This window comes from Neolewinella lacunae, assembly GCF_014349155.1.
GTDB classification, from domain to species: domain Bacteria; phylum Bacteroidota; class Bacteroidia; order Chitinophagales; family Saprospiraceae; genus Neolewinella; species Neolewinella lacunae.
In genome coordinates, this window is record NZ_JACSIT010000118.1 from 57,672 (window position 1) to 115,342 (window position 57,671).

At 55.0% G+C, this 57,671-nt stretch carries 39 protein-coding genes and 1 CRISPR repeat array (2 of these 40 cut by a window edge); of the genes, 17 read left to right on the top strand and 22 right to left on the bottom strand.

Translation table 11 applies throughout. The annotated features are described in order from the left end of the window. The 3 genes in view from H9S92_RS13215 to H9S92_RS13225 are tightly spaced (at most 13 nt apart) and all read left to right on the top strand, a layout consistent with a single transcriptional unit that may run on beyond the window. A protein-coding gene (locus H9S92_RS13215; RefSeq protein WP_187467182.1) for a DUF3526 domain-containing protein crosses the window boundary here: on the top strand, positions 1-806 show its 3' portion. The gene continues 607 nt to the left of window position 1, outside the view; 806 of the gene's 1,413 nt are visible here — the last part of the coding sequence; its start codon lies off the left edge, out of view; its stop codon occupies positions 804-806. A gap of 13 nt (positions 807-819) precedes the next feature. Next, a complete protein-coding gene (locus tag H9S92_RS13220) occupies positions 820-2,244 on the top strand; it encodes an ABC transporter permease subunit (protein ID WP_187467183.1) in 1,425 nt (474 codons plus the stop codon). After that, positions 2,241-4,463: a carbohydrate binding family 9 domain-containing protein gene (locus H9S92_RS13225; RefSeq protein WP_222936098.1), complete on the top strand. Its 2,223-nt coding sequence runs from the start codon at positions 2,241-2,243 to the stop codon at positions 4,461-4,463. Before H9S92_RS13220 ends, H9S92_RS13225 begins: the two co-directional genes overlap by 4 nt. Positions 4,464-4,520: 57 nt before the next feature. Here the strand turns inward: H9S92_RS13225 and H9S92_RS13230 are convergent, their stop codons facing one another. Then, positions 4,521-5,801, bottom strand: coding sequence for a Gfo/Idh/MocA family protein (locus H9S92_RS13230; protein ID WP_187467185.1), 1,281 nt, complete (start codon positions 5,799-5,801; stop codon positions 4,521-4,523). A gap of 150 nt (positions 5,802-5,951) precedes the next feature. Then, positions 5,952-6,818 carry a helix-turn-helix domain-containing protein gene (locus tag H9S92_RS13235; RefSeq protein WP_222936099.1) on the bottom strand — a complete coding sequence of 289 codons (867 nt, stop codon included), beginning with the start codon at positions 6,816-6,818 and terminating at the stop codon, positions 5,952-5,954. Positions 6,819-7,097: 279 nt separating this feature from the next. Between H9S92_RS13235 and H9S92_RS13240 the strand changes: the two genes are divergently transcribed. The 9 genes from H9S92_RS13240 to H9S92_RS13280 all read left to right on the top strand — a co-directional run bounded on the left by H9S92_RS13240 (position 7,098) and on the right by H9S92_RS13280 (position 21,362). Then, complete coding sequence (locus tag H9S92_RS13240) at positions 7,098-10,103, top strand: SusC/RagA family TonB-linked outer membrane protein (RefSeq protein WP_187467187.1); 3,006 nt, start codon at positions 7,098-7,100, stop codon at positions 10,101-10,103. 24 nt (positions 10,104-10,127) lie between these two features. Then, positions 10,128-11,825, top strand: a complete 1,698-nt coding sequence (locus tag H9S92_RS13245) for a RagB/SusD family nutrient uptake outer membrane protein (RefSeq protein WP_187467188.1) — start codon at positions 10,128-10,130, stop codon at positions 11,823-11,825. A 278-nt stretch (positions 11,826-12,103) separates the two neighbouring features. After that, positions 12,104-13,552 carry a hypothetical protein gene (locus H9S92_RS13250; protein ID WP_187467189.1) on the top strand — a complete coding sequence of 483 codons (1,449 nt, stop codon included), beginning with the start codon at positions 12,104-12,106 and terminating at the stop codon, positions 13,550-13,552. A gap of 7 nt (positions 13,553-13,559) precedes the next feature. Beyond that, a complete protein-coding gene (gene uxaC, locus H9S92_RS13255; RefSeq protein WP_187467190.1) occupies positions 13,560-14,996 on the top strand; it encodes a glucuronate isomerase in 1,437 nt (478 codons plus the stop codon). A 60-nt stretch (positions 14,997-15,056) separates the two neighbouring features. After that, positions 15,057-15,800 carry an RraA family protein gene (locus tag H9S92_RS13260; protein WP_187467191.1) on the top strand — a complete coding sequence of 248 codons (744 nt, stop codon included), beginning with the start codon at positions 15,057-15,059 and terminating at the stop codon, positions 15,798-15,800. After that, positions 15,800-17,464: a sodium:solute symporter family transporter gene (locus H9S92_RS13265; protein ID WP_187467192.1), complete on the top strand. Its 1,665-nt coding sequence runs from the start codon at positions 15,800-15,802 to the stop codon at positions 17,462-17,464. The genes H9S92_RS13260 and H9S92_RS13265 overlap by 1 nt, the downstream gene beginning before the upstream one ends. Before the next feature lie 3 nt (positions 17,465-17,467). Continuing rightward, a complete protein-coding gene (locus H9S92_RS13270) occupies positions 17,468-18,301 on the top strand; it encodes an SDR family NAD(P)-dependent oxidoreductase (protein ID WP_187467193.1) in 834 nt (277 codons plus the stop codon). Then, on the top strand, positions 18,298-19,272 hold the full coding sequence (locus tag H9S92_RS13275; protein WP_187467194.1) for a mannonate dehydratase: 975 nt from the start codon (positions 18,298-18,300) through the stop codon (positions 19,270-19,272). The genes H9S92_RS13270 and H9S92_RS13275 overlap by 4 nt, the downstream gene beginning before the upstream one ends. A gap of 35 nt (positions 19,273-19,307) precedes the next feature. After that, entirely contained in the window at positions 19,308-21,362 is a 2,055-nt protein-coding gene (locus H9S92_RS13280; RefSeq protein WP_187467195.1) for a glycosyl hydrolase 115 family protein, read from the top strand. Between the two features lie 4 nt (positions 21,363-21,366). On the opposite strand, the gene H9S92_RS13285 is transcribed toward H9S92_RS13280, so the two are convergent. The 11 genes from H9S92_RS13285 to H9S92_RS13335 form a co-directional block, all read right to left on the bottom strand. After that, positions 21,367-22,641, bottom strand: a complete 1,275-nt coding sequence (locus tag H9S92_RS13285; protein ID WP_187467196.1) for a PQQ-dependent sugar dehydrogenase — start codon at positions 22,639-22,641, stop codon at positions 21,367-21,369. 214 nt (positions 22,642-22,855) lie between these two features. Then, positions 22,856-31,482: direct repeats of the CRISPR family, unit length 29 nt; unit sequence GTTTCAATTCCCGAAGGATCAATTCAAAG. Positions 31,483-31,680: 198 nt separating this feature from the next. Further along, the gene (gene cas2 / locus H9S92_RS13290) at positions 31,681-31,944 is read right to left on the bottom strand and encodes a CRISPR-associated endonuclease Cas2 (RefSeq protein WP_187467197.1); all 264 of its coding nucleotides are present in this window, start codon (positions 31,942-31,944) and stop codon (positions 31,681-31,683) included. A gap of 80 nt (positions 31,945-32,024) precedes the next feature. Beyond that, positions 32,025-33,032: a type I-B CRISPR-associated endonuclease Cas1b gene (cas1b, locus tag H9S92_RS13295; RefSeq protein ID WP_246463853.1), complete on the bottom strand. Its 1,008-nt coding sequence runs from the start codon at positions 33,030-33,032 to the stop codon at positions 32,025-32,027. A gap of 126 nt (positions 33,033-33,158) precedes the next feature. Then, on the bottom strand, positions 33,159-33,662 hold the full coding sequence (locus tag H9S92_RS13300) for a CRISPR-associated protein Cas4 (RefSeq protein ID WP_187467199.1): 504 nt from the start codon (positions 33,660-33,662) through the stop codon (positions 33,159-33,161). Next, entirely contained in the window at positions 33,659-36,133 is a 2,475-nt protein-coding gene (gene cas3 / locus H9S92_RS13305) for a CRISPR-associated helicase Cas3' (protein WP_187467200.1), read from the bottom strand. The genes H9S92_RS13300 and cas3 overlap by 4 nt, the downstream gene beginning before the upstream one ends. Position 36,134: 1 nt before the next feature. Then, on the bottom strand, positions 36,135-37,022 hold the full coding sequence (gene cas7p / locus H9S92_RS13310; protein ID WP_222936100.1) for a type I-PGING CRISPR-associated protein Cas7/Csp1: 888 nt from the start codon (positions 37,020-37,022) through the stop codon (positions 36,135-36,137). Positions 37,023-37,118: 96 nt separating this feature from the next. Then, a complete protein-coding gene (locus tag H9S92_RS13315; protein ID WP_187467201.1) occupies positions 37,119-38,678 on the bottom strand; it encodes a hypothetical protein in 1,560 nt (519 codons plus the stop codon). Continuing rightward, positions 38,668-39,474 (bottom strand): hypothetical protein, encoded by an 807-nt coding sequence (locus H9S92_RS13320; protein ID WP_187467202.1) that lies wholly within the window; start codon positions 39,472-39,474, stop codon positions 38,668-38,670. The genes H9S92_RS13315 and H9S92_RS13320 overlap by 11 nt, the downstream gene beginning before the upstream one ends. Positions 39,475-39,482: 8 nt before the next feature. After that, positions 39,483-40,142: a CRISPR-associated endoribonuclease Cas6 gene (cas6, locus tag H9S92_RS13325; RefSeq protein WP_187467203.1), complete on the bottom strand. Its 660-nt coding sequence runs from the start codon at positions 40,140-40,142 to the stop codon at positions 39,483-39,485. Positions 40,143-40,259: 117 nt separating this feature from the next. Continuing rightward, the gene (locus H9S92_RS13330; RefSeq protein ID WP_187467204.1) at positions 40,260-41,144 is read right to left on the bottom strand and encodes a helix-turn-helix transcriptional regulator; all 885 of its coding nucleotides are present in this window, start codon (positions 41,142-41,144) and stop codon (positions 40,260-40,262) included. A 282-nt stretch (positions 41,145-41,426) separates the two neighbouring features. Continuing rightward, positions 41,427-42,002: a 3'-5' exonuclease gene (locus H9S92_RS13335; RefSeq protein WP_187467205.1), complete on the bottom strand. Its 576-nt coding sequence runs from the start codon at positions 42,000-42,002 to the stop codon at positions 41,427-41,429. Positions 42,003-42,480: 478 nt separating this feature from the next. On the opposite strand from H9S92_RS13335, the gene H9S92_RS13340 reads away from it, so the two are divergent. The 3 genes from H9S92_RS13340 to H9S92_RS13350 all read left to right on the top strand — a co-directional run bounded on the left by H9S92_RS13340 (position 42,481) and on the right by H9S92_RS13350 (position 47,549). Next, positions 42,481-44,334 (top strand): di-heme-cytochrome C peroxidase, encoded by a 1,854-nt coding sequence (locus H9S92_RS13340; protein WP_187467206.1) that lies wholly within the window; start codon positions 42,481-42,483, stop codon positions 44,332-44,334. Positions 44,335-44,353: 19 nt separating this feature from the next. Next, entirely contained in the window at positions 44,354-45,442 is a 1,089-nt protein-coding gene (locus H9S92_RS13345) for a catalase family protein (protein WP_187467207.1), read from the top strand. Between the two features lie 154 nt (positions 45,443-45,596). Then, complete coding sequence (locus H9S92_RS13350) at positions 45,597-47,549, top strand: S41 family peptidase (RefSeq protein ID WP_187467208.1); 1,953 nt, start codon at positions 45,597-45,599, stop codon at positions 47,547-47,549. A 100-nt stretch (positions 47,550-47,649) separates the two neighbouring features. Here H9S92_RS13350 and H9S92_RS13355 read toward each other — a convergent pair whose 3' ends face one another. Genes H9S92_RS13355 through H9S92_RS13365 form a run of 3 tightly spaced genes read right to left on the bottom strand, consistent with a single transcriptional unit; the run spans position 47,650 to position 50,709 of the window. Beyond that, positions 47,650-48,720 (bottom strand): hypothetical protein, encoded by a 1,071-nt coding sequence (locus tag H9S92_RS13355; protein WP_187467209.1) that lies wholly within the window; start codon positions 48,718-48,720, stop codon positions 47,650-47,652. Between the two features lie 7 nt (positions 48,721-48,727). After that, a complete protein-coding gene (locus tag H9S92_RS13360; RefSeq protein ID WP_187467210.1) occupies positions 48,728-49,633 on the bottom strand; it encodes a CsgG/HfaB family protein in 906 nt (301 codons plus the stop codon). Between the two features lie 20 nt (positions 49,634-49,653). Next, positions 49,654-50,709, bottom strand: coding sequence for a hypothetical protein (locus H9S92_RS13365; protein ID WP_187467211.1), 1,056 nt, complete (start codon positions 50,707-50,709; stop codon positions 49,654-49,656). 225 nt (positions 50,710-50,934) lie between these two features. On the opposite strand from H9S92_RS13365, the gene H9S92_RS13370 reads away from it, so the two are divergent. Then, positions 50,935-51,933 (top strand): pirin family protein, encoded by a 999-nt coding sequence (locus tag H9S92_RS13370; RefSeq protein ID WP_187467212.1) that lies wholly within the window; start codon positions 50,935-50,937, stop codon positions 51,931-51,933. 233 nt (positions 51,934-52,166) lie between these two features. Here H9S92_RS13370 and H9S92_RS13375 read toward each other — a convergent pair whose 3' ends face one another. From H9S92_RS13375 to H9S92_RS13390, 4 genes are read right to left on the bottom strand one after another with little or no spacing between them, the layout of a single operon-like run. Next, a complete protein-coding gene (locus H9S92_RS13375) occupies positions 52,167-52,538 on the bottom strand; it encodes a hypothetical protein (RefSeq protein ID WP_187467213.1) in 372 nt (123 codons plus the stop codon). Beyond that, on the bottom strand, positions 52,535-53,959 hold the full coding sequence (locus tag H9S92_RS13380) for a radical SAM protein (RefSeq protein WP_187467214.1): 1,425 nt from the start codon (positions 53,957-53,959) through the stop codon (positions 52,535-52,537). Before H9S92_RS13380 ends, H9S92_RS13375 begins: the two co-directional genes overlap by 4 nt. A 56-nt stretch (positions 53,960-54,015) precedes the next feature. After that, positions 54,016-54,741, bottom strand: coding sequence for a prolipoprotein diacylglyceryl transferase (locus H9S92_RS13385; protein WP_187467215.1), 726 nt, complete (start codon positions 54,739-54,741; stop codon positions 54,016-54,018). 18 nt (positions 54,742-54,759) lie between these two features. Then, positions 54,760-55,527 (bottom strand): SDR family NAD(P)-dependent oxidoreductase, encoded by a 768-nt coding sequence (locus tag H9S92_RS13390; protein ID WP_187467216.1) that lies wholly within the window; start codon positions 55,525-55,527, stop codon positions 54,760-54,762. Between the two features lie 191 nt (positions 55,528-55,718). Here H9S92_RS13390 and H9S92_RS13395 point away from each other — a divergent pair, with 191 nt between their 5' ends. Next, positions 55,719-56,672: a hypothetical protein gene (locus H9S92_RS13395; protein WP_187467217.1), complete on the top strand. Its 954-nt coding sequence runs from the start codon at positions 55,719-55,721 to the stop codon at positions 56,670-56,672. 15 nt (positions 56,673-56,687) lie between these two features. On the opposite strand, the gene H9S92_RS13400 is transcribed toward H9S92_RS13395, so the two are convergent. Continuing rightward, entirely contained in the window at positions 56,688-57,323 is a 636-nt protein-coding gene (locus H9S92_RS13400) for a DUF2911 domain-containing protein (protein ID WP_187467218.1), read from the bottom strand. Between the two features lie 258 nt (positions 57,324-57,581). Beyond that, positions 57,582-57,671: the final stretch of a DUF2911 domain-containing protein gene (locus H9S92_RS13405; protein ID WP_246463854.1), read on the bottom strand. The gene runs 549 nt beyond the window's last position; the window shows 90 of its 639 coding nt (coding positions 550-639); its start codon lies beyond the right edge, outside the window; the stop codon is at positions 57,582-57,584.

Consider the following 57,671-nt stretch of genomic DNA (forward strand, 5'->3'; position numbering starts at 1 on the left):
CGGGCGACTACTGGTGGCGCTATTTATTCATCTGCCTGTTTTACGTGCTCTACTTTGGGTGTTTCATCCATTTGGCTCTGTTGATTTCAGCCTGGGCCGGGCGAGTGAATACCGCCCTGGTGGGGGTGTTGAGTCTCTGGGTGCTGGTGTGCCTGGTAATGCCGCGTTTCACCGTCGACGCCGCCCGGCAGCTGGCCCCTACGCCCTCATGGCAGCAGTACCAGATGGCGCTGCAAAAAGACTTAAAAGAGGGCGTTGACGGGCACGATCCAGCCAGCGTTTATACCCAACGCCTGAAGGAACAAACGCTGGCGGAGCATGGCGTGGACAGTGTCCATCAGTTGCCATTTAACTGGGACGGTTTCATCATGCAAAAAGGGGAAGAACACGAAACCCTGGTATACGAAAAGCAACGGCAAAAACTGGCAGAAATCTACAAGCGCCAATTGAGTATCCACCAAATTATGGGATTCACCTCACCGTACCTGCTACTCAAGGGCGTGTCTGAGCGTCTGGCGGCTACGGATGTAGCCACTTACTTTTCCTTCCTTTCCGCCGCAGAAAAGTACCGCATTCAACTCGTAGGCGAATTAAACGGGGACCTGCGCGACAATTTCAAATACGGCGATTGGGACGGGACGCGGGGCCAGGAGTTTTATTCCAACAACAGCACCTTCAGCTTTTCGCCGCGTCCGCTTACTGAAATACTGCCCGAGTTGCTTTCCCCTTTCCTCGTTCTCCTCGGCTGGCTCGTGGTGACTGGCCTGGGGGGACTGTTCTTTTATCAGCGGCTTCGCCCATTCTAAGCTTCACTTGCCCATGTATTTCCTCCAACTCAAATTTGAGCTCCGGCGGCTGGCCCGCAGTCCACTCACCTGGCTCTTGTTGCTTTGCTTGCTGGTATTTTTTGGCTTCAGCTTTTACAGCAGCAGCCAGCACCTTCACCGCAAGGCGGAATCGGTAAACGCCATGCTGGAGGCACAACAAAAAGAACTGACTGCTCAAAGCCTGCTGGCCGATAGCCTCCGACGGGGAACGGCTGAAGTAGCGGGCTGGTGGCAAGACCCCACCAACCCGATCGTGGTGGGCGGCATCTGGCGAGGCGGCCGGGTAGTGGTGGTTCCTCCGCAGCCAAACAACTACCTGGCATTGGGCATGCAGGATTTGCGGCCAGACGCCTGGTTGCTCCGCATGACGGGTAAACAAGCCCGGGGCGACGTTGAATTCGAAAACCCCGTCAACCTCAGCTTTGGGGCCTTCGACCTGGCCTTCGTCATCGCCTTTTTACTCCCCCTGCTCGTGATTGCGCTTTCCTTCGACCTGATTTCGGCGGAGCGGGAGCTGGGTACCCTACCGATGCTGCGGGCACAACCCGTAATGGGCCGGAAACTCTTTTTTGCCAAGGCCCTGGCCAGGTTCAGCCTCTTGGCGGCAGCTGCCCTACTGGCTTTGCTGCCGTTTTTCCTTCTGGCGGGCGTGTCTCCCTTCAGTGCGGCGGGCCTCGGAACGGTAGTACTAGTTTTGCTCAGTCTCTTGCTGTGGTTTTTGGTGGCATTGGGGATCAACCTGTTGGGCGGAAATTCGGCGGTAAATGCCCTGCAGTGCGTAGGAGCCTGGTTGATTATCGCGCTTTTATTACCCGTATTGGCCAATATGCTTTCCGAAAAGCTCAGCCCCATCCCGTCGAGGGCCGCCTTCCTTAACTCGGAGCGGGCCACCGATAAATACCTGGAGGAAAGCCGCGAAGACCGGCTAAGCGCTTTTTACCAGCAACACCCCAACTACGAGCGAAAAAGCGAGGAAGAGCAGGACTGGCGCGATTACTACCGCGAACTTTTGGGTCTGATGCCGCAGGAAGATGCCATTCGCGACAGCATCAACCGGCCCTTCGACGAGCAAATTGCCGCGCAGGAAGCGCTGAGCGAAAAACTACTCTGGCTCTCTCCCTCTTTGAGCATCTATGCCCAACTCGGTGTACTGGCTGGAACGGACCGCGAGGCCGGGCAATCCCTCGAAGCGGAAGCCGAGCAGCTGCGGCAGCGCTGGTCGGGCTGGTTCACCGATTTATTTATGGAGGAAAAGGCCGTAGACGCCAGTGCATATGCCGCCATCGCCGCCTTCCCCAGCACGGTGGAGACTGAGCCCCCCAGCCCCAGCTACCGCGGAGTACTTGGTCTCCTTTTGCAATGTCTTCTCGCAGGAGCCTGGTGCTTCTGGGTGGCCCAACGGCGTATGGTACAATGAGTCCAGGTACCTTCAGGATTTTGCTTTGCTGCCTCGTTTGCTGGGCGGCGCACCCAACTGCACTCCGCGCCCAGGCGGAATATGCAGGCAACTTCGCCTCCCCAGACCAGCGGCAGATCATCTACGCCAATCGGGTGCAGACCGGCCTTACCGTAGACGGAGCACTCAACGAAGCCGACTGGAAGGCAAGCCCACCCATCGACGATTTTTTCCGGATGGAACCCATCCAGGGCGGGCGCGTAAGTTTCCCCACCGAAGTACGCATCCTCTTCGATGAGAAAAACCTCTACGTCGGCGTATTTTGCCTGGATAGCCTCGGGCCGGACGGGGTGCGGGTACAGGACTTTCGCCGCGACTTCATCTACGGGGAAAACGACATTTTTTATTTCCAGCTCGACCCCCAGAACCTTCAACGCTACTGCGTCTCTTTCCAAACCACCCCGCTGGGTACCCAACGTGATTTACAGGTGTTCAACGACGAACGGCGCGACAACGACTGGGACGCCCTCTGGGAAGTGAAGTCCAAAATCCTGCCCAACGGATGGTCTGCTGAATTCGTCATCCCCTTCAAAAGTCTCCGGTATGAACTGCCCCCCAACGGCGAGCCTACGTCATGGGGATTCACCGCCGCCCGCCTCGCCCGCCGCGAATACGAGCAAAGCGTCTTTCCGCCCATTCCCCAGTCTTTTTCCCCCTACCGCATGACCTACGCCGCCCAGTTGCGGGGCCTGGAATTGCCCAAACCGGGACTGAACATCCGCGTAAATCCTTACCTGCTCTACGGCGGATCACAAAACAGCCTCAACGGGCAGGCCACCACCGCCGAAAGCACTCCCAAGCTGGGAGGAGATGTAAAATGGGCACTCAATTCCCACGCGGTAGTGGACCTGACCCTGAACACCGATTTTGCACAGGCAGACGTAGACCGCGCGGTAAATAACCTATCGCGCTTCAATGTTTTTTTTCCGGAGCGCAGACAGTTTTTCCTGGAAAACAGCGGCATTTTCCCCGACGGCAGCGGCATCTCTCCTTATTTCAGCCGCACCATTGGCCTCTCATCGAGTTCTTTTAATGCTGTGGCTACTCCCATCGATGTGGGCTTGCGCTACAACGACCGCAACGAGGAACGTGCCATCTCGGCAATGTACGTTCACCAACGGGCGGCCGGGGAAGCCGGCGGTGCCAGTTTTTCACTGGCGCGCTACCAACGCAACATCGGCAAGGAGGGCAACATCGGTGCCCTGCTTACCCACCGCTACGATGAGGCCGGCGAAACCCTCGCCCCCAATCACAACGCTACCTTTACGGTCGATTACTTGTTCCGGCCCAGTGACGTCTGGACCCTCAGCGGCCTCCTGACGGGCAGCTACGACGAAAGCAGCAGCCGGACCGGCCACGCGGGCAACGTCTTCGCCGGACGCAACAGCAACTCCTCCTACCTGGGTTGGTTAACAAAATGGGTATCGGCGGACTATGACCCTAAAATGGGTTTCGTATTCGGCAAAGACATCATCCAGCACAACCCTGGCGGCTACTACATCTGGCGCAGTAAAAAAGAAGGCAGCCTCGTCCGCCGCGCCGATCCCGGCCTTTTCGTCAATTACTTTCAAAGTGCCACCGATGGCCGTTTTCAAATTCTCGAGCTCTACCTTTTCCCTGGCTATTTTTTCTTTCGCGACAACTCTTTTCTGGAATTATCCTTCACGCCCACCTGGCAGAACATCGATTTTGCGTTCGCCCCGCTCGGGATACCCATCGCCGAAGGAGACTACGCCTACACCCGTTACCTGATCAACTACAACAGCGACCGAAGCCGCAAAATTTCCGGGAATTTACGTGCTGAATTCGGGGAATTCTTCGATGGCCGCCTGCTTACTTTCAACGCCGGTTTGCGGGCCGCTCCTTCGCCGCGGCTGGTCTTCACGGCAGATTATGAACTGAACCGCGCCCGCTCCCTGGGGCCATCGGCTACCGCTTCCGATGTACATTTGTATTCCGTGGGGCTACGGCTGGCGGCCAACTCCCGCCTCCAGGGTACCGCCTTTTATCAGTACAATACCCTTACATCCAACGGCCGGATCAACGCCCGGATCAGTTGGGAATACCGCCCGCTTTCCTTCCTCTTCCTGGTTTTTAACGACAGCCGGGAAGACCTGGGGCTGGATCGCTTCACGCGGCAGGAGGTCATCGGGAAACTCAACTGGATGCGGCAGTTCTAGCCCTCCCTACCCTGCTCTTTTATCCTTTTCCTGGCACCTGCGACCGCGCAAAAAAAATTACGCCAAAGACGTCCGGTAAGCATCCCCCAGCAACCGGTTCGCCGCCGGGTCGTCCAGGAGGCGTTCCGTCGCGGGGTCCCAGTGCAGCGGCCGTTGCAGGCGATAGGCGATGTTGGCCAGCGTACAAATGCTCGCCGTGCGGTGGCCGGTTTCGGCCGGACAAATCACCGCGCTGCCCTCCTGGATGCCCCGGAAAAAATCGGCCAAATGGGCGATGTTGGGGTGTATCACATCCTTGTCCTTCCAATCGGCCCGGCGGATGAGGCCCTTGACGGTGCTGTCCACGAAGCCGCGGCTGACGTCCAAAGAACCCTCCGTGCCGATGAAGCGCACGGCGTTGCCCCGCCCGAAAGTGCGGTGTTCCACGCGGGTGCCGTCTTCGTAAAAGAAGGTGAGTCCCTGCTGGGGATTTATTCCGCTGGGCGGGAAAAAACGGGCGGGTCCGGTGCGGTCTTTATCGAGCGCCCACTGCACGATGTCGAACATGTGCGCGCCCCAGTCGGTGACCATTCCGCCGCCGAATTCCGCAAAATCCCGCCATTTCGGCCAGATGTTTTGTTCCAGCGTAGGCGCGAGCAGGCCATTGAAGGGCCGCTGCACGGAACTGCCTATCCACTGTGGCCAGTCCAGTCCGGCGGGCAATGGCTCGGCGGGCAGGTCGAACGATCGCGGCGGCGGGCCTACGCTGACGAGCACCTCTTTGACTTGCCCGATTTTGCCGGCGCGGATGAGCGCCACGGCGTGCTGAAAGGTGAACTGCGAGCGTTGCATGCTCCCCGTTTGCAGGACCTTGCCGCTGCGGCGCACGGCCTCGGCCACCGCCCTGCCCTCCTCGATGGTGTGGGCCAGGGGCTTTTCGCAGTACACGTGCAGGCCCCTGGCCAGGGCCGCCAGGCAGATGCTGGCGTGCTGGTGATCGGGCGTGGCGACGATGACCGCGTCCAGGCCGGGGTGCTCCAGCAGTTCCTGGTAGTTGCGGTAGCGTTTGATGTCGGCGGCCCCACCGGTGTCACTGCTGGCTTGCAATTTGTTTTGTTCGGCCACAAAATGCTCCAGCTTGGCGGCGTAGACGTCGCAGCCCGCCACCACCACGGCCGTATCCATTTGCGCAATCCGGCTGGCCAGTCCATTGGCCTGTTTGCCGGTGCCGATCACCCCGATCTGCAATTGCGCATTCGGGCTGTAGCCCCTAATGCCCGCCCGCGACCACGAAGGCACCAGGGTGAGGCCCAGACTGGTCAGGGCGGCGTTTTTCAGGAATGTTCTGCGCTTGGTCATTTCCGCTCGGTTTTGCTTGGGGGCTTAAGGTAGGCATTTGGGTCCATTACTGGCGGAATTTGCTTGCGGAGGGTTTGGGGACAGCGGGCGCGGCCGCAGGTGCTCCCCCCCGACCCCCCGAAGGGGGGAGTAGGTTGGAGGAGCAATGCATCAAGGCAAAGACCCCCGGTATTGCAAAGGTGAAGTGCCCACAATCCTTTTGAAAAAGCGGTTAAAATTGGAGACGTTGTTAAAGCCCGAAGCGAAGCAGATCTCACAAACGTTCATTTCCGTCTGCATCAGCAGATTGCAGGCATGACTGACGCGCAACTCGTTGATGAACTGTAGCACCGTCTTCTGGGTGTTGGTCTTGAAGTAGCGGCAGAAGGCCTGTTCCGACATATTCGCTTGCTCAGCCACCTCACTCAGGGTGATTTTCTGCACGTAGTTGTTGCGGATGAAGTTGATCGATTCACTCAGTCGCTCCGATTTCTTCACGTTCAGCGGCTGCTGCGTGGAGGGGACGAAAAGGTTTTGCACTTCGGAGGTTTGCGCCAGGTGGGTGAGCAGGTGCAGGAGCACGATGAGCTTGTGGCTGCCGGAGGTCTTGACCAAATCCCACAGTAAATTATGCGCCACCTCTTTGGCCTGGCCGTGGAAACTCAAGCCCGACTGGGCCCGCTGGATGAGCGTTTTGATGGGCTCCATTTCGGGCAAATCGAAACCTCCCTTGATCAAATCGGGGGCAAACTGCACCAGAATCAGTTCAGAAGAGACCTGCTCATCGCCCTGGAAGTAGCTGGGATCGCTTTGCCAGAAATGGGGAACATTGGACCCCACCAAAACCATGTCACCACTGTAAAAGGGCAGGATGCTTTGCCCTACGAAGCGCGTCCCTTCCCCCCGTATCACGTACATGAGTTCCAGCTCGAAGTGGTGGTGCCAACGGTTGTAAAGGTGGGGCACAATCGCGTGCCGTGCCACGAAGGATTGGTTCGTCGGTTTTTGCTCCCGTTGTAGTAAAATGGACTCCTTCAATGCTTTACAGCTTGCTTTGAGAGGCCAATTTAGCATTTTCAGCTAAAATAGTACCAACAATAGAGAAGAAACGCAAGATTGAGGCTGCTACCACGCCATAATTTTGTGCATCGATCAAATGTTTTGAAATCCTCATCGCTTATAAAATAAAATTCCGAAAGGAGGAGGATAACTGCGGAAGCATTTGCTATTCGAAAGTACGGTACAATTTTCATGCAAAAGAGTCGCCAATATTGCTGAATGTCTTGGGAGCAATGAAGGTGGCATAAAAAGACAACTATGGCGCTTGATTTTACGTCGCTTGGCAGGGGATTGGCTCTGCTGTTTATCTTGTTTTTCACTTCAGTAGCAGTAGCCCAAACGACGCTCAGCGGTAGTGTTTTGGACACTGACCAGGAACCTTTGATTGGGGCAACGGTAACCATCAAAGGCACGGGAACGGGCACGGTGACCGACTTGAATGGCGATTTTACGCTCCAGGCCGCGGCGGATGATGTGTTGGTCATTACCTACACCGGTTACCAGACTTTCGAACAAGTCGTGGGCAATCAAACCAACTTCGAGATTGTCCTGCAATCCAGCACTGCCGAGCTGACGGAAGTGGTTGTGGTCGGCTACGGCACCCAACGGCGGCGGGACCTCACCGGGGCAGTTGCCTCGGCCCCGCTGGAGGCCTTCCGGGAGGCACCGAATACCAATATTTTACAATCCCTCAACGGCACGGTCCCGGGCCTGGTGGTCGGCCAATCCACGGCCGCCGGCGAAGACGCCAGCATCCAGATCCGCGGACAAAACTCCATCAACGGCAATACCGCGCCGCTCATCGTACTGGACGGCATCATCTACGCGGGCCGGATTACCGACATCAACCCGAACGATATTGCGTCGGTTGACGTCCTCAAAGATCCCAGCAGCAAAGCCATTTATGGTGCCCAGGCTGCCAACGGGGTCATCCTGATCACCAGCAAGACTGGCCGTGGTGCCCGCAAGCCAAGCATCAGCTATTCTGGCAACTACACCACGCAGAATCCCACTCAGGATCGTCGCCTCTTAAGCCGCGAAGATTACCTGCTGGCCGCTAGAGACGTCGATTACCTCAACGGCTACGTCGGCCCCGACTTCACCCAGATCAACCCCGACTGGACCCCGGAAAACGACGCCGCCTTTTTCGCCCCCATCCTCGCGGGCCTGGCCAATGGTACGGATTTTGACTGGCTGGGGGCCACCCAGCAAAATGGGTTCATCACCGACCACAGTCTGAGCGTCAGCGGTGCCACCGACAAAACGACTTACTTCATCTCCGGCGGCTATACCGACCAGCAGGGCATTGTACTCAACGACAACTACAACCGCAAAACGGCGCGGGTAAACTTGAGCGTTGACGTGACCGACTGGCTGACCATCGGCACCAACTCTTTCGGGAGTTTTGCGGACTACAGCGGCACCAGCCCCAGCATCGGTAACGTCACCAGCTTTAGTCCGCTCGCGGCCCCGCGGGATGCGGATGGAAATTTCATCATCAATCCCCTGGGCGACAATGTTCTCAATCCCCTCCTGGCCAGCGATACCGACGACCGGGATATCCGCAATCGGCTGGTCGGGATTTTCTTCGGTGAAATTAAATTTCCCTTTATTCCTGGCCTAAGCTACCGCGTCAACTACAGCAACAATTACCGCTTCGAGACCCGGCAGAACGCTTCCGTTTACGAAGGCGGTTTGAGCGGCGCGGCGTTCAAAAACAACAACTCCACTTACGACTGGACGCTCAACAACATCCTCAACTATCAGGTGCCATTGGGGCCTAAGCATGGTCTTATCCTGACCGGCGTGCTGGAGCGACGGCGGATTTCGTTCGAAAGTACTTCGGCCCGTGGCGTAGGTTTTACGAACCTTGGCCTTTCCTTCAACGACCTGGCCCAGGCCCGGCTCCAGTTTGTTGAGAGCAGTGCCTTCGAAGAGAGTTTCTCCAGCCAGATGTTCCGTTTGGCCTACGATTTTCAAAACCGCTACTTGTTCACCGCAACGGCCCGACGGGACGGGTTCAGTGGCTTTGCGGCCAACAACCGGTCTGCCGTCTTCCCCTCGGCCAGCATCGGCTGGGTCATCTCGGAAGAGGGCTTTATGGCCGATAACCAGCTCTTCGACTTCCTCAAGCTGCGGGTCGGCTACGGCATCAATGGCAACCTGACCAATCGCTACAGCTCCCTGGCCCGCATCCTGGCCGGCGAGGACAACCGCTACATCTTCGGCGACGGCGGGCAGACACTCAACGGGCAGGGCATCCAGAGCCTGGCCAACCCCAACCTGAAGTGGGAACGGACGGCGGGATTCAACTTCGGACTCGACTTCGCGGCCGTGGACGGACGGATCTCGGGCAACCTCGATCTCTACAACAGCAACACTACCGACCTGCTCTTCAATCTGGTCCTCCCCGGCATCACCGGCTTCACTTCCATCACCTCCAACGTCGGGGAAATCAAGAACAACGGCATCGAGCTGAATCTGAACCTGGAGGCCATCCGGAAAGACAATTTCAATTGGACGGTGGGGCTCAACGTAGCCCGCAACCGCAACGAAATTGTGAGCCTGTTGGGCTTTGACAACGACGGCGACGGCCGCGAAGACGACCTCACCGCCAGCGGACTATTTATCGGCCAGCCGATCAATACCATCTTTGACTACCAGGTGGAAGGCATCTACCAACTCAACGACGAAATCCCGGCGGGCTACGCACCGGGCACTTACCGCCTGCGCGACGTCAATGGCGACGGGATGATCACTCCCGATGACCGCACCGTCCTGGGTAGTTCCGACCCCGGCTTCACCCTGGGCCTGCGCAACAGCATCAGCTACGGCGATTTCACCTTCCGCTTTTTCTTCAACGCCGTCCAGGGCGGAAACGACTTTTACCTGGGCAACAACGAAGCTTTGGGGGTTTTGACCCCAGGACTGGCCCAGAGCCAGAACTGGTACGCCGACATCGACTACTGGTCTCCCAACAACCCGGGAGCCACCTACCGCCTGCCGGGAACCAATACGCCCTTCAATGGCTCGCAGTACTTCAGTCGCAGCTTCGTCCGGCTACAGGACGTGAGTTTGGCCTACAACCTGAGCAAAAGCCTCACCGAACAACTGGGCCTGAGCAGTCTCAAAGTCTTCATCGCTGGAAAGAACCTCTGGACCATTACCGACTGGGAAGGTTGGGACCCCGAAACCGACCAGGGGCTGAACGACAGCCGTCCGCTATTGGGCGGCTATTCCTTTGGCATCAACGTCTCTTTCTAAATCACCGCTTAAAGTCAACCAACCATGCGTATCCAATCCTTTGCGCTACTGCTGCTTTGCCTGTTTGCGGGCCAGTTTTTTACCTCCTGCGACGAAGAAGCTTTTCTGGAAGAAAGACCCCTTGACTTCTTCAGTCCGGAAAACTCTTTTGAAAACTTCGCCCAGTTTGAAGGCTCTCTTTACGATCTCTACGCGCGGGTGCGGACCACCCACTACGGCGGGTCCGACATTTCTTATGCCCACCACTACGGTACCGACATGATGAAGGATGCGCGTCTTTCTACCGTCACGGGCCGTTTTGGCGACTATTCGAGTGCGCTCACCCCCCAGGCTGGCGTGGTGAGTTTCCACTGGGAACGCTGGTACAAAATCGTCTCCTCGGTCAATATCATCATCGGACAGCTGGATGGCTCCAGCCTGACCAGTGACGAGGCGCGGCGCATCGAAGCCGAAGCCCGCTTTTTCCGGGGCCTCGCCTACCGCTACCTCGTTTACCTTTACGGGGATGTGCCCCTGTACGTTGATGCCATTGAATCGCCGCGTACGGACTTCACCCGCGCGCCAAAGGCAGAAGTCCTGGCGCAAGTCGTGGCCGATTTCAGCTTCGCGGCCGATAACCTGCCCGGCATTACGGAAGTGCCCGACGGACGGGTACACGCCCTGGTGGCACGCCACTACCTGGCTGAGACCTATATCTCGACCGGACAGAACGACCTGGCCATCGCCGAAGCCACGCGGGTGATTGACGACCCCGCTACTGGCTTGATGACCGAACGCTTCGGCTCCCGCGTGAGCGCCTTTCCGGATGCCGACGTCTACTTCGACCTTTTCCGCCGGGGCAACCAGAACCGCAGCAGCGGAAATACGGAAGCCCTCTGGGTGGCACAGATGGAAGTGGACGTTCCCGGCGGTCAACTCGTCAGCAACGCCGATTTTGGTACCAGCGGCAACCTCTTCGAGCGCATCCACGCGCCGGCCGTTTTCACCCTCAACGATCCAAACGGTGCTTCAGGGATGCTCTCCTGGGTAGGCGACCTCAACGGCGGCGGCCGCGGCGTTTCTTTCCTCCAGCCGACCGACTACTTTGAGAACCAGATCTGGGCCGATGATTTTGATAACGACATCCGCAACTCCCGCTTCAATTACGTGCGCGACGTCATTTACAACAACCCCGCCTCCGACTTCTTCGGGCAGAGTGCCGTCGAATTCCCCGGCTCCGTCATTCTGGGCCAAGACTGGCGCTTCTACCCCTGGCTTTCTAAGGTCACGACCCCTGAGAACCACCCCGAGGGACTTTACCAAGAGGGGCGGGCCGGCGACTTCCTGCTCAACGCCAACGCCGGAGCGACGTACACGGACCAGTACTACGTCCGCCTCGCCGAAACCTACCTCCTGCGCGCCGAGGCCCACCTGGCCGCTGGCAATGCCCAGGCGGCAGCGGATGACATCAACGTAGTCCGCGCCCGCGCCCAGGCAAGTCCCGTCAGCCCCGGTGCCGTAACCATCGATTACATCCTTGACGAGCGCGCCCGCGAACTCAGCCTGGAAGAACAGCGCCGCATCACCCTGCACCGCCTGGGCAAACTCGTGGAGCGGGTACGGCTCTACAACGACCACAACCGCGACGAAATTCAGGATTTCCAGGGTTTATGGCCCATTCCCCTGCGGGAAATCGAGGCCAATACCACGGGAAACCTGCCCCAAAACCCTGGCTATAATTAATCCGTATTAAGCGCAAAAAAACATGGCTAAGCCCACGTCGCGACCCGCCCAGACCGACCCCGGAGGGGTCCAACCTCCATAACCCCGGATGAAGAATGCACAGTATCAGTAATCCGGGGATACAAACCATCCGTATTCCGGTGGACTCCCACAAGATCCCCGACCCCGGAGGGGTCCAACCTCAATAACCCCGGATGAAGGTTGCACAGCATCCGTAATCCGGGGATCCTCCCACAAGCCCAGCCACCACTTCAAATCAACCAATAATCAAATTCATAATGTCGAATCGCCATCCATACTGGTATCCCCTGCTCATCCTGACTTTACTTTGCACCTGCGTCAGCGCCCAACATAACGTAACTCCCTGGACGGAAGTGGCCATCGGGCTGCCCGTCGCCGGTAAACTAAAAACGCTGACGACCCACGAAGTCAAAGGCTACCCCTGGAGCGTTGGCGGCGAGACGATGGACCGCGACTATACGATTTACGACAACTGGAAAGCCTACGTCGAACCCCTGGGAATTACGCAGGTCCGATTGCAAAGTGGCTGGGCTAAAACCGAAAAAAAGCAAGGCCAATACGATTTTGCCTGGCTGGACCACCACGTGCGCGACCTCGTAAAAAAAGGCGTTAAGCCCTGGATCAGCCTTTCATACGGCAACGAAATATACTCGGGTGGCGGCGGCATCCGGCTCGGGGCAGGCCTACCCAACAGTGGTACGGCCAAAGAGGGATGGAAGCGTTACGTGCGGGCCACGGTGGCGCGTTATTCCGACGTAGTGGACGTCTGGGAGGTTTGGAACGAGCCCAATAACAACTGGCGGCCCGATAATCCTGGCCACGGCAATCCACCGGAAGATTACGCTGCCTTTCTGATGATGACCAGCAAGATCATCCGCGAACTGCAACCCAAGGCCACCATCATCGGAATGGCCTCCGCCGGAATCGCCACGCAGTGGAATGCCCGGGTGCTGCGCTACCTCAAGGCCAACGACGGCCTCGAATCCCTGGACCTCCTCTGCTATCACCCCTACAGCCTCAACCCCGATGCGGTAGACCGTGGCGTGGCCGAACTCCGCGACACCCTGCGCAAGTACAGCGACCGCATCGAGCTCTACCAGGGGGAAAACGGCGCGCCCAGCGAGTTCCGCAACACCAAAGCCCTGAGCAAGTACAACTGGACCGAACTGAGCCAGGCCAAATGGTTTTTGCGCCGCGCCATTAACGACCGCGGACAGGGCATTGGCACCAGCATTTTTTCCATCGTGGATTTGCAATACCCCGACGAAATAAACCGCAAAGGCCTGTTGCTGACCAACGACAATAAAGAAGTCGTCCGGCCAAAACATGCCTATTCCGCAGTACAAAACCTCGTCTCGCTCTTCGGGGCGGATGTGGTCCGCCGGCCCGACTTCGACTACAAGGCGGCCACTTACCACGGCGTAAAGGCTTACGCTTTTGACCGGTCCAACGCGGCGCTGGTGGCTTTTTGGTTCGGCGACAACATTCCGTCGGACTACAACACGACGACGGCGGTGGATCTGACTTTCCGGAAAACGACCTTTAAAGATCCGGTTTGCGTTGACCTCCGCACGGGGCAGGTATATGAAATCCCCGCCAGCCGGCACCGCGTGGAAAATCAGGATCACGTATTTTTCGGCATTCCGGTGTACGACAGTCCTACCGTGATTGCCGAACGTTCGGCTTTGCCTGGCATCCTTAAATAACGCGCATTTGCTCTCTTTCATCAACGACAATTTCCTGTTGCGGGGTGCGGTGGCCGAACGCTTGTTTCACGCCACGGCCCGGCACCTGCCCGTAGTGGATTACCACAACCACCTCGATCCGGCGGCCCTGGCGGGTGACCGTACTTTCGAGGACCTTACTGCGCTGTGGATTGCGGGGGACCCCTACAAGCACCGGGCGATGCGCATCAATGGCATCACCGAAGAACGCATTACGGGGCAGGCCAGTGCCTACGATAAGTTCCTGGCCTGGGCCGAGACTTTTCCGCGTACCTGGGGCAACCCGCTTTACCACTGGAACTGCCTGGAACTCCAACGCGTGTTTGGGGAGGAGGAACTTCTTTCGCCCGCGACGGCGGAGGACATCTGGCGGCGGGCCAACGCGCAGCTTGGGGAACCACGGCTCTCGGCGCAGGGCATTCTCCGGGGTTTTGGGGTGGAGACGCTCTGTACTTCCGATGACCTCTTGCAGGACCTGGGCTTTCACGGCCGGGCCACGGCGCGGGGCACCTTGACGGTGCTGCCCTCGCTGCGGGGCGACAGCATTACGGACGTGACGCGGAGTGGCTTTCCGGCCTGGCTGGCGCAGCTGGCGGCGCTCACCGGGCGGGAGATCCGTACTTTGGAGGATTACCTCGTGGCGGTTGACCTGCGCTTGGAAGAATTCGCCAGGGCGGGCGGGGTGTTGGCCGACCACGCCCTCAACTCCGGCTACCGTTTTCTGCCCTGTACCCACGAGCGGGCGGCGGAGCTTTTTGCGGGCGCGGCCGCAGGTGCAAAGCTGGGGGAAGAAGCGGGGTTAGCGATCAAGAACTACCTCATCCTGGAGCTCGCCAGCCGCTACGCCAGCCGCGACTGGGGCCTGCAACTGCACGTCGGAGCACAGCGCAAAACCAGTGCCCGCCTGCGGAGTCTGGCCGGTGACGCCGGGGGCTACGCCAGCATTGGCAGCGCCGCCGACGTGGCCAGCATCGCTACCCTGCTCGACACCATCGAACGCGGCCAGCACGGTTTGCCAGACATCATCCTCTACACCCTCAACCCTTCCGACAATGCCGGTTTTGCCAGCCTGACCGGCTCCTTTGCGGAATCGGGGCGGCCGGGGAAAATCCAGTTTGGCCCTTCGTGGTGGTACAACGACCACCTGGACGGCATCCGGGACCAACTGCAGGCCGTGGCGGCGCACGGCCTGCTGCACCACTTCATCGGCATGACGACAGATTCGCGCAGCTTGCTGTCCTTTTCCCGCCACGAATACTTCCGCCGCATCCTCTGTAACCTCCTGGGCGAATGGGTGGACGCAGGGCGAATCCCCAACGACGAAGCCCTGCTCACCGAGGCAGTCACCAACATCGGCTACCGCAACGCCGCCGACTGGCTCGGGCGGAAAGTTGCGGCGGCCTCCCCCACCCTCTCGTCCAACTAAATATTGCACCCCGAAATACTTCGGGACCATCGCCTGCGTGCGCGCAAAAAAATGCTAACCATGAGCGTAGAAAAATATAAAAAAGAAGTGGGCATGATGAACCTGGAACGGTTGATCGAAGCCCGCGAAGTCATTCCGGAAGTGACTTTCCCAATCTCCGACGAAGAATTGCTGACGCGCTACGAGCAGTTGTACGCCGGAGCGATCAACGACGTCCTGCGGGAATTTGTGCTGCTGGAACAGGCCCTGCCCAACCACATCAAACCCCTGCGCGAATACCAGACGGTGGCCGGATTTGCCTTTACGGTGAAGAGTGCGCCAAGTACGCTGGTGAGCGGCGAGATGGGCTTCCGCACCCAGATGCTGGACGCCATGCACGCCAACGCCTTCGTGCTGTACGACACGAGCGGCGACGAAGAAAGCACCGGCTGGGGCGGCGTGATGACGGCCACCGCCAAAGGCAAAGGCATCCGCGCCGCCTGTATCGACGGCGGCATCCGGGATACCCACCAGATTCTGGAAGCCAATTTTCCGGTATTCTACAAATATCGCTCCAGCAACGGCAGCCTGGGCCGCTGTTTGATTACCCACTACCAGATTCCGATTAAAATCGGCAAGGTATTTATTCGTCCCGGCGATATTATCGTGGGCGACGTGGACGGCGTACTCTGCGTACCCCGGCAGGTGGCCTACGACGTACTGCTGCGCGCCGAGGAAATCAAGCGGAACGAAAAAGAAATCTTTGGCTGGGTGAAAGCCGGTGAATCGGCCCAGGATATTATGGACAAGGGCGGTTACTTCTGATGGGAAAACTTGCTGCGCTGGACTATATTTCGATGGGTATTTACCTCGCCTTGATGGCCGGGGTGGGTTCTTTTTTCGGCTGGTTCATAAAAGACATCAAAGGTTATTTCAGTGGGGGCAATACCATCCCCTGGGGCATCTCGGCGGTGAGCAATTTCATGGGCTCGCTGAGCACCTTTGTTTTCATCGCCTACGCCGGCATTGCCTATACCGACGGACTGGTGGGTGTCACCGTTCTCTGGGGCGCAACCCTACCCTTCCTCTTTGCCGCGCTGGTGATTGGGAAGAAATGGGTCCGCTCCCGCATCCTCACGCCGGTGGAATACCTGGAAACCCGCTTCAACAACAATATCCGGCAACTCTTCAGCTGGACGGGACTGGGCATGCGCTTTCTCGACAACATGGTGCGGCAGTACGCGATGGGGATTTTCCTGACGGCGGCAACGGACCTGGACTTTGTAACGGCCATTGTCCTTTCGGGAGCCGTTACAACGCTGTTTACCATCGTCGGGGGCGTCTGGGCGGTGGTAGTGATGGATACGCTGCAATTCATTATTCTGGTCTTCGTTTCCGTCCTGCTCGTGCCACTCTCGCTCAACGCAGCGGGCGGTTTGGGGACCTTGATGACCAAGCTGCCGGAACATTTCCACTGGTTTAACGGTCCGAAAGGGCAACCGACCTGGCTGCTGGTGTATTACCTCATGCTGCTGCTGAAATACAACGGCAACTGGGTATTTATCCAGCGCTTTTACAGTGTGAAAGACGAAGCGGCCACCCGCAAACTCGGCTTTTTATCCGCCGCCCTGCTTTTCGTTTTTCCCATCATTTTCCTGCTGCCGGCCATTGCGGCGGCCGACATCCTCCCCGGCCTGGAAGACCCCGAACAGGCCTACGTGGCGCTGGCGGTGCAGCTCTTGCCGGCGGGATTACTGGGACTGATGATTGCGGCGATGTTTTCGGCTACGATGTCTTCTTTGAATTCGGAGTTCAACGTGATGTCGGCCGTACTGACCAACGATATTTACAAACGCCTCATTAATCCCGACGCAACGGAAAAACAGCTCATCCTCGTGGCGCGCCTCAACATCGTCTTGGTCGGTATTATCGTCGTGGGCGGCTCCCTTTTTATTGGTCGGCTGGGCAGTGCCTTCGAGGCCAATAAATTGCTGACGGGGCTTTTTGCCATTCCGCTGGCCATCCCGCTCGTCCTCGGTTTATTGTTCCGCAAAACGAATGCCATTGGGGCCTTTTTCACCGTGCTGACCGGCTTCGTGGCCGGCCTGGTCTTCAACCTCAACGGAAGTTTGAGTTGGGAGATGGCGACGCTGCTGCAAATCATTGCCTGTACGGTGGTCTTCTTCCTGAGTGGTTACCTGCTGGCTTCCCCGGAGGCTTACCGCGAGCGGGTGGCGGCCTTTTTTGCCAAGATCGATCGGCCGCTCTCCGCCGCCGAAATTGGGGAGAGCGACCCCGCTTTCACCTTTGCCCTGAGCAACCTCTTCAGCATTGCCATTTTCGCTTCGGGCGTGCTGTTCAGTGCGATGAGTCTGCCCAGTGTGAATTTGTTGAGTGGGCGGATTGCGCTATTGATTGGCCTGGTCTGTATCCTGCTTTCCGCAGCCGTAAAATGGGGTTTCACCGGTACTTTTCGTTTCAAAAATTAATCGATGATGGATAAAATTGCCGTCGTCACCGGAGCCGGTGGCACCCTCTGTTCGGCCATGGCCAAAGCCCTGGCTGCCCAGGGCTGGAAAGTGGCCCTGCTGGGCCGCACGCTCAGCAAACTGGAAAAAACCCACGCCGAAATTGACGCGGCCGGTGGTACGGCCATCTGCGTTTTGGCCGACGTCAGCAGCGAAGCCGAAGTGACGGCCGCCAAGGAAGAAGTGGAAGCAAAACTCGGCGTGGCCACTTTGCTCATCAACGGCGCGGGCGGCAACCAAAGCGCGGCCCTGCCCGACACCACCGAATTCGACGCCCGCGAACTGGAGCCGGAAAACGACAGCGTCAAAGGCTTTTTCAACCTGAGCATGGAAACCTTCCGCAGCGTCATCGAAATCAATACGATGGGCACCGTCATTCCCTGTTTCGTCTTCGGTAAAGCGATGGCGGCCGAGGGGCGGGGCAACATCATCAATTTTGCGTCGATGACCAGCTTCCGGCCCATCACGCGGGTGGCGGCGTACGCGATGGCCAAGAACGGGATCGTCAGTTTCACGCAGTGGCTGGCGGCGTATCTGGCACCCGCCGGCATCCGCGTTAACGCCATCGCGCCTGGATTCTTTCTCAACGAGCGAAGCCGGCAGATCATGTTCCACCCCGACGGCAGCCAGACCGTGCGCGCCCAGAACATCCTGCGGCAAACGCCCCTGAAGCGCTTCGGCGAGGCGGAGGAACTGATCGGCACCATGAACTGGCTCATCAGCGACGAAAACGCGGGCTTCGTAACGGGCATCACTGTGCCGGTAGACGGCGGATTTTTAAGTAGTCCCGGCGTATGAAACTTTCTTTCCTTTTTTTCGGGAACCAACCCGACGAAAAATGGCCACTCTGCCAGCAAATGGGCATTAAAACCGCCATTGCCAAATTGGCTCCGGAGCTTACCGGCGACCCGGCCATCGATGACTTTGCCAGCTTCGCAAGGTCGAAGCAAATCTTCAACGACCACGGCTTTGAACTCTACGGCCTGGAGGGCGATCAATTCCCGATGCAACGCATTAAACTCGGTTTGCCGGGGCGGGAAGATGACGTGGAACGCTACTGCCGGATGCTCGAAAATATGGGCCGGCTTGGCGTGAAATTGCTGTGCTACAACTTCATGGCCACGGGCTGGTTTCGCACCCGGGTGGCCGAGCGGGAACGGGGCGACGCGCTGGTGAGCCGTTTTGTGTATACCGACGACATCGTTCAGCAACCAACGCCGTACGGCAACTTCAGCGAAGCACAAATCTGGGAGAATTACCAGTGGTTTCTGGAACGCGTTTTGCCCGCAGCGGAGGCCGCCGGGGTGACGATGGGCCTGCACCCCGATGATCCGCCGATCAGCCCGGTCCAGGGCATTGCGCGGGTTTTTACCAGCGATGCGGCTATGGAAAGAGCGCTATCGTTTTCGGATAGTCCGGCCCACCAAATCACCTTTTGCCAGGGGACTTTTACGACCATGCAGGAAGATGTGCTGGCCATGATCAAAAAATACGGCGCGCGGCAGAAAATTGCTTTTGTGCACATCCGCGATGTGGTGGGCACGCCAGCGGATTTTCGGGAAACCTTCCACGACAATGGCCCGACGGATATGTTTGCGGCGATGAAATTGTATAAGGAAATTGGATTTACCGGGCCGCTGCGTTCCGATCACGTTCCTACGATGGCTGGCGAAAGCAACGAACATTTTGGATACGGTATGCAGGGAAATTTATTCGGCATCGGCTACATCAAAGGGCTGATGCACGGGGCGGGCATTGCTCCTCAGTAATTACTCTGCACCTGCGGCCGCGCAAAAGGAATGATATGGACTTATTAAAATTGTTGCCGCTTTTATTATTTTTCTTTACGGCCTGTACGACCAATAAAGCAGATATCGATTGGGGCGCGGACGCAGGTGCAGAAATTGTCCTGGGAGCAGGGTTGACGGCCCCGACGCTCCTGGCGGTGGAAGACTTGCGCAGTGACCTGGAAAAAATCACGGGCGTGCGTCCGGCCCTGGCGGCCGACCCCAAAAACTGCCAGCCCTGCATCGTCATTGAGCGCGATTCCGCCCTGGCTTCCGGCTGGGAACGCTACCGCATTGAAATCGGGGCCGACCGCATTCGCATCAGCGGTGGCGACGAGCGGGGGCTGATGTTTGGCATTTATCATTTTCTCGAGCATCAATTAGAAGTGGATCCCCTCTATTTTTGGTCGGGCCGCGAACCACAACGCCGGGAACAGTTAACATTGGCGGCCATGGACTATACCAGCGAGTCGCCCGATTTTAAATACCGCGGTTGGTTCATCAACGACGAAGACCTGCTTACGGAATGGATGGACAGCGGCGGAAAACGCAATATCCGCTACCCGTTTTACGGCGACGTAGTCAACGAAAAAGCGATGGACCACGTGGTCGAAGCCGCCGTGCGCCTGCGCTTCAACCTCATCATTCCCGCCAGTTTTCTGGATATTAAAAATCCGCCGGAACGCGCCCTGCTCGACGCCGCCGCCCGCCGCGGATTATTCCTTTCCATGCACCACATCGAGCCGCTGGGCGTCAGTGCTTTTACCTACCAAAATTACTGGAAAGCGCGCGGCGAAGAGCCCCTGTTCAGCTTCTACAGCGCCCGCGAAAAAGTGGAAACCACCTGGCGGGAATACGCCCGGGAATGGGCGCAGTACGACAACGTCATCTGGCAGGTGGGCCTGCGGGGCATCGGCGACCGCCCCATGTGGATGGCCGACCCCGGCACGCCACAATCGGACGCCGAGCGCGCCAGCCTCATTTCCGAGGCCATGGCCCTGCAAAAGAAAATCATCACCGAAACGACGGGCGACGAAAATCCAATAATGACCACCACGCTCTGGGCCGAAGGCGCTTATTTTAACCAACACGGCCTGCTGCGCATCCCCCGGGGCGTCATCACGGTCTTTGCCGACAACAACCCCGGCTGGCACTGGCAACCCGATTTTTACGCAACGGAGCGGGAACCCGGGCGGCAATACGGCGTCTACTACCACCACCAGGTATGGGGCTGGGGTCCGCACCTCGCGCAGGCCATTCCTCCCCGGCAAACGGCGCAGGTGCTGGGCGAAGCCTACACGAGTGGCGCGCACGAGTACGCCATTCTCAACGTCAGTAACGTCCGGGAATTCCTGCCGGGCCTGGCCGCCTCATCCGATATGCTCTGGAAAATGCGCGGCTTCGACGGCGACGTTTTCCTCCGCAACTGGGCGGCGGAAAATTTCCCCTCCGCCCCCGACGCCGTGCACCGGGCATACCTGGCTTACTTCGATGGCTACGCCGGCTTCGGAGACCGCAACATGCCCGGGTTTCTGGACGGACAGACCAAACACGAAGGACAAGCGGCGCTGAAACGCATCCGCGAGATCCTCGCCAACGGCTACACCCCACCGCAAGAAAGTCCGCAGACGAACAAAAAGGCCGACCCTTTCCACGCCGCCCTGGCGGGTGCCGACCCCAAAAAAGGCCTTCCCCTGGCGGAAAAGACCGCGCGCCTGGCCACCCAGATTGCTCATTTTCAATCGGCCGATAGCCTCAGCTCCGTTATCCTCACCCAACTCGCTACCGATCAGGAACGGCAGCTGCTGAGCGACAACCTCCGGACCCACATCCAACTCCAGCTCGCGCTGGGCCACTGGCTGCACGCCCTGCTGCGCGCTGAGTTGGCCCTGCAACATGCGGACGAAAACAGCGGCAAAACCCTGCTGGCCGATGCCGTCGAAGCACTCCTGGCCGTGGAAAACATCAAAGCCGGAGCCAGCCACGGAAAGTGGCAGCACTGGTACCGGGGCGATAAGAAAATGAACCTGCCGGGCTTACTGGAGGAGACACAGAAGCTTGTGGGGGAATGAGCGCCTAGCGCTTGGCCACACTCACCCGCCAAATGATCCCCGCGTCGTCATCACAGACCAGTAAGGAGCCATCTTTTTGCTCCATTACCCCAACGGGACGGCCATAAACTTCACCCGCCTCCGCGTCGGCAATAAAGCCCGTGAGGAAATCTTCGGGGGCTTGGGGCTTACCCGCCGCGTCAAAGGGGATAAATACCACCTTGTAACCACTGAAATTGGCCCGGTTCCAGGAGCCGTGTTGACCGACGAAAGCACCGTTGCGGTACCTGGCGGGGAAGGCATCGCCGACGTAAAAGTCGAAGCCCAGCGAAGCGGTATGCGGCCCCAGCGGCACGTCGGGCACGATCGCCAGGGACACCAATTCGGTATGGGGATCTTCTTCCCAGCGCGGATCAGGCAATTGACCGAAATAGCTGTAGGGCCACCCGTAAAAACCGTTTTCCTGCACGCTCGTGGCGTAGTCGGGCACCAGATTATCGCCCAGTTTATCGCGTTCGTTCACGGCCGTCCAGAGCTCCCCGGTGATGGGGTTCCAGTCCATCCCCACGGGATTGCGCAGGCCCGTGGCGAAGTTGCGTTTGCCGCTGCCGTCGGGGTTGATTTCGATGATGGTGGCGCGGTCCTCCTCCTTATCCATCCCATTTTCGCCGACGTTGCTGCCGCTGCCCACGGACACGTAAATTTTGCGGTCGTCCTTGCTGGCCAGCAGGTTGCGCGTCCAGTGGTTGTTGTAACCCTGGGGCGGAGTGGCCAAAATTTGCTCCGCCTTGGCGGGGTCGAGCGACTCCTGCCCCACCGTGTAAGGATAGCGGTAAGTAGCGTCGGTATTGGCCACGTAAAAATAGCCGTCGAGGATGAGCATCCCGAAGGGCTGCTTGAGGTCGGCCAGAAACACTTTGCGCAAATCGGGCCTGCCGTCGCCGTCCGTATCGCGGAGTAAAGTGATTTGATTGGCGCTGTTGCGGGTGTCGCTTTCTACGGCAAAAACGTCGCCGTTTTCGGCCTGGTAGGTCGAGCGGGGGTGCTGCAAATCGTCGGCAAAACGCTCCACGCGGAAGCCGGCGGGGGCCTGGGGCGTGCGGTCGGCGGGCCAGTCGATCACCTTACTTTGCTTCACCGCCGAAGGCGTAGTGTAGGGCGAAGGGATCACCAGCGGCCCGATGGCGGTCTCTACCGTATCGGCCGATTGTACGGCGAGTTCATTTTTGCGTTCGGTGGGCACTTTGGGGGCGCAGGCGGCCAGGGTCACGGCCAGCAGGAGGTAACATAGCTTTTTCATATTGCTAAAATTCGTCCCGCTGGGCAAATGTTTGGTGGGGAGGGGGGATTTGGGGGGATTGGGGCGCGGGCGCAGGTGCTGGGGAGGACGGGAGAGCGATGTAGGGTGACTCGGCGGAGTTGACTCGTCCTGATATAGGTTGACAGTTTAAAATCCCTGACTTTTGAGGAGTTGACATAGGTTGGTTCGACCTGGTGAGCGTACCGCACTCTTAGTGTTAATTCCCGTAGGATCAATTAAAAGAATCGAAAAAGTGAAGTGGGCGCTGCATGGCCTATCGTTTCAATTCCCGAAGGATCAATTCAAAGCTCCATGAACCAACGCATCCAGCTGGTGCAGATCACGTTTCAATTCCCGAAAGATCAATTCAAAGCACAGCAAAGATTTGCGGAGCGATAACGGGAACAGAGTTTCAATTCCCGAAGGATCAATTCAAAGCAAAAAATACGCTAAGGGGCGAAACAAGTACCCTCGTTTCAATTCCCGAAGGATCAATTCAACGGGCTTTCGCCCGGTTATGCCGAAAGGAATTTTCCGGGTTTCAATTCCCGAAGGATCAATTCAAAGATCCTGCTGCATAAGGACATGACGTGTTTTGGGTTCGTTTCAATTCCCGAAGGATCAATTCAAAGAGTGCGGACGCATGGTTTTTGAGCCATATTCGCCAAGTTTCAATTCCCGAAGGATCAATTCAAAGCCTTGGCGGGGCCCTGGCGACTTCCGCGCAGTTCAGTTTCAATTCCCGAAGGATCAATTCAAAGCCCCAAGCAGATCATTGAAGCCACTTGGGATTTCGGGTTTCAATTCCCGAAGGATCAATTCAAAATGTAGGGATAGATGGCGCTTTTGGTGCTTTGCTGGTTTCAATTCCCGAAGGATCAATTCAAAGCAGGTGCGCCACACTGATCGATACCGCCCGAAACATGTTTCAATTCCCGAAGGATCAATTCAAAGTTTGTCCTTTTTCCGCTCCTCGCTCAACCCAGAGTTTCAATTCCCGAAGGATCAATTCAAAGCGTTATTGTCGCCGGGGTTGAGAGGTTGGAAAACCTGTTTCAATTCCCGAAGGATCAATTCAAAGTATCACCCCCAACACTCCATGGTGGGGGCAAATCATGTTTCAATTCCCGAAGGATCAATTCAAAGCTCTGTTTCTGCTGACTCTGCGCGTGAAAATCTCGTTTCAATTCCCGAAGGATCAATTCAAAGCGAGCCACCGTACACCAAATTTGGATTTAGACCTGGTTTCAATTCCCGAAGGATCAATTCAAAGGCGTTAACGACTTCATTGCCAACCTGTCCAAAATCCGTTTCAATTCCCGAAGGATCAATTCAAAGCCAGGCGGGCCGGGTTTGGTACAACACGCCTCCGGAGTTTCAATTCCCGAAGGATCAATTCAAAGGACCCAAATAGTACTGGATTCAATACAGTCTATTTTGTTTCAATTCCCGAAGGATCAATTCAAAGCGAAGGTGTAGGCGATATTCCGCAGGGAAACATGGCGTTTCAATTCCCGAAGGATCAATTCAAAGTTTGTCGGTAATAGCGAGGCATTGCTATTTTAAATTGTTTCAATTCCCGAAGGATCAATTCAAAGCCTGATCGAGCGCCTGATCGAGATGTATACTAACCCGTTTCAATTCCCGAAGGATCAATTCAAAGTCCGCCGGGTTGGTACGAGCCAGTTCTCTGCCGCCAGTTTCAATTCCCGAAGGATCAATTCAAAGCCTTTGCGCTGAGAAAAAGGGTAGTGGTTCGCTTAGTTTCAATTCCCGAAGGATCAATTCAAAGGCGACTTTATTTCAGGCGTGAAGGCTGCCGTTCACGTTTCAATTCCCGAAGGATCAATTCAAAGACACCACCTACGCCCCGGTCTTTTCCACCTACCAGAGTTTCAATTCCCGAAGGATCAATTCAAAGCAAAGGCATTTGCCACGGTCAGGACGGTACTGGCTAGTTTCAATTCCCGAAGGATCAATTCAAAGGATGGGGCCGGCGGGGCCTTGCGGTCCGGTTGCTCCGTTTCAATTCCCGAAGGATCAATTCAAAGATTGTTGGGCCATTTGCCAACATTCACCCCCCACTTGGTTTCAATTCCCGAAGGATCAATTCAAAGAAGAAAGGGGAGTTTACATCTTCTCCAGCTCACGCGTTTCAATTCCCGAAGGATCAATTCAAAGGAGCGCCTGGCCACTCAAAACACCATCAACAGCGTGTTTCAATTCCCGAAGGATCAATTCAAAGTAGAGCTTCAAAAAAGCGGCTAAATATCCCGTGGCGCAGTTTCAATTCCCGAAGGATCAATTCAAAGGCGTTTTTGCCTAGGTAGGCTCGGAGCTTGTCGCGTTGTTTCAATTCCCGAAGGATCAATTCAAAGAAACTCGGGGGTACCGGGTATAAGTCGGGATAAATAAGTTTCAATTCCCGAAGGATCAATTCAAAGCACTGGGTGGACTGGTTTTGCCACAAGTGACCTTAGTTTCAATTCCCGAAGGATCAATTCAAAGGGCGTTGCGGGGGTGGGGGTGGGGGTACCTTGGCCGTGTTTCAATTCCCGAAGGATCAATTCAAAGTACCAGCCGTTGCCCAGACGGGGTTCGACGATCAGGGTTTCAATTCCCGAAGGATCAATTCAAAGCGTCTACTTCGTCTGGCTCGACCTGGACCAAGACGCGTTTCAATTCCCGAAGGATCAATTCAAAGTCTCCGCCTTGCGCTCCTTTGCGGTCTGCTCCCGGAGTTTCAATTCCCGAAGGATCAATTCAAAGCCCGAGGGTAGCCCGATCAGCAGGCACCCGTTCGGTTTCAATTCCCGAAGGATCAATTCAAAGAAAGGCGCAGCGGCGGTATTCTCGCAAACCTTCGCGTTTCAATTCCCGAAGGATCAATTCAAAGCCCGAGGGTAGCCCGATCAGCAGGCACCCGTTCGGTTTCAATTCCCGAAGGATCAATTCAAAGTTGTTGGATCCATTGATGACGGACATCATCACGCGCGTTTCAATTCCCGAAGGATCAATTCAAAGAGCCAAAACCTCCCGCACTTACCAAATTTCACGTGGGTTTCAATTCCCGAAGGATCAATTCAAAGAGGGAGTTCCAGCTGACGGAAGCAGAGGTAAGGTTCGTTTCAATTCCCGAAGGATCAATTCAAAGCCCAACGTTTCGGACATTATCTTCCAGATGGACAGGTTTCAATTCCCGAAGGATCAATTCAAAGGCCTTCGAGGAGACGGACGCGAAGGCGCGTTTCTTGTTTCAATTCCCGAAGGATCAATTCAAAGACAGCGCAGGCGACTTGACTATGATCCCCACACGAAGTTTCAATTCCCGAAGGATCAATTCAAAGTCTGCCTGACTACATACCCCGCCGAAGCGATCATCAGTTTCAATTCCCGAAGGATCAATTCAAAGACCGCTTGGGCCGCATTATGAACACGCACCTGACCAGTTTCAATTCCCGAAGGATCAATTCAAAGGAGGGGTATTACCGCGTGGAGGTCGAAACGATCACGTTTCAATTCCCGAAGGATCAATTCAAAGTCGTAAGTTTTCTGAGCGAGGCAGAAAGGACCTTAGTTTCAATTCCCGAAGGATCAATTCAAAGGCGCGACGTCGGGCGGCTTGTTCCGGCGTTTCCGGGTTTCAATTCCCGAAGGATCAATTCAAAGCTAGATTGTATTTATGGCCTCCGTAGATATTCCCTAGTTTCAATTCCCGAAGGATCAATTCAAAGAAGATTGCACGCTATTATATTTGCGGCGTACTTAAGTTTCAATTCCCGAAGGATCAATTCAAAGTGGAAGAGTCGAGTTCCTCCGCTACTTTAACGAGGGTTTCAATTCCCGAAGGATCAATTCAAAGCCCTAACCAGTGTACGTACAAGGATGGGGACACCATGTTTCAATTCCCGAAGGATCAATTCAAAGCCTGAAGTTTCGCAACATGACCATCAACCACGAAAGTTTCAATTCCCGAAGGATCAATTCAAAGCGTAAACGGCTCCTCATTCTCAACGCACAACTCCAGGTTTCAATTCCCGAAGGATCAATTCAAAGACTAATTTACCGCTTGGGTGCAACAGGCAGCATTTCGTTTCAATTCCCGAAGGATCAATTCAAAGTATCACCCCCAACACTCCATGGTGGGGGCAAATCATGTTTCAATTCCCGAAGGATCAATTCAAAGGCCCGGAGGCCGGACTTAATGACAGCGCGAATGAAGTTTCAATTCCCGAAGGATCAATTCAAAGCGTAGAGGCGGAAGTTTGTACCGTTAATTACTCCAGGTTTCAATTCCCGAAGGATCAATTCAAAGTCACGCTACATCCTTATCAATCTTACCCGCACCGCGTTTCAATTCCCGAAGGATCAATTCAAAGTTTGGCTTTACTGATGAGAATGAACTACAGATGCATGTTTCAATTCCCGAAGGATCAATTCAAAGCTGCTGGCTGAAAAGGACTGGTCCGGACGAAAAAAGGTTTCAATTCCCGAAGGATCAATTCAAAGAAAAAATCCACCAAGAAAACCACCACGAAGAAAGCGTTTCAATTCCCGAAGGATCAATTCAAAGCTCCCGGCGAATGGAACATGTTGGGGCAGCCCGCATGTTTCAATTCCCGAAGGATCAATTCAAAGCAGAAAGGAGACGAAGTACTCATTCCTCTTGGCGAGTTTCAATTCCCGAAGGATCAATTCAAAGATACCCGCTTTTGGCTGGAAGAATTGGCCGACACCAGTTTCAATTCCCGAAGGATCAATTCAAAGCCGCACCCGCCGGCCAGTCGCGCCGCGCAAATCCCGTTTCAATTCCCGAAGGATCAATTCAAAGACGAAGCGCTGGCCAGCCCTTATCCCAACCCCGTGAGTTTCAATTCCCGAAGGATCAATTCAAAGATGCTTAAACATCACCGTGCGAACCCCAACGACTTGGTTTCAATTCCCGAAGGATCAATTCAAAGCAGCCATGTTACCTTAGGGAATATCTCCCACGCCTTGTTTCAATTCCCGAAGGATCAATTCAAAGAGCGAAGGCGAAGACGGGGGTCGACCCAGCGCCGAGTTTCAATTCCCGAAGGATCAATTCAAAGTTCCTCGATGAGTACTCCAACCAGATCAGCTTCAAGGTTTCAATTCCCGAAGGATCAATTCAAAGGGCAAGGCCTTTTCCCTGACCTGCATTTCCTACGACGTTTCAATTCCCGAAGGATCAATTCAAAGCACAGATCAATTTTGCGGGGCAGGTGGCACCACCACGTTTCAATTCCCGAAGGATCAATTCAAAGTGCGGCTCCTCGGCCAGCTCCCCGAAGACGAAACCCGTTTCAATTCCCGAAGGATCAATTCAAAGCAGTGATTAAATATGATCAACAAAATCACCCTCATGTTTCAATTCCCGAAGGATCAATTCAAAGGACCACAACGTACCCTGTCGTAGTGCTGGTCAATACGTTTCAATTCCCGAAGGATCAATTCAAAGCCTGTGCAGAGCTTCGATGGGGGCTTCCTGATTGCGGTTTCAATTCCCGAAGGATCAATTCAAAGGCGGGTCGCAATCTGAAACGGTGGTGCAGTATTCTTGTTTCAATTCCCGAAGGATCAATTCAAAGGGGAAAGCGGTGAGGTCCATGCTGCGGACGGTGTGTTTCAATTCCCGAAGGATCAATTCAAAGTTGCGCATCCCAAAAGAGAACGTGCAGCACTACCGTTTCAATTCCCGAAGGATCAATTCAAAGCTGGGATATTTACGTAATCAGTCACGAGATCGCCCAGTTTCAATTCCCGAAGGATCAATTCAAAGCAATATCCCTGCCCTTGCCAAGGGTGGTATCACGAGTTTCAATTCCCGAAGGATCAATTCAAAGCGCCGGGCAGCAGGCAAAGCCGGTCGGGAAACCCGAGTTTCAATTCCCGAAGGATCAATTCAAAGGGGCCTCTACCACCCCAGCCCCGCACCGTTTTTAGGGTTTCAATTCCCGAAGGATCAATTCAAAGGCGCCGCGCAAATCCCCGGTGTTAAACGTGCTGGCATGTTTCAATTCCCGAAGGATCAATTCAAAGGCCGCCCCTTGGCAGTTAAATCAATATCAATGTTAAGTTTCAATTCCCGAAGGATCAATTCAAAGAACCCTCCGCACGATGTACTCCGGTACGATCGTGAAGTTTCAATTCCCGAAGGATCAATTCAAAGGCCCAAAGGGGCCATCGTCACTGCTTCCGGATTCAGTTTCAATTCCCGAAGGATCAATTCAAAGCTGACCTGCATTTCCTTCGACCGGAAGAAAGACACGTTTCAATTCCCGAAGGATCAATTCAAAGCTACGCGCCAGCTCTCGAAGTACTTTTCGAGGTCGTGTTTCAATTCCCGAAGGATCAATTCAAAGGAACAAGCCCACGTCGGTGCCGTCATTCAAGTTGAAGTTTCAATTCCCGAAGGATCAATTCAAAGATGCCGTCGTGCTTCCAGCGAATCTGGGGCATGGTGTTTCAATTCCCGAAGGATCAATTCAAAGGTAGGGGAATCGCTTCCACCTCCTACAACCCCAGCAGTTTCAATTCCCGAAGGATCAATTCAAAGCGTCCTTAATTTCTTGGAGATTCGTGATCATTTATGGTTTCAATTCCCGAAGGATCAATTCAAAGACGAACCGCTGCAGTTTTCACTACTCCGCTGTAAGGTTTCAATTCCCGAAGGATCAATTCAAAGCCAAACGGCATGGTGTGGCACTGATCAAGTTCGGAAGTTTCAATTCCCGAAGGATCAATTCAAAGTGGGGCCCTCGCTGGGGAAGGCCAAAAAGAAAGGCCAGTTTCAATTCCCGAAGGATCAATTCAAAGCTCCGGGCAGTCCATTGTGTACGATGCAAAAGTTTAAGTTTCAATTCCCGAAGGATCAATTCAAAGGGTCGAGCCTCCAGATAGCGACTGGAGCAGCGTAGTGTTTCAATTCCCGAAGGATCAATTCAAAGGGTTTTCGTGGAAGGACACCACCTTGCCGTTCACGTGTTTCAATTCCCGAAGGATCAATTCAAAGCATGTCCATCACCGAAACCAAGCGATTCATATTCCTGTTTCAATTCCCGAAGGATCAATTCAAAGCATGTCCATCACCGAAACCAAGCGATTCATATTCCTGTTTCAATTCCCGAAGGATCAATTCAAAGCCGAAATCTTCCTGCACCTGTTCCTCCCAACTCATGTTTCAATTCCCGAAGGATCAATTCAAAGGGATCACCTTCCTCACGTCTACGCCAAGGATCACGTGTTTCAATTCCCGAAGGATCAATTCAAAGGTGCGCGTAGTATCGTACCATCACTACGCGGGCAAAGTTTCAATTCCCGAAGGATCAATTCAAAGTCGCGTGGTAGTCGGTGGCGGATACTCCGAACAGCAGTTTCAATTCCCGAAGGATCAATTCAAAGCCAGCTTCTTCGTATTCAGCAGGTCGTCGATGGTAGGTTTCAATTCCCGAAGGATCAATTCAAAGATTGTGGGCCTGTTGTCGCTCATCTCCCTGATCGTCGTTTCAATTCCCGAAGGATCAATTCAAAGGCTTTTCTACCAGAAGTCATTCATCGACCGTGCCATGTTTCAATTCCCGAAGGATCAATTCAAAGTTATGCAGAAGCGGGGGGAATTCTTCGACGACATCGTTTCAATTCCCGAAGGATCAATTCAAAGGATGTCTAGTTCGTCATCCTCTACCCAAGCGGGCAGTTTCAATTCCCGAAGGATCAATTCAAAGACCGTTTACTGTTTCCTCCCGGTAGCAATGCACGTCGTTTCAATTCCCGAAGGATCAATTCAAAGAGCAACGTCTGATAATCGCCCGTCCCCGATTCCAGGGTTTCAATTCCCGAAGGATCAATTCAAAGGGTGTCGCTGCCGATCCTTGCCATTGGTGGTGCGGGTTTCAATTCCCGAAGGATCAATTCAAAGTCGTGATGCTCGTTCTTCGTGTCAATCATCACGACAGTTTCAATTCCCGAAGGATCAATTCAAAGCTGAAATCTCTTCGATCCATCCAAAGATCTTTACAGTTTCAATTCCCGAAGGATCAATTCAAAGTTCCGGGCGGGCTGGACCAAGACGATGTCGTTATAGTTTCAATTCCCGAAGGATCAATTCAAAGATGACTGGAGGGCCTCAGTATTGACGCTCATGTGTTGTTTCAATTCCCGAAGGATCAATTCAAAGCTGCGGGAAGGTGGAGTAGATGTAGAACATCTCCAGTTTCAATTCCCGAAGGATCAATTCAAAGCGCCAAGCAGGCGGTTGCAGAACTTGCCGAAGTAGGTTTCAATTCCCGAAGGATCAATTCAAAGCGTTGACTCGGCCATTGAAGAAGTCCGTGGATTGGGTTTCAATTCCCGAAGGATCAATTCAAAGCGGCACGCCCACAGCCCCGTCCAGCTTTCGCCGGTAGTTTCAATTCCCGAAGGATCAATTCAAAGCGGCCTGGTCTCCTGCGTCCTCAAGTGCGGCAAATAGTTTCAATTCCCGAAGGATCAATTCAAAGCTTCGCCGCTCCAGTCTTCGCCCGGATCAGCATAGAGTTTCAATTCCCGAAGGATCAATTCAAAGCTGACCAAGTGCCGTAACTGCGATGGCATGGGCAGTTTCAATTCCCGAAGGATCAATTCAAAGAAAACTCAGCAGCGCAGTGTCCCTCTTTGCCCTTTAGTTTCAATTCCCGAAGGATCAATTCAAAGCGATGTGCGGCGCGCGCCGCCACTCGCGGGCCCGGAGTTTCAATTCCCGAAGGATCAATTCAAAGGGTGCCCGCCCAGCCGTAGGGGTCTTCCTTGCCGCGTTTCAATTCCCGAAGGATCAATTCAAAGAGCACCAAATTTACCACCTAAACCCGCATAAACAAAGGCCCCCTACCCCACATTTTGCCTGTATTTTGCGTCGGTCGGCAGTAAGGGGATTTGGCAGGTAGATCGACGACTGACACAAGCTGTTCATAATCAGCAAATTAGCAATTAGTCGCTCCCTGACTCAATCAATCAGGGGCAGCGCAGGAGCCTCACCGACGACTAGAGGAACTGGTCAATTTCCTGCTTTTCCCTGCCAATGATCCTTCGCTCCACCCGGTGAACGTGGGTGTTGGTGAAAATGATCAAGCTATCATAGCTCAAATCCATGATCTTCTCGGCTTCGATCTCTAATTCCCGTAGACCTACGGCCGTCAATTCCCCTTCAAACACAGAATTCTGGATCCAATGCAAATGTTGGCGACAGAGACGGAGCATTTTTCCAGTCCGCTCTGCGGCGACATCGTAAACAGCGATAACGTACATAATTTCCTTGCTTGGTTAGAATAAATATTGCACCTGCGGTCGCGCCGCAAAAATCAAAAAAATACGATCCCTTTTTAAGATTACCACCAGGCATGAAAAGGCTCGTAGCGTTCCTCCAGCTTCATGACGTATTTGGCGATTTTGTAGCATTCCAGGCGCAGGAGATGCCGGTAGGTGACCCGCCGATTAAGCTTGCGGTGCTGAATACCGTCTTTTAGTTTTTCTTCCCAAGCAGCCACGAAAGCTTTTCGTCCTCGCTCGGAAAGAAAACAGGCATTATCCACCAGATCAAAATCTTTCGGCCCGAGTTCACGCTTGTTGCACATTCGAAATAGTAAACGGTCTACCAGCAAAGGTTTAAAAATTTCGCTTACGTCCAAGGCAAGGCTGTAGCGCCGCACTCCTGGTTCATGTAAAAAACTGATCGTTGGGTTTAACTGGCTGTTATAAATGGCATCCAAACACACGGAATAACACAGAGAATTTCCAAAGCTTACCAGTGCGTTCAGTTCATTAGTCGGCGGTCTTTTACTACGGCCCTCCCAGGCGTATCCTGGGACAATGATGGGGAAAGCCTCGTAATATAATTGACGACAATTTCCCTCAATACCCATCAGCTCGGGAATATCGGCAGCGGTGCCGATCAGCAGGCGGAGCGCTCCCAATTTTTCAATCAAGTATTCCAGTTCTTTTCCCCGGCCTTGGTAGTACTTTAAATTTTTGAGCATATTAAAAGTAGCACCTTCTACGAACCCGGCGGCGAGGTGGAGCCGGCGTTTGCTCAAGCGGTAAGCATTCGTTTGGTTCACGAGCATCTGTCCAGCGAGCAGATGCTCACGGGGGCTAAACGTACCCGTATAGTGCTCATAATAATCAAAAAAATGTACCGGAATATGCTTGCGGCCCAGAAAATTATATAACGCACTGTTTGCGTCAACACTACCAAAAATATAGAGTGCACTGACGCCCTCCACTGGTAGAAAACGGGGCTTTTGATCTTCTTCAGTACCCGTAGGTTCAAATTTCAGGGTATTATCCTGACGGCTCATCCGGCCGGGATTAAACAGGTAATAGGCACGTTTCATCATTGCTGGTTTTGAGACCCGGAAGCAACCCCCAATCCTCCACTTTTCGTATAAGCGAGCAGGATGCGGGCGCTTTCGCAGGTGCAAAGCAAAGATGAGGAGCAAGGTGGGGGGAGATCCCCTACAGCATCAAACAAAGCAGAAATCGTGAAACGCGCATTCTCCGCAGTACGATTTTTTCACCAGCGGTGGACATTCATCCAACCCCACAATCCTAGCAATTTCTGCCTCCCAGCCCGGGATGGTAACGGACCGGTCAGCCTCAGTAAGTGCCACTTCTAGGGTCCTCCGCTGGGCGGGGTATTCCAGCAAGCCCGTTGCCCCGGCCACGCCCCGCCGCTCCAGCGCGTACAGGTAGTACTTGAGCTGGGCAACGTGGGCGTGTTCGAGTTTGGGGCTCTTCTTGGTTTCCTTAACCACCTTGGCTAGTGGATCAAAATGGTCGATCTTCAGAGTGTCGCACACCAATTGGCTCCACTTTTTCGCGCGGCGCTGGTAGGTGGCCCGGTCGAGCAGTTTGCCAGCCGCAACGTCTACTGAGTTGTCCTCCATCCGAATTTGACGGTGGTGCAGCCAAAGTTTGCGGTGGCAGAGGAGTAGGTAGGTTAGGTGGGAAGCGGTGTAAGTCATCATAGCAAGTGGTTTGCTTTCCAATCATAGCCATATAGGCTCAGTAAACCCATCTTTTTATCGTAAGCTCCTTCGCATGCATAATAAACCTCAGCGGATTTTTCACGTCCTTTCGCTCCGACCAGCACTGTGGTCAACTTAATAGAGGGCCCTTCCCCGTCTTTCTTCCTGAGTTCACTACGAATTTTATAAACAGGGCAGGAGACACCGTGGGCGAGGGCGTACTTTTGAAATTCATTATAGTTTGTAAACCTTGATTCAGGAGCCTGAATCAGCACAGTTAGCTGATCACTGATGTTACGCGACTGCCAAGTATTCGTTTTAGTATCCTCATCATTATTTCCAGCAGCCCCAACTAACAACCAATTATCCTTGATTAATTCGCGGTAATACAATTGATTTTCTATCGTTGCTTCACTGAATTTCATACCATTCTGGTACAATCTGTTTGTATGCTCGACTAGATTCTCTGGCGTCAAACGATAATCGTCTGCTTTTTCTATTAAGACTTTGATCTCGGCAAGGGTTTTGGCGTAGGCCGCTATTGGTCGGTACACGGTTCGCTTGCTAGTATCGGATTTTGTGTCCACCTCAACATATGGCCAGGCGTAAGCTTCTCCTTTATCATCAATTGGCTCCACAACGGCAACTGTCGCGTTCACCTCTGATGCATTGTCTACAGAGAAGCGAGCTAAACGACCGATCCTTTGTGCTAAACGATCCCACGGGCAACAATCGGTGAGCATCAGCTTAGAACTAATGTTGATGCTCATTTCACCGATCTGGGTCATGATAACTATGCCGCTGGCCCGACCATCAGCGTGGGCTTTTTTACCCAAGTTGGCTTCCAACTCTTCTTCAATGCGTTTTTTATCTGGTTCGGTGAAGCGACTGTGGTAGATCGTCAATGGGGTTTCTCCCACTAGTGGTTCGAGGAATTCGTAATAGGACAGTGCGCGAGCAACAGTATTCGCATAAATTATTCCCTGTCCGGCGGTCAACATTTCCTTGAGGAATTCAGCGGTATCTTCCGGTTTGGCAGACGTACCGAGATAGCGCATTTTTTTACGAACATTTTCCGATCCCGGTTGCGCCGTTTCCCGAATGAGGTCTTTTACCCGGTAGAGCGACCGCGCGGAATTGGGAACGGTAGCGCTCATGATCAGCGTTGGAACTTTCAGAATATCCAGTACGTCAAGCAGCGTCTGGATGTTGGCTTGGACGAATTCATCGTAAAAGTCTGTCTCGTCGAAAACCACGCAACTGTTAGCCAGGAAAAAGAACGTAGAGAAGTGTTGCTCACGCGTTCCAGTCAGGCAAGCTAGCAGGTGATCGATTGTGCAGACCGTTACTGGCGTCGCGAGGTAGCGCGCCAGTTTTTGGCGTTCTACCTCTTTGCTACCCCAGCTATCATCTCCATTATCGCCATAAAGATTGAAAAAAGCACTACTATGGTAGAGACCTACTTGCGGTTCATCTTCACCTTCAGTTCCGCCACCGATTAGATCAGGAATTTGCTCCCGCACAGCCTCCCGCAGGGCATTCGACGTGAATCGGGTGGGCATGGCAATTACCAATCGGTCAGCTCGCGGAGTTTGGGTTAAGATCTGCCGCTCTGCCCACAACAAACAGGCATAGGTTTTGCCGCTACCCGTCGGCGCACGCAGGATGGTTCGCTGCGCCTCGGCGAACTTTACGGCAGCATCCTGTACAGGACGAAGGTTGACGTCTACCCCGAATCCTTTGGGACCGGTAAAGGGGATCAGCGGCACCATTCCTTCGTCGCCCATCCCTTCCCAGCGACTGGCGCGGGTATCGGCCAGTTGTAAAAGAGAGCGAACGGCGGCATATCGATAACGGCGGAGGACCAGCTTATCGAAAGACTCTCGTTCCGCGGCCTTGTTGCTGCTCCCTCTAAACTGTTTGTAGAATTTGTAATATGGTCCTACTTCCAATCCTGAGCCGTCGGTACCGTCCATTCGCCAACGCTTTTCTACATATTCTCCCTTAGCCAGTTTACCATGATGGGCAGCTATGGCAGCAACAACTGGTCCGGGTGTTTTCGGACGGTGTTGAGCGAGGAAATCCAAGGAGGAAAACTCGTGGCGAACACCGGCACAAAAAAGATTGGGAGCTGTTGCTTTTCCTGCTCGCCTTAACTCTTCTTCGTAGCGATGATGCAGTTCACGGTCCACTTGTTCGGTGGCGAAACCATGCCTGCGTAGCCAGGTATGGTACAGAGCTACATCCTTTGCACAAGCTTCCCTCCAACGATCGCTGAATCCTTTACCATAGTCGTGGTATTCTTCTGCGGTAGTGCAAAAATCGTCAAGATCTTCTCCTGTAAGCTGCTTGTACTTATTCGTCCAGAATGGAAACTGCTTGCGTAGCATTGCGCCTTGCTGCTTTACGTTGTCCGTGTGCTGCCGCAAGGTCAGCCCGCTGGGCTTACCGTATTTAGGCATAGTTCCCATCTTAGGCGAATTCAGGACGGTAAAGTTTACCGTCCTTCAGCGCGTCAAGTGCGGCAGTATAAGCTTGATAGACGGATCTTCCATTTCCATCATTGTCATCACCCAGAAAATAGGTAGCTCCCCGAGCCTCGAGTTCCGCCAGGATGCGCTGTTGGCGGGTCTCATCACTGCTGAAATATTGCATGGCCTTACGGCTCATGCCAGGATCCAGTACGATCAGTACGCGGTGCGGTTCGCCTGTGACAGCGTTACGGGCCTGATTAGCGTAATCCACCATCGAGCGTGTGGCATCCAGAAACAAACGAATCCGGCGGGCGTGCTCCGCATCATCGATTTTACGTACATAGTTGGTTGCTACGTGTGCTTCCCCTTCGTAAGTGAAAGTCTTCACGGCACCTACAGCCCCGATGTCGAGGTGAAAGTTCATTACCATCTCATCTTTTTCGGAGAACTCGTTAAGAGCTAGTGCCTGCTTTTTCTCAGCGTCCTTACCGGACATTTTTAGGCGCACCAAAAGATCTTGACCAACCTTACTTTCCTGCAAAGAGACTGCGGGTGTGGCCGAGAGCGGTGCGGTCCGTCGGCCGGAATAATCTCCGAGGTTGGTGTCCAGAAAACCGCCCAGGTCACTGCGAAGATCCGTTTCGATTTTGGTGGAAATCCCGTCTCCATTGCTTACGTAAGTTTCTCCCCGCTCGGGATCGCTTTCGTTGAGCCGTTCGATGGCAGAAAACAGGACGTGGCGCTGCATTTGCCCACTCACGTAGACTTTGCCGTCGGGGGTGCGCTTCACGCTGCTTGCGTTCCCGAGTAGTTTTTCACCTCGGTTAGCGGCATGGTTTTCCAGGGTAGCCACGGTAGTGACCAAAATGCTTTTTACGGTAATCATATAGTTATTAAGTTATTGCACACCGGCCGCCGTTTCCAGTAGATATTTAGGCGCGTACGCAGGTGCAAGGGTTAAGTTAAAGCAGTGAAGGGAATTTTAATCGATGGAAAAGCCAACGGATTCGAGTGTGTCGGTGTCGGTAGTAGTTTCTGCAAATTCTTTTTTCTTGCCTTGGTTGAGGCGCATAAAGGCGATCAACAGGTCTTGAGCGACTTTATAATCTACTTCTCCGGTAAGAACCGCTTTCATGAAAGGGGCTGACTTCGGGCTAAGGTCATAGCTGGTCATCCGCCCAATCAGCGTACTTACTTGACTGAGCAACTGGCTGCCACCTTTGGCACTCCGAATGTTGCCCTCCAAGCTGGATAGCACGCGAGATTTGTACTCGGAAATGTTACGCTCAGTAACTCCTTTGTCACTGGAATACTTGTCCTTTGCAGCTTTGTAGGCTGCACTATTTAGTGACTTGCCCATTGCCATGGCGGAGTCGACAACTTCTTTGGAAATCTCTTGCATTAGAAAGTATTTATGGATGAGGGGAAGGAAGGTGACAGGATAATTAGCCCTAACGGACAGGAAACCTCTGAGAGAGGCGGGGTCAAAACGGCGCAGCCAGCGGTCGAGGTTGCGTTTGAGGTGTTCCCAATGTGGGGATTTGTACTTCTTGGCTGAATCCACGCCTACCAGTTCGATTTTCCAGACTTCGTTCAGGGCGCGATACAACTCGCCGTTAGCTGTTATTTCGGTTAGATGGGTGCCGAATTGCTGTTGTCCGTTGTAGTCGTAGCCAATAATCATCATTGGCCGGCCGGCAAGAATATCTACCAAACTAACTATCTCCTCCTTGTCTACTTCCTCACCCTGAACAATCAGTCCACTGAATGCGGCCAATAGTTGCAGAATCCCAAAATTGACGTTGTTTAGTGCATTCCGAAAATTGCCTCGATAAATAGGTGGTCTGCCTATGTATTTCTTCTTTTCCGGATCGTATCTGCCGACGTAGGCATCCGCCAAATCTTTCTGGATACGGCTGAGTGATTTCAAGTAATCCAGTAACGGATACCCACCTGTAATCGGGCTGCTAAACGGAATGTCTGGAATTAACCCAATGTTGGTAAAAGTATCGTAGTCTAACGCTGCGGCTTTGTTTGCCGTCGCGGCACCTACAGCAGTGTAGGCGGCAGCCAACAACTCATCTTTGGGATCACTCATCGATTTGGTACCAGCATTGATCTTTGAAGTCTGCGGAGAAAAGGAGCGTTTCAACTGATAACTTTTGTCTAGCCCCCCTTTCAGCGCTTTTTGCAAAGCCTTGAACTCCTGTACCATCATCCCTGAATTATTGGACGTCAGCACGTGTGGTGCTAAGAAAAATCCATTAGCGGCGTTTTGCCCACTCTTGCTCCCTGGGGCCAGGCGATCAATTTGGTTAAATAAGGAATAGGTAACAGTATCAGCAGCTACGCCTTCGGTGCGGGCTTCAAGCAAAAAACCAAACTGAACCTTAGTAAGGGCTTCGCCCGCTAGTTCTGCCAGTGCCGTATCGTGTAGTTCGGGCATAGCCTGCATATTGTCAATTCTACTGCGCCAATCATGAATAGCGGCGGCCAGCCCGTACCTAGGCAACGGGTGCCAGTTATTAAATCTATCTTCCATCTTCAGCAAGTTTAATGCTTACCCAGCCTTCGCTTGTACCAAGGTAAGTCGGTGCGGTAGGTGTGGCTATCGCCTGGATAAGTAATTGATATGAGGATTCAGTGGCTTTGAAAGGCATCCGATAGGCGCTAGTAGGAACGACGAATCCGCGTTTTTTCGGGCTAACATAGTATTGCGGGTAACCCTTTTGGACGGTCTTCAAATGTACGTTTCCCACTCGTAGATGATAAATTTCTTCGAGCTCTGTTTGCTTAAACTTCTCTCCTTCTCCAACTGTAATCTTACTGTCACCTGCACTCCTAGATTGACGAAGCGCTGTAATCAATCCTTCCAAACGGTAATCGTAAATCCTACTCCCCCCATAACCTGAAAGCCCTTGATCTTTTAAATGCATCGACCACAAATCATCATAAGTCATTGCTTCTGTTGGATCGTCTGCCTCGGATATCTCAAGGTGGTACTGAAGAAGGCTAAAGTAGTTAGTCAGTGCTACCTTGGTAGGCTTTCCTTGTAACCAAGGGTGATCTGCGAAAGCATTATTTTTTCGGTTTTGCTTTTTTGCTGTCTTTGCGAGACCCTTGAGTATCTCTTTACGAAGATCTGGAACAAAATGCCAGCCCAAGGCATTTTCGATCATTCCATACACCATATGTACCGGTGGCTTTAGCGCCGTACGAAAATAGGTTCCTGGCTGTGAAGCTACCATCGAAAGCGGTGCTAGTGCGGTTATTTCAAGTATGCCCTCCACCGTTAGCTCCGGCGGTTCAAGGTAAAAACTAAGGTCTAATTGTTCCATTGTACTGATCATTTTATAGCTCCAAACCCAATTCCCGTACTATTCCCAATGCCCACGTTCCAAGCGAATGCCAGGCAGTGCGGATCGCCTTCTGCGATGACGGGACAGAGCGAACCTTTGTTTTTGATGCCTCGGTAGGTCGCCATCTTCACGCGTGCCTTATCGTAGTCACGGTCGAAACGGAGGGATAGGCGGCCTTCCACTCCCGCATGGGCCATCTTGGCGTGCATTGTCTCAGTCATGTAGTCATCCGCCTCCTTATCGGTGTGGTAGAAAAACTGCTGGGTGCCATCGGCCACCTTTCGCTTGATCAGCACAGGACTCTGCATCATAAAGCGTGCAGTTTCGCCGAAAACAGGTTCCCGTTGGGGCATGATGCTTTTCACCCTCATCCCCCAGTTGATCTCGGTGTCGGTCTGAAGGCCTTCGATCAAATCTGCCAGCAGGCCGTCATTGGCTGCACTTACGTGAAAAGAAGTGCCGTGAGGGAAACTCAAAGCCCCACTGCGCACCTCTCCCCTACCTAGCCAGGAAACGGAGTAAAGGGAGATGCTGTCGTGCTCGGCGTTCTCACCCAGCCAGCCGTGCAACCGCCCAACCAATTTGTGTTGGTAGTCAAAGGGCACCAGCCTGGTAAAATTTGGAGTTGTGAAGAAGGTAATGCGCATGGGCTTGAATTGATGGCGTAAAGGTCATATGCCCCCTGGGGGAGAATCCCCTCCGGGGTTGAGGTTTTCTGAATTTTGTGGTAGATACTTGCCAATGAGGCACTAGCATCCACCACCTTACTCGGCACTAGAGTACCGTGCTAGAAGGTCTTTGGCATCTGCCACTATTAGATCTCTTAAGCCGTCCGGGGAATGAATTGTCACGTCTTCCCAATTAGCCATGATGAATTGTCGCAACCCAATGTACTTATGGTTCACCCTGCCTGAAAACTGGTAAGTGTTCTCTTCCATGCCTTTGCGGACGCAGAGCCGGGCGTGGGGATTCCGCTCGATGAGGTCGTTGTAGGCACTCACTTTGAGGGTGAGATCTACCAGAACCGTGCGCTTATCGACAATACTAAAGGCATCGCTTGGGTGATGGGAGTGCTGAGATTCGTACATCCAAGGCTCATTCAGCACCGTAACCCGATCCATGCGGCTGAGCATGAAGTGGGCGGTTCGCAACTTTTCGGTATCGTAAGCCCGGATCATACCATTCTCTGGTTCCAGCCCAAAAACCTCCACTTTGCGGTCCCGCTCGTTGTTGCTGCTGCGGCTGCGGTAGTTGACCAAAAGCACCCGCCGCTTTTCCCGGATGGCTTCCTCCAGGCAGTTGATTTTCTCCAGTTCCGGTCGGCGCAGCGCCTCAAGCCCGAGCGATTGGAAGTCCAGCAGGCTATCAATCTTGTTGGCAAGTTGCATCGCCTCAGCGGTAGGTAGCTTTCCCAGGGCGTCCCGAATCCTCGCCTTATCGGCTTCATTCAAGGGCGAGAGGTAACCCAACTCTTTGAATCCTGTGGTGGGCAGTACATAGTAGCGATTGTGATTATCGTGTTCTACCTGAATACCCGCCGCCCGAATATGATTCAAATGATCCCGCACACTGGAGCGGTCTTCCAGGCCCACGAAAGCACCGAGTTGCTTACTGGTCAATCGCTTTGGCGCGGCCAAAAGCTTGAGCAAGATCCGGAGGGTTTTTGTACTGGGGGAATCCATTGTTTCAGTTTAGGTGAAAAGTTGATGGGTAGGTATAGGTAGGCAGCTCGAGCTTCACTCAATATTGGAAAGGCAGCAGGTAGGTAGCGTAAAGCTCGAAAAAGAAAAGGAATAGGCTTAGGGAACTCACTGGAGCAAGAACGGCTATTGCATCTTGCTATGGTGAGTCCGCATTTTTCACAGGCGCAAGTTAAAACAATTTTCCAAAGTTACAAGCGCTAAGAATTTGGCGAGTCGGATAATTTACCCCTACCCCACCACCCCCGCCCCCACCAAGCCCCCCAAACACCGCCGGGTCATTTCCACGTCTGTTCCTGCGTGGTGTGCGCCGGAAAAACCTTCCCCCAAAAGCTTTTTGTGCAATTCTTCCAGGGTAGGCCATTTGTAACCGTAGGGACCGGGTAAGCGACAAAAATCTACGGACGATTTCATGGTGCAGATCATTTTCTTCTTCCCAAAGGGTGGCTTCCGTCCCGCGCGCAGGTATTCGCTACCGAGTACCTTATGATCAAAATCGAGGTTATGGGCCACCAGCACGTCCGCCTGGACTATTGCGGCGGTAAATTGGTCGAGTACTTCCAGTAAAGGCTTTCCCTCCCGCAGCGAACGCTGCTGGGTGATGCCGTGCATTTTGGCTGCCGCAGCGCTGATCGGCACTTTCGTCTGGATAATGAAGCATTCTGCCGCCAGGGTATTCATTTCCCCGTCCACCAACTGCCAGGCGAGTTGGACAATGGAGGGCCAGTTGCCAATATCCTTCATCGGTGCTTTCCAGGATTTCGGCAGGCCGGTAGTTTCCGTATCGAAAATTAGGTAGGTGGGCATGAGCTGATCTTTCCAGCCGTAATATTAGCGCTTTTTTATTTCCGAGGCCATTGGGTGTGGCCCCCCTGCCTTTCCCGCAATAATATGCGCTTGCCCCTCCCTCGCTCCCCCCCCTTTGGGGGTTGGGGGGCCAACTCCCCCTGCACCTGCGGCCGCGCCCAGATTTGCGGTCCCACCCGCACGGCCGCGCTTCAAACGGGCACAAGCAAAAGGGCGCGGCCGCAGGTGCAACCCAAAAACGAAGGAGCAAGGCAAGGCCCACGCCAGCCTGCCCTGCTTCGTCACCCAAAAAAGCAGGTATTTCTACGTGTTTTCCCCCGTAGCCCCCCGGAAACGAGCGGCCGGGAGTACAAAAGCCAAAAGTTGTAAACTACTTTACGGCACGCAAAGCCGCCGCCCGCTCAGGGAGGACTTTGCCTTTCGTCAGCACTTTTCGCGGCTTCCCTTCTGGAAGCGCCAGCACCCATAAATAAAAGTCATGAAAAAGTACATTTTTTTCGCCTCCTGCGTGGGGCTGTTTTTCATTGCCTGCAACGTAAGTACGGCCCTCGTAATGCCCAAAGACGTAAAATACGTGAAGGAGGTGGGGGAAGTACCCGAAAGGCTATCGCTGGAACAAAACTGGCCGGATTCCATCAAAGAAAAATTCTGGTTTACCCCCCAGGGCGCGGAGGTACTGCCCTACGCCTGGTTTACCTGGCTGGAGCAGGCGGATAGCGAAGAACTTTTCCGGAGTGCGGAGCATATGTCCGACCTGGGTTATTTGCCCATGAAGACGTCTAAATTTAATCCTTCCGGATTGCCCATCGGCTTTGTCATGACGCGGCAGAATTCCGCCGAAGGGGCCATGGTGGGCTTTACCTGCGCCGCCTGCCATACCAACCAACTGGATTACGATGGCAATAAATACTTAATCGATGGAGCCCCGACCCTGGCGAATTTCGTCGGCTTTTTTGAGGAATTAATCCTGGCGATGAACGCAACCCACCGCGACGATAAAAAATTCCAGCGCTTTGCCCAGAATGTCCTTGGCAGCAATTATTCGGTACAGTCCGCAAAAAAGCTGCGCAGCGACCTACTCCAACAAGCCACCGCTTCCGGGCAGCGCCAAATCGTTAACGCTTTACCCGAACATTATCCCAAAGATTTTACCAGTTACGGCCGGCTCGATGCATTTACCAATATTGAAAATGCGGGTACGGCATTCGGCCTTAATATGCTGAGCAACCGCAACGCGGCCATTGCCCCGGTATCTTATCCCTTCCTGTGGGGTACGCACCAGTCGGACGTAGTCCAGTGGAACTGCTCGGCACCGAATACGCCAGTGGTGGGCCCGCTGGTGCGCAACACCGGCCAGGTGGTGGGCGTTTTTGGTGGCCTGGAAATCGAAAGAGCGGGCTGGCTGGCGCGGCTGCTGGGTAAAAAAATAAAGTACTCTTCCACCATCGATTTTCACGGATTGGGAGCCCTCGAATTGTACGTCAAAAACCTGCGTTCACCGCGCTGGGAAGACGCCAATTTCCCGGCCATCAACCTGGATTTGGCCGCAGCGGGCGAGCCCCTGTTTAAAAGGGAATGCGCAAGGTGCCATCAGGTGATCAAGCCAGCCGACGAAGGCAAAAAATACGTCTCCGCCCGCACGCCGCTCGATTCCCTGGGCACCGACCCGATAACCGCCTGGGCGGCCGAGCACCACATGGGCGCTACGGGAATTTTGAAAGGAACCAAGGCCGAAATTTTGGTCGGCGAACGTTTTCGCGATAGTGCACAGTCCATCCAGATTCCCGTCAACGGCGTCGTAGGCCTGGTACTCAAAAATCCGGTTAAAGCGCTCTCCGCAGCCGCCATCACCGGCGAAAAGGGCACCGAGACCAAGTCGTGGCGAAAGCAAGTTAAGCACCACGAAGACATCCGGGATTCCATCGTCGAGCACCGTTTTGACCAGCACGGCTTCATGGAATTACAACTCGTGGACACGGCAGAGCCCGACGACTTCACCCAAACGGATAAAAACCTTGACGGGCTGGTTTACAAAGGCCGGCCGCTGAACGGCATCTGGGCCACTGCGCCCTACCTCCACAACGGTTCGGTACCAACGCTCTGGGATTTGATGACCCCGCCTAAGCAGCGCCCGACGGAATTTTGGGTGGGCAGCCGGGAGTTCGACCCCGTGAAAGTAGGCTTCCGCACCGACGAAGGGAAAAACCTCTTCCGGGTCAACGACAAAAACGGCAGAGTCATGGAAGGCAATTCCAACCTGGGCCACAACTTCGGTACCCACCTGACGGAAAGAGAACGCCGCGCCATTGTGGAATACATGAAAACGTTATAAAGAAATAACCTACTTCAAAATGCATATTTATTCCCTCATTTTCACCCTGCTGCTGATGGGCCTGGGGGGCGGCGTGGCCGCCCAGCGGATAGTCCCACTAATGGCCACCGAATACCCCCCGCCGGGGGAAGGGGCGGCCACCCAGAAAATCATCGGCCTGCTCAAGGAACGGCTGGAAAAAGATTTCCCCGCCCCGGAGCGCACCCTGCGCGACGCCCACCCGAAGCAGCACGGATTGGTGAAGGCAGAATTTACCGTCAGCGAACACATCCCGGCGGAATACCGGGTGGGCGTATTTGCCGAGCCCCGGACTTTCCACGCCTGGATCCGCTATTCCAATTTATCGGGACAAAAAAAGCCGGACATTGCCAAAGATTCGCGGGGGATGGCCATCAAGCTGATGGGCGTGGAGGGCGAAAAAATATTGCCCGAGCAGGCCGCTGCAACGACCCAGGATTTCGTTTTCATGAGCACCCAGATTTTTGTGACCAAAGACGTGAAGACCTTTGGCAAATTATTGAAATCCATCAACGGAGGAAAATTGAGTGCGGGAGCCTTTTTCCTCACCCACCTGGGCCTGTTAAAACTCTTTGCCTCGGTAAATATCCAGGTGGCGGATATGTTTGACGTGGAGTGGGGCTCCACCACGCCCTATTTGCTGGGCGACCGGGCGGTGAAGTACGCCGTCTTACCCCAAACGCCCAGCGGTGCCACGCTGCCCACCGGGACGCCCTCCGACAATTACCTCCGCGAACGAATGGTGCAGACCCTTAAAGACGGTGCGGTGTACCTTGATTTCTACATTCAAGTCCAGACCGACGCCGAGCTGATGCCGATCGAAGATCCCCGTGTGGAATGGAGCCAGGACCTTTCCCCCTTCGTCAAGGTGGCCACCATCAAGGTCCTCCAGCAAACTTTTGACACGCCGGCGCAGCAGTTGTACGGCGACCAACTCTCCTTCACCCCCTGGCACGCGCTGCCCGTGCACCGGCCCATGGGCGGGCTCAACCGGGGCCGCCGGGCGATCTACGATACGATGTCGAAGTTTCGCCACACCAGAAATGGTGAGGTTTCACAGGAGCCGACGGATTGGAAGACTTTTGAGTGAGGGGAGGAGGAAGATAGTGTTGGGAAGGTAGTGTTGGGCTTTAGGCCGACCATAGGCCGTAAGGCCAGCCTCGGCGGCGGATCGGGCTAAAGCCGCGACAATACCATAAATGACCCCAACACCTTACCTTCACGGAAAAGAAACTACTGGCACCGTGCAGCACGCCTCCGTCCCCACTCTGCTCCTCATCCTCTTCCTTTGCACCTGCGGCCGCGCCCAGGAAAGCCTGACCAATGATTTCAGCTATTTTCCCGCCATGGCGGCTTCGGCGGCCAACCTGGATTACCTGACCAGCAATGGCAAAATCGGGCCAGTGGACGCGCTGGTCGCCAGCCTGACCAGCACGGAGGACCTCCGCCCTACCCCACCCGATTACCTGCGCATTGGCGATACCCTGCTGCCCCTGGCGGGTGGCACCACGGCCGTTCACCTGACCGGCAACGACGGCCGCGACTGGGTCACGATCCACACGCTGAGCCCCGACGACGCTAAGCCCCGGCGGACAATGTGGAACGCCATCGGCACCTACACGGGCACCCAGTACGATCATGCCTGTTTTTACCTGAAGCTGGAAAAAGGGCAGCCGCACAGCCTGCAAGCCACGGCCCTGTTTGGGTCGACCGTTCTTTCCCTGGGCCGCACTTTCCCCATTTCGCTGGCCCAGTACAACGAGTTGCCCAACGCAGCGCAACGGGCCGTGTACCAGGAGGCGGTGACGACCCTGGAGCGCCGCATTTTGGCCCTCGCCGAGCACCTCCTGCCAGCGGAGCAACTGCTCTACCTGGCACGGCCATCCAGCCCAATGACCGCCGCGGAACGCACCTTCGGGCTGGTGCAGTTCTGGACAGAAGTAAAGTACAACTTCGCCTATTTCGATCAGGTTCCTGCGCTGAACTGGGACGCCGCCCTGCTGGAATACCTGCCTCTGGCGGCAGCGGAGCAGACTAATGCTGCCTATTTCCGCCTGCTGGAACGCTTCTGCGCCCTGCTGCAAGATGGCCACACCAACGTCTATCCGCCGCCCTACCTGCGCAGCTACTACGACCGTCCGCAGCTGAAAATCGAGCTCGTGGAAGGGCAGCCCGTGGTGGTCAATCACGCCGTCGGGTTGGGCCAGACCGTTCCCCTCGGTGCCCGCATTACCGCCGTGGAGGGCCGCAGCGTGGAAGCGCACCTGGAGGAAAACATCTATCCTTATATATCCATCGGCAGCCCGGAAATCCGCCGGCGCTGGGGTGCCCACGACGTGTTGAAGGGGCCATCCGGCACCAATGTCACCTTCACTTTTCAAACCGTGGAGGGCGGGGAAAAGACCGTCACCCTACCCCGCAACCGCGACAAAAACTGGATTACCTGGGCCGTTGACGAACCGCAGCGCCCCCTGACGGCCTTCACCGTACTGGAGGGCGGCATTGGCCACCTGACCCTGAATTCCTTTGGCGACGAAAATGCGGCGACGGAGTTTCTGACCTATTGGCCCGAGATTCGAAAGTGCCGCGGACTGGTCATTGATTTGCGCTACAACGGGGGTGGCAACTCCGATGTCGGCTACGCGGTGCTCAAGCATTTCACCGGCCAGCCGGTCTTAACGTCTGCCTGGCGGACGCGGGAAATGCGGTCGGCCAACCGCGCCTGGGGGCAGTTTATGGCCGGCGAAGACCCCGCCAACCTGAGCGAAGACGACGCGCGCAACGTGGCGATGTACCGGGGCGATTACTGGTTTTTGGGCGCTCCCGATACGATCTGGCCGGCGGCGGATGCCCTGGCCTCCCTGCCCGTGGCCGTGCTCGTGAGCAATTACACGGCCTCCGCAGCGGAAGATTTTTTGGTCGCCGCCGATGCCCTGCCGAATTTTACTTTCGTGGGCGAGGCGAGCTTTGGCAGCACGGGGCAGCCCATCCAGCTCCGCCTGCCGGGCGGCGGCAGCGCCCGCGTGTGCACTAAGCGCGACACCTACCCCGACGGCCGCGTTTTCGTCGGCCCCGGCGTGCAGGTGGACGTTCCCGTCCGCCCCACCATCGCGGAGTATCTGGCGAAAAAAGATGTGGTTTTGGAGCGGGCCTTACAGGGAATAAAGGGGGAAAGGAATAAAGGGGGAAGGGAGTAAGGGCTAAGGGCGCGGCCGCAGGTGCGAGGGAGGGGGATGAGGAGCAGAGGCGGTCAGGCCCACTGTAAAGCTGGTGATATTAGCAGAAACTCTCCTTTTCTCAATGCACGGAAACGCCCTTGAATTCTACGTTGTAGTATCCAGATTCTGAGTCCCAGCAATGCATTGCAAATGCCGCGATGCTGTTTATCCGCTGTTGTACCTGACTGAATCGAAAGGTAAGACGCACATTATAATTAGCGATAAGTGTTTTTTCAACTCTATAACTAGTACTTGATTTATCGCCCAGGACGATTTCGGCCGGAAGATACTCGTTTTGGTTCTCTGCAGCGAAAATCCGGGTACCGTTTTCTAAATAAATGGTTAGATTGACATCCTTAGTGCGTGGCGTAACCTGTAGTACACACTCCATATTTTGCCCCGATTGGGCGCAGGACATCAATTCAAACACCATACTATTGTTTCGCCACGTAGCTATGCTGCCCCGGCTGCTGACGTCCGTCATAGTGGTTCTTCCACCGGTTCCTGTAATTGGGGGAGATATTGACTGAACCTGCGGGGTAGAACCAATTAAATCGTTAATTTTCGTAGTCTTAATGAACCTGGCGCGGGACATAGCCTTTACGCTCTTGTCTTTATCTACGGCTTGGAAGGTGACCAGTATTTCGTCGCCCTCATCCACAATGGTGCCACCTACGAAGTGTTTTACTTTGGCCAAGGGATTGGAGCTTTTGGTTAGCAAGAGTAATCCTCCCAAAGCTGCCGCTGCGCCGCCCACCAGCCAGGGGTCTACTTTTCCATCACCAGAATTACTATTAGCGTTATTGGCTGTATTGTTACTATTTACTGGGGTAGAACCGTTGGCAGCACGTCTTTGCTGATCAGCCGCTATTTCGTTCATTGCCAGGTCAAAATCATCGTTGGACATCACTTCAAAGTCAGTTCCGCTTTGCAAAAAAGCGTAGGCTAACTCATCGGCAAAGTACTTACCGAGAACGGTATTAGGGTTACCGTTAAAGCTGAGTCGCACCAAAGCCACCTTCTTGGCCCTATCGCGGGAGAGTTGTGTCTTGAGTTCCTGGGCAACCTGGCGCATGGCCTGTGCTTCGCTTTGGGCAATCGTGGGATCGGTCAGCAACAGAAACGTGATAAAGGGGAGTAAGAATTTCATGTGATGCTTATTTAAAATGGATGTTATTAAGGTGATAGTCAAACTCATAAATCGAGTAAGTCTTGCCGCGCAAGGTGAGGGTGGCCCCGTTGGTAAAGCGTCCAGGAAATTGTACTAAAGCTTTATACGGACGTCCGGCAACCAAGGGCGCGCTCAGCTGATAGGTACTTTGACGTCCATCCAGATATATTCCTACTGGCCCTACCCTGCGATTGCCCTGGCTCAGGTAGGTTCCTTCGCCAAACAGGATGAGCGTCTCGTTACGTCCCGAACTGGACACCGTGAATGTACAATTGACCCCTCCGCTGGCATGGGCACAATCATCCAACTGGATTTGAATCGGTCCGGACTTAAACACTTCGTAAGCACCGCTGCTAGCCACTTGGGGCGGGCTTCCCCCAGAGCCGGTGGGAGCTGCTTTTGCCTTTGTCCCTGTGTATTTCCCATCAATGGACGGGACCCGCGTGAGGTAACCACGGCACAATGCGCCGATGGTTTGCTTCTCCAACAGGCAATACTTAAAGTAAATGCGGTAGTGATCTGCTTGCTGGTAAATCTTTCCGTATACAATGGCTGAAATACCGGTCATCCGCCCCAACCGGATGACGGTGTTATCGTCCAGTAAACCATTAGCCCCAAGGTCTACTTCGTCCATCAGCTTTTGAAAATGACTGCGGTCTACGATGGTGAAGGGTTCGGCCGATGTGCTAAGGGCGTAACTTATCTCATCTGCCAAAAGGGAGCCCAATTGGACGGCATTTCCGTCAGCATCCAAAATGTCTCCGATGGCGATGTTGTGTCCAGTCAATGACGATTTAGCCACTGCGGCGATTTCCTCGGCAATAATTTTCACCTCCCGATCAAAAACGGACTGGCCCGCTAGGAAGAGGGGGGCTGCTAAAAGCAAAAGCATACCAAGGTTGCGTGTTTTTCCTATCGACATAGATGAAGGGGCAGTTGTGCAAACTCGTTGCTTCCTAAAAGTTTTTCGGTGTAATCTTGCATGGCCAGCGTAGCATCGCCCGCCGGACCTGCACCTGATTTACTGATGTTAACGGTGAAGTATTCTTCGGAAGACAAGACCAGTAAGCCAATTTCGGTGTTACCCGATACTACATTAAAAGCGCGTCCTTCCATCGTTTTGGAGCTTGTCTCCAGGTTGGAACGTACCGTGCAGATACATTTCAATTGATCCGTGGGCAGAATTCTACCGATCGTTCCCGCATCTCCCTGCCAGAGTTTAGCGCTATGCTTTGCAATGAATGCGGAAGAAAGTAAACTGTTGCTGACGGCAAAACCTTTCCGGCCAAGGTGCATACTTATCGACCCAGATAAACCTACATCCTTCCCTGAGTACCCCTGTAAAGAAATGTTATAGTGCTTTGAACTGGTCAGCCAGTTTGTTGCTGCATTTTTTTCAACCGGGGCATCGCTTGGGCTGGGGGCAATTCTAGCCTTATCGGTTCTAGTTTCGGGAGAAACCACTGTTTTTTCCGGTTTTGGCTCTGTGGGCTGTTTCGTATGCCCCCCACTGCCGTCAACGAGTGCGTAAATTTTCTTTTTGAACTCTTCGATAATTATTTCTCTTCGTGCTTCTTTTTCTTCTTCAGATAGAATTTTACTCTGGCAATATAGTCTTTCGAAGGTGCAGGCTACCCCCCGTAGAAGATTAGCTTTTTGGGTAATCTCGGGATCGGCAACGAGAATTTCCCGAACCACCTTATCGAGATGATTCTCATCAACCTTGACTCTGGTGTGTCCACTTCCTTCTGCGTCAATGATCTGTTGCACTTTAGCAGTCAACTTCCCTTCTATTCCAGTATCCAATTCCTTGCTCCAGTCCATGCCTTTTTCCATGCGGACTTGATCATAGAACTCGTCCACAATACAGACTGTGCAAGGTACCTCTTCAGGAGTAGGTGGCTCTAGCCATTGAAAATAGGCCAGCAAGGCTACCGAAATTAAGAGCAATAGTGCCAGGTATTTCATCAGATGGAGGGAAGGTCGAACAATGTTACGACACAAGCTTGATTGTACATAACAGTTAAACACTTATATCAAAAAAGTTGCAGTGAAACAGATTCAATACTGCTCTTGTCGCGGGAGCTCCCTCCCCAGCTCTTCATCCCTATCCCCGGCACCTGCGGCCGCGCCCACCTATCGCAACCTAACCCGCACCCGCGCGTTTAATGTATCTACATCAATTTTCTACCCATGCCCAACCAAGTCCTGTCCACCTTCCCGCTGGGGATGCCCTGGCAAACCTTCGATCCTTTCCTGTTTTCGGTGCACCACCTCGACCGCTTCCCGGCGGGCAACGAAGCGCTGGGGCCCGCCGAGGGTACGGCCGGACGCCGCCTGGGCCAGGACTTTGGCGGCAAGGACGGCTGGAATATGTACCACGGCCAAACCGTGCCCGGCTTCCCCTACCACCCCCACAAGGGCTTTGAGACCATCACCGTCGTGGAACGGGGCTTTGCCGACCACACCGATTCTCTGGGAGCCACCGGACGTTTTGGCGGCGGTGACGTACAGTGGATGACCGCCGGCAAGGGCGTGCTGCACTCCGAAATGTTCCCCTTGCTCAATCCCGAAGGCGACAACACCATGGAGCTCTTCCAGATCTGGCTCAACCTGCCCCGCGCCAACAAGCTCGTGCCCCCCAACTACCAGATGCTGTGGGCCGAAGATATTCCCATCGCCCGTTTTCCTGGCGTGGAAGTCAAAGTGATCGCAGGCGAAGTGGACGGGCATGCCGCCCCCGCGCCTCCTCCGCATTCCTGGGCCGCCGACCCCAACAACCACCTGGCCGTTTGGCTGCTCCGCCTCAACGCTGGTGCGGAATGGACCCTGCCCGCCGCGCCGGCCGACCTGAACCGTACCCTCTATTTCTTTCGCGGCGAACAACTCAGCGTCGCCGGGCAGGCCATCAGCCCCTACCACGGAGTCCGCGTAGCCAGCGATGCCGCCCTGCCATTGGTGGCGGGAGACACCGAAGTTTCGCTCCTGCTGCTGCAGGCACGTCCTATCGGCGAGCCGGTAGCACAGCATGGTCCGTTCGTCATGAACACCCAGGAAGAAATTGCCCTGGCCTTCGCCGAATACCGCAAGACCCAGTTCGGCGGCTGGCCCTGGCCCAGCGAGGAATACGTTCACCCCCGTGAGAAAGGACGCTTTGCGCTTTACCCCGACGGGCGTGAAGAGGTGCGCTAGGCTACTACGGATAGGCTGTTTAATTAGCTAGGCCGCAGCCGTCCTCACTTTGGTCCATTCGTTGGGGGCTCAACCCCAGATCAACCGGGGGAGGCTCAAGCGCTTACCAGGTCGAGACCCTCTGGGTCGTAGGAGAATACGCCACTGTGCCTAGCTCGATCGACCCAGAGGGTCTCAACCTAGGCAGTCTAACGCGCGTACGGGCTCACCCCAATTAATTAGACAGCCTACCACTAAAACACCTCCATCAGCGAAACGCCACCGAAACAGAGGGATACCCCCACGAGCAACACCAGCCCCATGGCCAGGAAGTAAGCCTTGGCTTTTTGCTTGTTGTCGAGCACTTGCGGCTGCCGTTGGTCGTCGAGAATTTCCGGATCGCCCGGCTTAATTCCGGGCGTTGGCCTGTGGGTCAGGCGCATGACGATGCCAATCAAAAACAACACCACCACCTCGGCAATTATGGCGCACATCATCAGGAGCATGTACCCCAGGCCAGCGTAATTATTCGATCCTTGGTTCCCATAGTCGGCTGCATAGCTAAGGATGGTGAGCACTAGGAAAATCCCGAGGGAGATGTAAATAACTTTACTTTGGTAGCTCATAGTGAAGGGGATTGTGAAAAGGAAGGAATTTGGGCACGGATGCTGGCCAGGTTGGCCCGCTGGACCGCCGATCGATAAAACATATTCATCGTCTCGAAGGGGATGATGTGCCCATTCGGTTCGACGATGTGGACACAACTCTTTTTTACGGAACGGACGTCAAAATCGTAGGCATCCATGAAGTGCATGATGATGATGCGGAAGAGGTTTCCGTAGCCGAGGCTGGGCGCACTCACCGGCGGCAGGCAGCACATCAGCTGGTGGAAATTTTCCTGGGCCGTATCTACGCTGCAACCGGTGCTGAACAGATCAAGGACGTGGCGGTGCAGGTCTTCCTGCTGCTCATAAACAATGGTGTTGGGGCGGCTGGTATCGAGCAGGGCGGCGGGGTTGATGTAGCGGGTAAGGGGGAATACCTGCCCGTCCAGCTTCAGGAGGTAGCCCATCGTGAGCGCATCGGGGTTGCAGGGAACGGGAATGAGGTCGTTGGGCTGCAACAGCGGCGTTTGGTCGAGGATGCGCTGGCGGACTTCCGTGGGCGTCAGGCGATCCGTTGCCGGATTGAAATTGTCGGTTCGGCCCGCCACCTGGGTGGGCTGAAAGGTCACGCCCCGCACGCAGGGTTCCTCCAGGGCGTAGCGGATGATCTCGCCCAGCTCGTCTTCGTTTTGGCCTCGTTGGAGGGTGCAGACCAGGGTGGTAGACAGGTCTACGGCATTCAGCCGGGCCAGTGCGCGCTCCCTGACCCGCGTCAGGTCTTGCCCCCGCATACTCATCAGCACAGACGGACGAAAGCTGTCGAATTGCAAATAGACCTCAAAGTCGGGCAGGTAGGTGGCCAGGCGCTCGGCAAAGCCGGGGTCGTTGGCAATGCGCAGCCCGTTGGTGTTCAGCATCAGGTGCTTAATGGGGCGGGCTTTGGCCATGTCCATGATGGCCCAGAAGTCGGGGTGGATGGTCGGTTCTCCGCCGCTGATCTGGACGACGTCGGGCTCTCCTTCGCTGGCTACGATGGCGTCGAGCATCCGCTCCACTTCGGCCAGCGTCCGGTGCGACCCGTGGGTAGGGGAACTCTCGGCGTAGCACGTCGGGCAACTCAGGTTGCAACGGTCGGTAATTTCCAGGACGGTCAGGCAGCTGTGTTGCTCGTGGTCAGCGCAGAGGCCGCAGTCGAAGGGGCATCCCCATTGCACCGGCGTATGAAAGCGGTTGGGGTATTCCGAGGCTTTGTTGTAGTTGCGGATTTGCTTGTAGTATTCGACGTCGGTAGCAATCATCACCCGCTGCAGGCCGTGTTCCGGGCAGCGCTTACGCATCCATACTTTGTCGTCTTCGAACACGATCTTGGCTTCTACCCGGCGCAGGCAGTGCGGACAAAGACTGAGCGTGAAGTCGTAGTAAGTGTAGCGACCAGCGGGCATAAGCAGGGATTTACCCAACAAGGTAATTCTCCGGACGGAAAACCAAGCAACATTCTTTATCCGTTCCGCTCGTCAATCACGTACCACAGCAGGCCCAGCAGACAGGCCCACTGGATGGGGGCTAACCCGAGCCAGGAATTTCCCGGTTGCCAAAAGCCAATCACCAGGCGGTAGCCGAGGTAGCTAGTCATAAAAAGCATAAACAAGCGCCCGGAGCGCAGGGGCCAGTGGCGTTGGACGATCCAGAGCCCCAGGCCGCACAAAAGCAAAAAGACGATCTCGTAGAGGGCCGTCGGGTGCCGCAGGATGCCGTCCCCCAAATCCATCCCCACCCAGGAGGTGGTTGGCAGCCCGTAGGTCGCTTCCCCTACCCCCATCAGAAAACATCCCACCCGCCCGATGACCATGGCCAGGAGCAAAGGGTACACGTACAGATCACCCGAGCGCTGCCGGATACCCAGCCAGCGTTTGGCAATTTCCACGGCGGCCAGGCCACCGAGCAGTCCGCCCACTATCGTCTTGGCCCGGAAGTAGTACTGCCAGCCCAACTCGCCACCGCCCGCGAAAAACCGCGCCGGATCTTCCAGTCCCCCCAGCAATCGCGAACCGAATAGCGCCCCGAAAATGGCGGCAATCAATAAGCTCAGCCGCTGCGCGTCGGTCAGGGGATCGTGGCGACCGGCCCGCAGGCGCTGGTACAGGCCATACCCCAGGCTTATCCCGACGGTCTCGAGGATGAGGTGCAGCAGCGCCGCATTGGGGACGGGAAAAAGGGAAAGCATCAGCACCAGGATGCAGCACTAGCGCAAGTAGCTGGCCCCGTTAAAATCCAGCACCGCCCCGGTGGTGAATTTTGCCTCGGGAGTGGCCAGGTAGAGAATGGCCCGCGCCACTTCGACCACCGTAGCCACGCGGTTGAGGGGGCTTTGGGCTTTGACGGCCTCACCCGCCGCGCCCTGCAGGTGGGGGCGGGCCATGGCCGTCTCAATAAATCCCGGAGCAATGGCGTGGACCGTAATGTGGTCTCCGCCCACGGCCTGGGCCAGCGACTGGGAGAGGGCGTGGAGACCCGCTTTGGCGGCACCGTAGCCGACCTGCCCCGCTTCGCCCCGGAAGGCACCGCGGCTGCCGACATTGATGATGGCCCCACTCCCCTGCCGGCGCATGTGCTGGATGGCCGTGTAGGCCGTGGCGGCCGGGCCAACGAGATTCGTCTGGATCGTTTCGTTAAAGGTCTTCAGCCATTCGTCGAAGGGCATGCTGCCATCGACGGGGTGCGGACGAAAAACGCCGGCGTTGTTGACCAGCACGTCGAGCCGGCCCAGTTTCATTACCGCACTGTCTACCAGCAGGCGGGCGGCGTTGGGGTCCGTCAGGTTGGCCTGCAAGAGGCAGTGCCCGGCACCGGGGAGGCTGGCCAGCACCTCTTTGGCCCCTTCCAGGTCGCGGTGGTAATGAACGCACACCCGGGCCCCCGCCTCGGCGAACAAACGGGCAGTCGCCGCACCAACCCCTTTGCTGCTGCCCGTGACGAGTACCGTCTTTTTACTGAAATCAATTGTTACCATGTCACAAATGTAGCCGTCTTAAGCCTGCTCCGAAAACTTTTCTTGGTAACGGCAGCAGTTCGCTCCTCCACCGGTGGTCCGTTAAATTCAACGGATCACCAACGTCTTTGTATACTATTTGTCCGGGGCCAGCGTATTTACCCCCAGACGCCGGGCCGGTGGGCCCTACCGACTAATTTCCAGTAATCCCCATGAAGTACATCCTTTTCACCCTCCTCTGTTGCCTACCCTTTTTGCTGCCGGGCCAGTCTGGCAAGCTGAAACCTGCCGACCTCGAGCGCCTGGTCGCCGCCGAAGCAGAACTCCGGTCGCTCGCCTACGTCATGGCCACCGACAGCAGTGAAGAAAAGCGCTATACCGCTTGCAAAGCCCTCATCACCGGCCTGGTGGAGGCCCTTAAGACGCCCAACAGCTACCAGTACGATTTCCCCAACCTGGAAGGCGTAAAAATTCTGGCCGACCCCAACAACAGCTTCCGCCTGTTTACCTGGGAATTATTCATCAACAGCGATGAGTACCGGCACTTCGGCGCCGTCCAGCGCAACCGCAAGGAACTGGACCTGACCCCGCTCATTGACCGCGGCGACGCCCTGCGCGAAAACCCCGAAAACGTTCAGTTGCCCGCCGACCGCTGGCTGGGCTACGTGGCTTACAACATTATGCCCGGGGGGACTTACGCGGGCCAGGACTACTACTTCGTCTTCGGTTACGACCGCTACGAGACCTACCGCCGCCGCAAAGTGCTCGACGTCCTTTCGTTTAACGCCGCCGGCAAGCCCGTCTTTGGCCTGCCCGTCTTCGTTACCTATACGCCCGAAGGACTTTTGCTGGCCGATCGGCAACGGCTCATCCTCGAGTACGCCGCCGAATCCACCGTGACGCTGCGCTTCGACCCCGACCTGGGCAACGTCGTCTACGAAAACCTCATCCTCGTCCCCGGCGGTAACAACGAAGGCCCCGTATTTTTGCCCGACGGCAGCTACCACGCTCTGGAGTACGGCGAAGACGGGCGCTGGACGGAAGTAGACAAAATCTTTACCCACACCTACGAAGAAGCCCCCAGAGAGGCCGCTAAGGCTCCCGGGGGGCTCGATATTCTGGGGCGTCCCACCGGTGGTGGCGGCAGCGTCCCGAAGAAGAATTAGGGTAACGGAGGCTGCCTATTTGCTGGCGGCCGTTACGGGAAAGGAGATGATCAGGTCATCCCAGCTGATCTTAATGCTGGAGTCGTCAATGGCGAAGTGCATCCGCTCGGCCTTCTCGGGGGCGGGCATGCTGTTGCCGGAAACCCGCACTGCGTCGGCAGCCTCGTCGTAGTCGTAAGCCCCCCACTGGTCAGCTACCGTGTTGAAGATGACCGTCCACTTGTCCTTGGCTGCGGGCAGCGTGAAGAGGGAGTAAGTGCCGGCGGCCAGCTTCTGGCCTTCGGTGCCCACCATGACGTCGTTGGCGAAGGTGATGCGCGTAGCCTCGTTGGCGCCCGTACGCCAGACCTGCTCGTAGGGGATGAGGTCGCCGAAAATCGTCCGGCCCTTAACGGCGGGGCTGCCGTAGTTGATCTTCAGGGGTACACCGGCAATTTCTCCGGAAAGCTCGATGCGGGGACTGACCAGCGAGCCATCGACCACCTTGAGTTCGTAGCCCAGGTCGCCGGAGGGAATCAGGTCCGCAGCATCGGGGGCTGCCTGGGTGGTGTCCGTAGTGGCTGGGGGGGTAGTGTTGCCATTGTTGGTGTTGGTCTGGCAAGCAGTGGCCAGCAAAAGACAAAAAGCAGGAAAAATAAGTTTCTTATACATTGGTACGGAGTTGGTTTTTGGCAGTAACACCTAAGCGAAACAAAGGTCAACCGAAACAAAGCATTTTTCTGCAAACGACCGAAAATGCCCGCCCAATACCCGCCCTTGGTCGAGACGCTGTGCGTCGAATCCTCCTCGCCCCCCGCCAATTCACGCCCCTTACACGCTCCACCCACCCGGCCCAAAACACTGCGCGCCGAATGCCATCTGGCACCCGGCGCGCGAGCTTTTTACCTTGATTGGAAACGAAATGGCGGATTACATGCCGGCAGGAGCAACGGGAATGGCCACTACTCGGTCGGCCCACATCAATTTGATGGTAGCCTCGTCGAGTCCGAAGGCCATCCG

What these genes read in the sequence shown, in the direction of transcription:
- H9S92_RS13285 (WP_187467196.1), bottom strand. Translation starts at nt 22,641, where the DNA reads ATGAAAAAGCTATGTTACCTCCTGCTGGCCGTGACCCTGGCCGCCTGC.
- H9S92_RS13260 (WP_187467191.1), top strand. Translation starts at nt 15,057, where the DNA reads ATGAGCGTAGAAAAATATAAAAAAGAAGTGGGCATGATGAACCTGGAA.
- H9S92_RS13395 (WP_187467217.1), top strand. Translation starts at nt 55,719, where the DNA reads ATGAAGTACATCCTTTTCACCCTCCTCTGTTGCCTACCCTTTTTGCTG.
- H9S92_RS13245 (WP_187467188.1), top strand. Translation starts at nt 10,128, where the DNA reads ATGCGTATCCAATCCTTTGCGCTACTGCTGCTTTGCCTGTTTGCGGGC.
- H9S92_RS13360 (WP_187467210.1), bottom strand. Translation starts at nt 49,633, where the DNA reads ATGCTTTTGCTTTTAGCAGCCCCCCTCTTCCTAGCGGGCCAGTCCGTT.
- H9S92_RS13355 (WP_187467209.1), bottom strand. Translation starts at nt 48,720, where the DNA reads ATGAAATTCTTACTCCCCTTTATCACGTTTCTGTTGCTGACCGATCCC.
- H9S92_RS13400 (WP_187467218.1), bottom strand. Translation starts at nt 57,323, where the DNA reads ATGTATAAGAAACTTATTTTTCCTGCTTTTTGTCTTTTGCTGGCCACT.
- H9S92_RS13340 (WP_187467206.1), top strand. Translation starts at nt 42,481, where the DNA reads ATGAAAAAGTACATTTTTTTCGCCTCCTGCGTGGGGCTGTTTTTCATT.
- cas6 (WP_187467203.1), bottom strand. Translation starts at nt 40,142, where the DNA reads ATGCGCATTACCTTCTTCACAACTCCAAATTTTACCAGGCTGGTGCCC.
- H9S92_RS13265 (WP_187467192.1), top strand. Translation starts at nt 15,800, where the DNA reads ATGGGAAAACTTGCTGCGCTGGACTATATTTCGATGGGTATTTACCTC.
- H9S92_RS13220 (WP_187467183.1), top strand. Translation starts at nt 820, where the DNA reads ATGTATTTCCTCCAACTCAAATTTGAGCTCCGGCGGCTGGCCCGCAGT.
- H9S92_RS13380 (WP_187467214.1), bottom strand. Translation starts at nt 53,959, where the DNA reads ATGCCCGCTGGTCGCTACACTTACTACGACTTCACGCTCAGTCTTTGT.
- H9S92_RS13375 (WP_187467213.1), bottom strand. Translation starts at nt 52,538, where the DNA reads ATGAGCTACCAAAGTAAAGTTATTTACATCTCCCTCGGGATTTTCCTA.
- H9S92_RS13280 (WP_187467195.1), top strand. Translation starts at nt 19,308, where the DNA reads ATGGACTTATTAAAATTGTTGCCGCTTTTATTATTTTTCTTTACGGCC.
- H9S92_RS13365 (WP_187467211.1), bottom strand. Translation starts at nt 50,709, where the DNA reads ATGAAATACCTGGCACTATTGCTCTTAATTTCGGTAGCCTTGCTGGCC.
- H9S92_RS13300 (WP_187467199.1), bottom strand. Translation starts at nt 33,662, where the DNA reads ATGATGACTTACACCGCTTCCCACCTAACCTACCTACTCCTCTGCCAC.
- cas3 (WP_187467200.1), bottom strand. Translation starts at nt 36,133, where the DNA reads ATGGGAACTATGCCTAAATACGGTAAGCCCAGCGGGCTGACCTTGCGG.
- H9S92_RS13270 (WP_187467193.1), top strand. Translation starts at nt 17,468, where the DNA reads ATGATGGATAAAATTGCCGTCGTCACCGGAGCCGGTGGCACCCTCTGT.
- cas2 (WP_187467197.1), bottom strand. Translation starts at nt 31,944, where the DNA reads ATGTACGTTATCGCTGTTTACGATGTCGCCGCAGAGCGGACTGGAAAA.
- cas7p (WP_222936100.1), bottom strand. Translation starts at nt 37,022, where the DNA reads ATGATTACCGTAAAAAGCATTTTGGTCACTACCGTGGCTACCCTGGAA.
- H9S92_RS13250 (WP_187467189.1), top strand. Translation starts at nt 12,104, where the DNA reads ATGTCGAATCGCCATCCATACTGGTATCCCCTGCTCATCCTGACTTTA.
- H9S92_RS13335 (WP_187467205.1), bottom strand. Translation starts at nt 42,002, where the DNA reads ATGCCCACCTACCTAATTTTCGATACGGAAACTACCGGCCTGCCGAAA.
- H9S92_RS13275 (WP_187467194.1), top strand. Translation starts at nt 18,298, where the DNA reads ATGAAACTTTCTTTCCTTTTTTTCGGGAACCAACCCGACGAAAAATGG.
- H9S92_RS13320 (WP_187467202.1), bottom strand. Translation starts at nt 39,474, where the DNA reads ATGGAACAATTAGACCTTAGTTTTTACCTTGAACCGCCGGAGCTAACG.
- H9S92_RS13230 (WP_187467185.1), bottom strand. Translation starts at nt 5,801, where the DNA reads ATGACCAAGCGCAGAACATTCCTGAAAAACGCCGCCCTGACCAGTCTG.
- H9S92_RS13385 (WP_187467215.1), bottom strand. Translation starts at nt 54,741, where the DNA reads ATGCTTTCCCTTTTTCCCGTCCCCAATGCGGCGCTGCTGCACCTCATC.
- cas1b (WP_246463853.1), bottom strand. Translation starts at nt 33,032, where the DNA reads ATGATGAAACGTGCCTATTACCTGTTTAATCCCGGCCGGATGAGCCGT.
- H9S92_RS13390 (WP_187467216.1), bottom strand. Translation starts at nt 55,527, where the DNA reads ATGGTAACAATTGATTTCAGTAAAAAGACGGTACTCGTCACGGGCAGC.
- H9S92_RS13345 (WP_187467207.1), top strand. Translation starts at nt 44,354, where the DNA reads ATGCATATTTATTCCCTCATTTTCACCCTGCTGCTGATGGGCCTGGGG.
- H9S92_RS13225 (WP_222936098.1), top strand. Translation starts at nt 2,241, where the DNA reads ATGAGTCCAGGTACCTTCAGGATTTTGCTTTGCTGCCTCGTTTGCTGG.
- H9S92_RS13370 (WP_187467212.1), top strand. Translation starts at nt 50,935, where the DNA reads ATGCCCAACCAAGTCCTGTCCACCTTCCCGCTGGGGATGCCCTGGCAA.
- H9S92_RS13315 (WP_187467201.1), bottom strand. Translation starts at nt 38,678, where the DNA reads ATGGAAGATAGATTTAATAACTGGCACCCGTTGCCTAGGTACGGGCTG.
- H9S92_RS13240 (WP_187467187.1), top strand. Translation starts at nt 7,098, where the DNA reads ATGGCGCTTGATTTTACGTCGCTTGGCAGGGGATTGGCTCTGCTGTTT.